Genomic DNA, 55,431 nt, shown 5'->3' with positions numbered 1-55,431 from the left:
GCGCGGCTTCCGTGGCTGCGGCCCAGAGCCTGGCGGCCTGGATGAAGGCTAACAATGTCGGCGGCGAGATTCGCGTCTATGGCGCGCCGGCCGAGGAGGGGGGCTCTGGCAAGGTCTATATGGTCCGCGAGGGCCTGTTCGCCGATGTGGACGCGACCCTGCACTGGCATCCGAGCGACGGGAACAGCGCCGCCCAGAGCGTGTCGCTGGCCAATATCTCAGGCAAGTTCCGCTTCGCCGGCGCCTCTTCGCACGCCTCGGCCGCGCCGTTCCGGGGCCGCTCAGCCCTGGACGGGGTCGAGATCATGAACGTGGCGGTGAACTATCTGCGTGAGCACATTCCAGACGGGACCCGCATCCACTACGTGATCAGCGACGGCGGCGCGGCGCCCAATGTCGTGCCAGACAAGGCCGAGGTCTACTACTACGTCCGACACGCCGATCCGCAGATCGTCCGGGACGTCTTCGCCCGCATGCAGAAAGCCGCCGAGGGCGCCGCCCTGGCCACCGAGACCTCAGTCAGCTTCGAGCAGACCGGCGGGGTCTACAACATGCTGGTGAACGACACCCTGGGCCAGGTGATGGACAACGCGTTGCGCGAAGTCGGCGCGCCCGTCTGGAACGCCGAGGAGACGGCCTTCGCCCAGGCGATGCGCGCGCACCTCCCGGCCGGGCGTACGCCCGTTCCGGCCAGCGAAATCCGCCCCTACGCCATCGGCGGCGGCGGCGGCGGCTCCACCGACGTGGCTGATGTGAGCTGGGTCACCCCCACGGCGGGCATGGGGGCGGCCACCTGGGTGCCTGGCACGTCGGCGCACAGCTGGCAGGCTGTGGCCGCCGGTGGGACCAGCATTGGTTCAAAGGGCGCCGAGGTGGCGGCCAAGACCCTGGCGCTCGCCGGCGCGAGGCTCTTGCGTGAGCCCGCCCTGATCGATGTGGCCAAGGCCGAGCTCTTGGAGCGGCGTGGGGCTGACTTCACCTATACGGCGATGGTCGGCGACCGCGCCCCGCCCCTGGACTACCGCAAGTCCTCCAAGGGGGACTGAAGCGTCCGCTGCGCCGGTCAGGCCGATTCCTTGAGGATCACGGGCTGACTGGTGCGGGCGCCGGCCCACAGGAAGGCGCGATAGGCCTCGAAGCATTGCTCGCCGCAGCGCAGCCGCATGATCGCCCCTTCGGCGATGGCCGGCAGCACCTCCGGGTGATCCTGGGCCAGCGGCAGCAGGGCCTCGGCGTTCCACGCCTTGGAGTGCTCCACATCGAGCACGGCGTGCAGATCGAAATACTTGCGCAGCTTGGGCGCGACGCCGAGCCGCTTGAGGCCCGCGGCCACCGAAGCGACCCGGGTCGGCGCCGTCAGTTCCACGACCCCCAGGGCGCCCACCGAATGGTAGGCGTATCGTCGGGTGGCGGCGAAGGCGGTCATGGTGTTGGCCAGCGCCAGGGACTGCCACAGGGTGCCATCGACGGTGGGGGCGAGCTCCAGGCCCTGCACGGTCATGTCGAGCATCGGCCCGTGCATGCCGCCCATATTGCCGCGGCCCATCTCATCCCAGTAGTTCCGGGCGAGCTCCAGCTTCGGACGGGCCGGCAGCTTGACCTGGGTCAGGGCGACAAGGTCATCGAACCCGGCCTCCCCGGCGGCTTCCTGCGTCAGAAACCAGGAGAGCTGTTCCAGATCAGCCTCGGTGGCCAGCCAGTCAAACAGGGGGTCCCACTGGCCCGGGCCATTGTCCTTCAAGCCTTCGAACCAGGTGATGAAGCCCTCTGGATCGGTGGGAACCGCGCTGAGTTCATCCTGTATGCGGGCGCGAAACGCCTCAATGAACTCGCCTTCCTTCATCTGCATCCGCAGATCGCGGTTCAACTCGAGCCGCCAGTCATTGCGGGGGATCGTCGGCGAGAGCCGACTGCGGTTCCAACGCGCCAGCCCCCGATGGAGGCTGTTGGGATCGGCGAAGCCGGCGGCGGGGGCGCTCTGAAGGCCCAAGCCTTGAATCGTGGCCATGGATATCTCCTGTTGGGCGAAGAAATCCGTAGATCAGCCTCTGGGTTCCCCTGGTCGCTGCGCGAAATCGCAAAACCAGCGGTGAAGCCAGCGTTTTTCTGGCCGTTCGTCGGAAAGGCGACAGGCTGGAGTGGTGGTCGGGCGCCAAACCATCCTCAATTCGCCGCTGAATCCGCTAGAAGGCTTCAATGAAAGTCCTGCTCATTGTCCATCACTCCCGCACCGGCGGGGCCAGACAGATGGCTGAGGCGGCGGCCGCGAGCGCGCGGGACACAGGAGACGTCGAGGTGCGTTTCCTGGAAGCGCCCTCTGCGACCGCCGCCGATGTGCTGGAGGCCAACGGCTACCTGTTTGTGTGTCCGGAAAACCTGGCGGCCATCACCGGGGAGATGAAGGCCTTCTTCGACCAGGCCTATTATCAGGTCCTCGGCAAGATCGAGGGGCGGCCCTACGCCCTCATGGTCTGCGCCGGAAGCGACGGGGAGAATGCGGTGCGTCAGATGGCCCGCATCGCCACAGGCTGGCGGCTGAGACCGGTGGCTGACCCGATCATCGTCTGCACCCACGCCCAGACCCCAGAGGCCATACTGGCGGAAAAGCAGATCGGCGCTGCAGACCTGGCGCGGTGCGGCGAACTCGGCGCGGCGCTGGCGGCTGGTCTCGCCATGGGGATCTACTAGAGAGTCTAAGAGGCCCTAGCCCCAGGCCCGTCCCAGGGCCGCCTGCAGGGTGGCGTTACTGAAGGGCTTGTGGACGAGGGTGATGTCGTCGGGCACTTCGACGTCGAAATAGCCGGTGATCAGGATGATCGGCAGGTCGGGCCAGTCGGGCCGCGCGCGGCGGGCGAACTCCACCCCATTCACACCCGGCATGGCGAAGTCCACCAGGGCGAGGTCGAAGGTCCCGTTGGTGGCCAGCAGGGCCAGCGCCATCTCGGCGCCGTCGGCCTCCACGACCTCGTGCCCGCAATCACGCAGGAAGCCTGAGGTGACCGCGCGAACCGGGGCCTCGTCATCGACCACCAGGATGCGCCGGGTCTGGCCGCCAATGGCCGCGCCACCGCTCTCCAGGGTCTGGCTGGCCTCGACTGGCGCGGGATGGGCGCGCGGGAGGTAGATCTTTACCTCCGTGCCCTCGCCCGGCGCGCTGCAAATCTCCAGGGCGCCGCCGGACCGCTGTGCGAATCCATAGGCCATGGGGAGGCCAAGACCGGTCCCCTTGCCCACGGGCTTAGTGGTGAAAAAGGGTTCCAGCACCCGAGCCAGAACCTCAGGCGTCATGCCGGCGCCTGTGTCGTGCACCGAGACGACGGCATAGTCCCCCACCGGCAGATCCAGCTGGAGCTCGGGCGTCTCAAGCGTCTGGTTCCAGGCCGAGATGGTGATCCGGCCACCGTCTGGCATGGCGTCGCGCGCATTGACCGCCAGGTTCAGCAGGGCGAGTTCGAACTGATCGGGCTCAATGGCTGATCGCCACAGGCCGTCGGCGAGGTTCCAGCTGATCCTGGCGCCGCCCCCCAGGGTGCGCTCCACCAGGTCCCGGGTTTCGGACAGGATTTCAACCAGGTTGACCACCTCGGCCCCGCGGCTTTCGGTCTGTCGGCTAAAGCCCAGCAGGCGCTGGGTCAGGGTCGCGCCCTTCTGAGCCGCCATGCTGGCGTTGTCGAGATAGCGTCGGACGGCCCCTTCGTCGCCCAGGCGACGTGTGGCCAGCTCCAGGCTCCCGATGATGGCGGTCAGCAGATTATTGAAGTCATGGGCCACGCCACCGGCCAGAGTTCCCAGGGCCCGCAGCTTGTCGGACTGGCGCAGGTGCATCTCGGCCAGCTTCTCATCTGTGACATCGCGCTCGACAATCACCAGGTGGCGCACCTCGCCGCCGAAGTCATGGACAGGGACAATGGCCGTCTTCAACCACTGCGTCCCAACCTCGGTCTCGCGCTCGTCCAGCACCTCAACGGTCTCGCCCTGCGTCACCGCCTGGACCTCAGCCTCGGTTCGATCGACGCCGCCCAGGTCAGCCTCCGTCCGTCCAAGGCTGGCTTCGATGTCAATGCCAAGAGCCAGCGCCTTGCGCTGATTGATGCGGACGAGCCGGCCCTCGCGATCCTTGACCGTCACCGCCGCCGGCAGGTGGGCCATCAACCCCCGCAGCAGCGACCGTTCTACATTCAATGCCTGGCGTAATTGGCGCCGCTCGGCCGCCGCGCTCACCATGGCGCGCAGGGCTTCCGGGTCCCACGGTTTGGCGGCGTAACCGACGATGCCGCCCTTGTTGAGGGCGGCGGTGACCGAACTCAGATCGGCATAGCCGGTCAGCAGGATGGCTTCGGCGTCCGACACCTCCCGGGCCTGGCTGAGGAACACGTCGCCGGTCATCTCCGGCATCCGCTGGTCAGAAATGATCACAGACACATCTGGCTCGCCGGCCAGAAGGCGCAACGCCTCGGCGCCGCCGTGCGCCGTGAGCACCTGGAAATCGTCCTCGAACAGGTCCTGGAGGGCCACCAGGATGTCCGGCTCGTCATCGACCAACAGGATCAGGGGCGCGGAGGTGAGGGGGATCATGCCTGGGCGTCCACGGGCAACTCAATCACAAAGCGCGCGCCCCCAAGGGGCCCGCTGTCCACCTTGATCTCGCCTTTGTGGGCGCGCACGACGGCATAGGCAATGGCAAGGCCAAGCCCGGTGCCGTCGCCAACGGGCTTGGTGGTGAAGAACGGCTCGAATATCCGATCACGAGCGTCTTCCGGCACGCCCGGACCGGAGTCATTGATTTCGATCCGATAGAGGCCGTCGTGCTCTTCGGTGGTGATCTCGATGACGCCAGCGCCGCGCAGGGCGTCTGCGGCGTTGGACAGAACGTTCATGACCACCTGGTTCAGCAGGGCCGGAGAGGCCACGAGCATAGGTCGAGCCTGCAGGCTTTTGCGAACCTCGATGGCGCCCAGCTTGGGGGCCAGCAGGGCCAGCACTGTGTCGATGGCGTCGGGTACGTCGAGGTTCTGGCTCTCGGCCTCATCCAGCCGGGAGAACTTGCGCAGGTTCATCACCAGACTCTGAATCCGCTGAAGACCCATCCGCATGGCGCCCAGCCGGTCAGTCATTTTCGCCAGCACGGCGGCATCCGCGGCGTCGGGGCGCTGGCCGAGTTGCTGGGTCAGGCGTTCGACGGTGTTCTGATGGCCCAGGATGAAGGCCAGCGGATTGTTGATTTCGTGGGCGATGCCGGCGACCAGCTCGCCGAGCGAGGCCATCTTGGCCGACTGGACCAGTTGGGCCTGGGCCTGACGAAGCTGCTGGTTCGCCGCTTCAAGCTCGGCATTGGCCCGGGCCAGCTTGTCGGCGGCCGCAGCGCGGGCGTCGGCGGCTTCGGAGCGCCGGGTCTCTTCGGCCAGCAGCTTGCGGCGCACCAGGGCGCGCACCCGCATGCGCAGCACCTCGTCCTCGTCTGAGCTTGCGGTGACGTCATCGGCGCCGGCGTCGAACGCCGCGGCGAGGGCGTGGGGGTCGCCTGCGCCAGGGCCGATGACGACGATCTGGAAGGGGAGGGCCATCCGCTCGCGCCGCAGGTCGAGGCGTCGACAGAGGTCAAGACCATCCAGCCCGGCGCCCGCGGCGGGCATGATGATACAGGCGATATGTTCGTCGGCCTCGGCCAGGGCGGTGGCTGCGTCCGAGGCTTCGCGGACCTCATAGCCCACCTGGGCGAGAATGGCGCTCAGGCGAAGGCGCTGGGTCAGGCTGTCATGGACGACCAGGACCTGGGCGGGCCGGAAGTCGGCGTCCGCCGCCGTCTCGCTGGCCGCCATGCGGCCGCGGCGCAGCAGCGCGCGCAGGCGGGCCAGCATCACGTCCATGTCGGCGGACTTGGACACATAGGCGTCCGCGCCGCTCTCCAGGCCCTGGCGCTCCAGGTCCTGTTCCCGGGCGCTGGTGAGCATCAGCAGAGGCAGGGTTCGCGTCCGGCGGTTCAGGCGCAGCTGGCGTGACAACTCCCGGCCGTCCATGCCGGGCAGGTGAAAGTCGGCGACCACCAGATCGGGCAGGGGGCCGTTCAGACGCTCAAGGGCCGCCTCGGCGCTGGTGACGGTCTGGACGGTATAGCCCTCCGCCTCCAGGCGCCCCCGCAGGGCCATGGCCTGGGTCTCGGAGTCCTCGACCACCAGGACCTTGGCGTGCAGGTGGGGGCTCATGATCTTCCCCAGCCGGCCAGCTGGATGATCCGTGGGCCGATCAGGTCGAGGGGCAGGATGTCCCGGGCCGCCCGCAACCGCACAGCGGCGGCGGGCATGCCGTTCACCACCGCGGTGCTGGCGTGCTCGGCGATGGTATGGGCGCCGCCTTGCGACAGGCGCGACAATCCCTGGGCGCCGTCCTCGCCCATGCCGGTCAACAGGGCGGCGACTGTGCGCGTGGGGGCCGCCTCCGCCAGGGCGCCAAACAGAATGTTGGCCGAAGGACGCTGCCCGCTGACCGGCGGATCCTGGGTGATGCGCAGAACGCCAGAGCTTCTGATCGCCAGATGCCTGTCGCCAGGCGCCACATAGACGCAGCCGGCCTGCGCCATCACCCCATCTTCGGCCAACACCACGCGGAGGGCCGTCAGGCCATCCAGCCACCGGGCGAAGCCTTCCATGAAGGCCGTCCCCATGTGCTGGACCAGCAGCACCGGGGCGGGGAAACTCGCCGGCAGGGCGCCGAGGACCTTGGCCAGGGCCGGCGGGCCGCCGGTGGAGGCGGCCAGGGCCAGGAAATCCAGACGCTCAAAAGCTCCCGGGCTGGTCGGGCGAAGCGCCGACCGGACATCCCGAGGTGTGCCGATGCTGCGCCGCCGGATCACCGGCACGCTGCTCATGATGTAGAGCTGAGTGCAGATGGTGTCGGCGAGACGTTCATAGCTGGCATTGCTGGGGCCGGCGGGCTTCTCGACCACCGTCAGCGCGCCGGCCTTCAGGGCGTTCATGGAGATGCGCAGGGAGGCGTCTTCGACGGCGTCGGCGATCACCACGATAGGGGTCGGATGATCGGCCATGATCTGGGCCGTGGCCTCCAGCCCGTCCATGCCCGGCAGCCGGATGTCCATGGAGATCACATCGGGGCGCACCCGCGGGATCTCAGCGAGGGCCTCTTCGGCCGAGGCGACGGCCGCGGCGATCACGAACCGCGGGTCGCGTCCGATAATATGAGACAGCAGTTCGCGAACGACGAGGGAGTCCTCGACAATCATCACGCGGACAGGCGCAGAGCCGTGGTTCACAAGATGCGCCCGATCGTGGCGAGGAGTTCTCGCTGGTCGAATTTCTGCTTGGTGATGTAGGCCTCGGCCCCCAGGTCCAGACCGCGCCTTATGTCGGCGTCGTCATTGCGCGATGTCATCAGAACCACGGGCAGGCGCGCCAGACCGGCGTCGGCCTTGATCGCCTGCAGCAGGGAAAAGCCATCCATGCGCGGCATCTCGATGTCAGCGACGACCAGATCGATCAGGGCGTCGGAGGAGCGAAGGGTGTTGAGAGCGTCGACCCCATCCACCGCCAGCAGGACGCGATAGCCCTGGGCTTCCAGAATGCTCTTTTCCAGGGTGCGGGTGGTGATTGAGTCATCCACCACAAGCACGGTGCGCACCTGTCGGGCTTCGGCGTCCTGGGGCGCGAGGCCCAGGGCCGAGGCCGACAACCGACGGGCGTTGCGAAGCCACCGGTCGATCAGCGCCTCTGGATTGAGGACCAGGAGCGGCCGGTCCTCATCCAGGATCGCCGCCCCAAGGGTCAGGCCCGGCGCCAGACGGCTGTCATCGAGGTCCTGCACGGTCAGCTCCCGGACATCGACCATCTCGTCGACAGCCAGGAGCAGATGCCGGTCGCCCCGATGAATGAGAACCATCGGGGTCGCCGCGCCGGACGCTGGCGGCTCAAGGAGCGCGTCATTTATGAGGGCGTTCAGGGGGATCACGGGCGTGACAATGTCCGACCCGTCGATTTGTATCCGTGCGCTGGGCACGCCTTCGACGATTTCCAGCTCACCGCCGCGCAGGCGCAACAGCGATCTGATAGCGAAACTGGGCAGGCCAAAGAGCGCGCCGCCGGATTCCACCACCACCAGGGTCTGTCGCGCCGCCGACAGGGGCGCCGACAGGATGACTTCCGCCCCGGCGGGGCGCCTGGCGCGAAGGCGGGCGGACCCGCCCAGGGCGGCGAGCGATTCTCCCACCGCCGACAGGCCCATGCCCCGTCCTGACAGACGATCGACAACCTTCGCGGCCGAAACACCCGGCTCAAAGGCCAGGGCCAGAATTTCGTCGGGATGGCGCGGGAACTCCCCATGCGCGAGCAAGCCGCGCGCCATGGCCGCCGCTTCGATCCGCGCCAGATCGGGCCCGGGCCCATCATCGGCGATGCGGACCTCCAGCCGTCCGCCGCGGGCCCTGGCCCGCAGGGTGATGTGCAGGCGCTCCGGCTTGCCGGCCGCCAGACGGGTGGCCGTCGGTTCTGCGCCGTGACTCACCGCATTGCGCAACAGGTGGATGATCGGCTCGCGCAGGGCCTGCAGCACACGGCGTTCGGCGCGGACCTCAAGCCCCTCGGTGCGGACATCCACGTCCTGACCCTGGTCGCGGGCCAGGTCGCGCACCATACGGCCAAGGTCGCCCAGAACGCTTTCAGCGGGCGCCAGGGCGATCTCGTCGATCTGTTCGCGCAGGACCGCGAGGCTTTCGCCAACGGCCCAGTTGGCCCGGGACTGCCGTCGAGCCAGCTCGCCCAGATCGCGGGTCAGGCTTTGCAGGGCGCTCTCAAAGGCCATGGCCCGGTTCGAGGTGCGGGCCTCGCCCCCCCGGGCGCGCATGTTGCGCCACAGACGCTCGAGCTGAGCAGCTTCGCGTCGCAGCCGGTGCGTCAGCTCCACCTGGGCGGCCTCGACCTGCACCTCGCTGGACAGGTGGTGCAGGGCTTCGCTCAGTTTTTCCCCCAGCTCGGCGTCGACGCGGACATATTCCGGAGATCGATCCGGGGTCGAGGCTGGCGCAGGGGCCGGCGCGGGCGCTGGGAGCGTCGTGGGGTTCGGCGCTGCGGCTGGCGCGGAGTCGGCGCCGAGCGCGGCAAGCGCCGGGCTCGCATCGGGGAGGGGCTGCCCCTCCCGCTGGGCGGAGGCCTGGGCCTCGATGGCGTCCAGCCCCAGATGGATCAGATCGACGCTGGCCGGATCGAGACCCGCGCCGCGATCGATCACCTGGGCCAGCCGCTCCTCCAGTCTGTGAGCCAGGTGCTCGACGACCTCCAGGTCCACCGCGCGGGCTGCGCCCTTCAGGCTGTGAAGGCGCCGGAACACCTCGCGCAAATCCGCATCGGCCGGCGCCGCCAGGGCGCGGCGAACGGATTCAAGGTGCTCGCGGTGTTCGACATCGAACGCCGCCAGAAGCTGGGCGCGGAGATCAGGCACGGCTCGCGATCAGACCTTGTAGCGTTCGGCCAGGCCGAGCAGCTGCTGGGAAAGACTTGCGAGATTGCCCGCCGCCTCCTCAAGCTGCCGGGTGCCGACGGCGGTCTGCTGGCTGGCCTGGCGAATGTTCTGCAGGGCGCCCATGACCTGCTCGATTCCCAGCTGCTGCTGGTTCGTCGAGGCGACAATCTGCTGGAAGGTCTGGACGCTCTCCTGCACCCGCCCGGTGATCTCGGTGATGGTGCGCTGGGTGGTGTCGGTCCGCTCCTTGCCGGCGGCGACCCGCTTGACCGCCTCCTCGGTCAGCATGACCGACGAATTGATGCCCCGCTGGATGTCGCCGAGGATTGAGCGCACCTGGTTGGTGGCGTCCTTGGCCTGGTCGGCCAGCAGCTTCATCTCCGAGGCCACGACGGCGAAGCTCCGGCCGTTCTCACCGGCGGCGGCGGCCTCGATGGCGGCGTTGAGCGCCAGCAGGTGCGAGCGCTCGGAGATGTCGTTCACCGTCGAGATGATGTCGCCAATGGCCTGGGTCTTCTCGCTCAGGGCGACGATGTTCTCGGCCACGGCCTCGGCCTGATCCCGGATGGCGTCCATGGCGCGGGCGGTCTCATCGACCGCGCGCAGACCCTCATTGCTGGTCTGGGCGGTCGCTTGAGCCGAAGCGATCACCTCCTGGGCGCGCTTGCCGATCTGAGCCCCGGAATGGGTGATTTCATCGACAGTGGCGGCGGTCTCCTGGACGGCGGCCAGCTGTTCTTCGACGCTGGCGGCCTGCTCCTGAGACGAGGCGCGGATTTCTGCAGTAGCGGCGTTCAGGTTCTCGGTCGCTTCCCGATTCTGCCGGGCGAGGTCGCGCAGGCCATCGACCATTCCGTTCAGAGTCGCCCCCAGCCGGCCGATCTCGTCTGAACTGGTGAGTTCGGTGTGCCGCGTCAGGTCGCCCTGGCCGACCCGCTCGACGAAGGCCATGAAGCCGTTCAGGGGCGTAATGATCGACCGGCGGATCAGATAGGCGACGGCCATGGCGATGCCCACCGCCAGGATCAGGCCGATCAGGCTGAACAGGCGGCTCTGCTGATAGACGCGCTCGACCCGCTGCTGACCCAGTCCAATGGCCTGGTCAAGGGTCGTGCGCGCCTGGTTCATCTCCTGCTGGAAACTGGCGCGCGGCGCGTTCAGACCTTCTCTCACGGCCTGGCCGAGGGCTATGTCGTTCCGGGCCATAGCCTGGAAAGCCACCAGGTCGCGCTGCCGCAAGTCGACGAGGATGGCCCTGGCGCGCGTCAGGGCCTGGCTGATCTCCCCCCAGGCCCTGGCCCGGTCGCTGGAGATCGCGGTCGCCTGGAAATTGGTGGCCTGTGCGATGGCCTGGTCGAGGCTTTGGACCGCAGAGGCCTCCGCGCGGCGCCAGGCCGATGAGGCGCCGTCCGGCGTGGAGCCCATGCTTCCCATGGCATGGTCGGCGAAGTCCGCCTCTGTGGCGGCCTCAAGCTCCAGCTGCGCCCTGTCCACGTCAGCCAGCTGACGGATGAAGGCCATATCGCGACTGACGATGGCGGCGGTCTCGGACCGGACCTCGCCGATCTGTGCGAGGCCCAGGGCGCCCAAGGCGATCACCAGGACGATGACGGCGATGAATCCCAGCAGGATTCGATTGGCGATACTCAAGGGTCAGGCTCCCACAGGCGCGCCGCCGGCCAGCAGGGCGGCGACGGAAAGAATCACAAGGGTCTTGGCGTGGTGGTCTCCGGAACTCACCACGCTAGCGTGTTGCGGACGGTCGAGATCTGGGCGGGCTTCGGCCGCGTGGGGTCGCTCCGGCAACCGCAGGGCGACGTCTCGCCGGCCTTTCAGCAGGATGAGGTAGCCGTCCGTCTCCCGGGGCGGCGGCGCTCCCAGCAGGGCGCCCAGGTCGAGGACCTGCCTCACCCGGCCACTGTCGGCGACGAGGCCCATCACCGCGCCGGCGGTGGTCGCGCCCGTGCGCCCAAGCCGCTCCAGGGGACGTAGACTGGCCACCTCGTTCATGGGTACGCCATAGAGGTTTCCCCCTAGAGGACAGAGCAGCACCGAAATTGAGGGAGATCTCTCTTCGGGCGTTTCGGGGGTCTGCACCGCAGCGAGGCGACGTTCCCGCTCATCCAGGATCTGGCGCGTCAGCGGGGACTCAGCGACCGCGCGCGACCGTGCGGCGGCGGTGCGGGAGGGTCTTGGCTTGCGCTCGCTCATCAACTCCCCCTCGGTCCCTTCTCCAGTTGCAGCCGCGCCAGTTCGCGCAGATCGCCCGCCGTCAGGCCATCCCCTTCGCACAGGGGCGTCGTGGGGCTCAAGCTCGCCGCCAGACGGGCGACCGCGGCCAGGGCGCGCCGGCCCCCGGCCGTATCCCCCCGTTCAAGGCGAACAAGACCCAGATGATATTGGGCCATCAGCAAGGTTCCATCCAGATAGACAGCCCGGCGAAGGGCGTCCTCAGCCTGACCAAGGTCGCCCTGAGCCTGGGAGACCAGCCCCAGATAGAAGTGCGTCGCAGGATCGGCTGGCGCCTGGGCCAAGGCCTCGGCGCAGAGCTGAACAGCTTCGGTGAAGCGGCCGAAATTGGCCAAGGCGCGAATGTCGGCCAAGGGCGCGGCGGGGGAGGCGTCCACGGGAGGGCGCGCGACTGCGGCGGGAGCCGAGGGGCGGGTCGGCGGAGGTGTCGGGGACCAGGCCACAGCCTCGGGCGTGGCCTCCTCAAGGGGAAGCGGCGTCCAGGGCTGGGACGGCCGCGGCGCATTCGCGTCGGCGCCGGTCCGCCGCCGATAGGCGACGGCGCCGGGCATGGAGACGGTCTCCACATGGGCCTCAAAGCCCGGATTGGGCTCGGCGTGTCCCACCAGCATCCAGCCGGTCTCGCCGAGCCGCTGGGCCAGGGCGCCAATCACCGCGTTCATCGCGTCCGGGTGGAAATAGATCAGGACGTTGCGGCACAGGATCAGGTCAAAATCGGTGAGATCGATGGGCGCATCTGGCCCCAAGAGGTCCAGGAGGTTTCCGTACTGGAAGCGGACGAGGCTGCGGAAGCGGGGTTTCAGCCGCCAGCTCTTGCCCTCTTGCGTGAACCAGGCGGTGCGTTGCTCCGCCGAAAGGGATCGCAGCGCCCAGGCGCCGAAGCTCGCGTCCCGTGCGGCCTGCAGGGCGCTCTCATTGATGTCGGTGCCCAGGATGGTCAGCCGCCAGTCGGCCACCCGGTCGCCCAGCAGTTCGGCCAGCAGGATGGCCACGGAATAGGGCTCGGCGCCGGTGGCGCAGCCCGCGCTCCAGATACGCAGTCGGCGGGTCTCGGCGTGGCCGGCGATCAGCTCGGGCAGAATGTGATCGCGCAGCGCCGCGAACTGCTCCACGTAGCGAAGAAAATAGGTCTCTCCGACGGTGATTTCCCCCTCCAGCCGCCGCCATTCGGGGGGGCCTGACTGGGGATCATCCAGCAGCCGGACATAGGCCTCGACATCGGTCAGGTTCACAGCCGCCAGCCGGCGCCGCACCCGCTCCCAAAGGACGTCATCCTTGTCGGCGTAATAGTGATGTCCGGTCCGGGCGATGACCTCGGCCTTGAGCCGCCAAAAGGGATGGTCGGGGGCGAAGACCGGGACCGCGGGGCTCAGGGCGCGCCGTCCCCCGAGGCTTCAAGCCTCGCGCGAAGGGTCTCGGCGATCTCGGCGACCCGCGCCTCTTCCTCGAGCAGCAGAAGGCGTTCGACATCCAGCAGGGCGACCAGCCGGCCCGTGATCAGCAGATGGCCCAGGATCGCGCCATTGGCGCTGGCGGAGTCTTCCACAGGGGTGAAGTCCTCGGCCGTGGCGTCGGCGTCCCGAACCCGACCGGCCAGCAGGCCCAGCCCGCCCGACCCATGAGTCTCAACCAGGCGGACTACATGGCTGTAGAGGTCGAGTGACGCTGGCGGACGCGCCGGCTCGAACAGCCTCGCCAGGTCGATCACCGCCAGGGGCCGGCCTCGGACGTTCATGAATCCCGCCAGGATTTTTGGCCAAGGCGCCTGGCGCTCAAACCGGGTGACGGGCAGAATTTCGGCCACGACGGACATGGGCAGGGCCATGTCGACGCCGGCCACGTCCAGCAACAGATATCGGGCCTGGGGGAAGGGCATGGACGTCTAGAACACCATTCCGCCTCCGCCGCCAATCGGCATTCGGCGGCGCCGCGGCCGAACCGCCCGCTGCCTCCTCAGATTTCAGTCACCGGAAGGCGAAGATAGACTCGGCCATCGCGCTCCGGGGGCGGCAGCCCCCCAGCCCGGATGTTCACCTGCAGCGACGGCAGGATCAGGGTGGGCGGGGGCAGGGTGGCGTCTCTCGCCTCGCGCCGCGCCACAAAGTCGGCCTCGCTCACCCCATCGCGCAGATGAACGTTTTCCGCCCGCTGAGCCGCCACCGTAGTTTCCCAGACATGGGTCTTGCGATCCTTTGTCAGATAGTCGTGACCGACGAAGATCCTGGTTTCTGGGGGCAGGGCGAGGATTTTCTGGATCGAGCGATAGAGGGTCGCGGCGTCGCCGCCGGGGAAGTCCGCCCGGGCGGTGCCGTAGTCGGGCATGAACAGGGTGTCGCCCACATAGGCCGCGTCCTCGATCAGATAGGTGACGCAGGCCGGCGTGTGCCCCGGCGTATGCAGGACGCCGATCTCCGTCTCACCAAGCCTCAGGACGTCGCCCTCGCGCACCAGACGGTCAAAGTCGGCGCCGTCGGCTCTGACGTCCTCAGCGCCGAAAACCTTGCCGAAATAGTCCTGAACCGCAGTGATATGGGCGCCAATGACCACCTGGGCGCCGGTGGCCTGGCGCAGGCGGGCGGCGGCCGACAGATGGTCGGCATGGGCGTGGGTCTCCAGAATATAGGCCAGCTTCAGGCCGTGGGCCTCAAGGGCGCGCAGAATCTCAGAAATCTGGTCGCGGGAGATCTTCGCGCCCTTGGGCTCATAGTCGAGGACCGGATCAATGACCGCGGCTTGGCCAGTGGCCACGTCCCAGACCAGATAGGTGACGGTCGAGGTCGCCTCATGGAAGAAGCTCATCTGCTGAACGGACATGGGGTTCTCCTTTCCTGCCTCCTATATATGCGGTATCGCTAATATAGCAAACGTCGCTACAAGCACGACAGGAGCACCCCAAATGGACCTCACAACCACAGCCATGATCGCCGCGGTGCTCAGCGGCGCGGTGGTCGGCCTTCTGTTGGCGGTGTTCGGCGGGGGCGGCTCGGTGCTGGCGACGCCGGCTCTGCTTTATGTGGTGGGGATCAGCGACACGCACCTGGCCATCGGCACCTCGGCTGCGGCTGTGGCGGTCAACGCGGCGATCAACCTCATCGGCCATGCCCGCGGCGGACGGGTGAAGTGGCCCTGCGCCAGTGTGTTCGCCGCTGCGGGGCTGGCGGGCGCTCTGGGGGGCTCCAGCCTCGCCAAGCAGGTGGACGGCCAGCAACTGCTCGTGCTCTTCGCCCTGGCCATGGCGGCCATCGCCCTGTCGATGATGCGAAAGCCGAAGGACGCCGGCGACCCGTCGGCCCATATCTCCTGGGCCATGACCCTGCGCCTGGCCCCGATCGGCCTGGCGACAGGTTTCGCGGCCGGATTTTTCGGCATTGGCGGCGGGTTCCTGATCGTGCCCGGCCTGATGGCGGCGAGCGGCATGACCCTGGCCAACGCCGCGGCCTCTTCCCTGTTGTCCGTCAGCCTGTTTGGCGCCGCCACCTCGGCCAACTACGCCTTTTCAGGGCTGGTGGTCTGGCCGGTCGCGGGGCTTTTCATCGCCGGGGGCACGGCCGGCGGCTGGCTTGGCATGAGGGCGGCGGGCCTGCTGGCGGATCGCGCCCTCCTGGCGCGGCGCCTGTTTGCGGGTCTGGTTCTGATCGTGGCGGCCTATGTGGCCTGGATGGGAGTTGTCGGATGAGTTTCTGGGACGAACGCTATCAGGGCGAGACCTACCTGTTCGGCGAGGCGCCCAACGCCTTCCTCGCCCGGCAGGCCCACCGGTTGGCGCCGGGCCAGAGCGCTCTGGCTGTAGCCGACGGGGAGGGCCGCAATGGCGTTTGGCTGGCGCAGCAGGGACTGTCGGTGCTCTCAGCCGACGGCTCCGCCGTGGCCCAGGTCAAAGCCGCGCGCCTGGCGCAGGCTCGCGGGGTCAGCCTCGAGCTTCAGCATGTGGACCTGGCGAGCTGGGACTGGCCCAAGGCGAAGTTCGACATCGTGGCGGCGATCTTCATTCAGTTCGCCGGCCCCGATCTGCGGTCCCAGATGTTTGACGGGATGAAACGCGCCCTGAAGCCCGGCGGGCTCGTGCTGCTGGAGGGCTATCGTCCCGAGCAGATCGCCTATGGCACCGGCGGCCCAAGGACCCCGGAGAACCTCTACACCGAGGAGATGCTGCGCACGGCCTTTGCAGACTTCGAGATCGTGGACCTGGCCGCCTATGACGCGGTGATCGAAGAGGGCGCGGGCCACAGCGGTCCGTCAGCGCTGATCGATCTGGTCGCCCGCAAGCCGGGCTGATCGGTCAGGCCGCAGGCTTGCCGCGATAGATGTCGCACAGGGTGTCGATCACCCGGGCCGCGGCGGGGTCAATCAGGCGGTAGAAGATAGTCTGGCCCTCACGCCGCGTGCCGACCACCCCTTCGGCCCGCAGCTTGGCCAGGTGCTGGGAGGCGGCTGACTGGGCCAGACCCACATGTTGGGCCAGGTCGCCCACCGAACACTCGCCGTCCCCCAGCCGACAGAGGATGATCAGCCGCTGCTCGCTGGACATGAGTTTCATCAGCCGGGCGGCTGCTGCGGCGCTGGCCTCCAGGGCCGCCAGCTCGGACGGGTCGGGCATCTGGGCGACGACGGCGTTGAGGGGGGCCTTGCTCATGCTCACAGGTCCAGGTTCGGTTAGGCTGCCGTGACAGCGTCATGGCGGGTGGCCGGTCGTCCGTCATCTCTCAGAACCACATAGATGGCCGGTATGACCAGCACGGTCAGCAGGGTCGATGAGGCCAGGCCAAACAGCAGCGAGATGGCCAGCCCCTGGAAGATGGGGTCGAACAGGATCACCGCGGCGCCGATCATCGCCGCGGCGGCGGTCAGGACGATGGGCTTGAACCGGATCGAGCCCGCCTCCAACAGCACGTCCCGCAGGGGTCGATCCCCGGTCTGGGCGTGTCTGATGAAGTCCACCAGCAGGATCGAATTCCGCACAATGATCCCGGCGAGCGCGATGAAGCCGATCATTGAGGTGGCCGAGAAGGGCGCGCCGAAGATGATGTGGCCGATGACGATCCCGACCAGGGTCAGGGGTATGGGCGTCAGGATCACCAGGGGCAGGCGGAAGCTTTTGAACTGGGCGACCACCAGGACATAGATCCCCAGGATCGCCACGGCGAAGGCCGCCCCCATGTCGCGGAAGGTGACCCAGGTGATCTCCCATTCACCGTCCCACAGAAGGGTCGGGGTGCTCTCATCGCTGGGCTGGCCATTCAGACGGACCACGGGCTTGGGAAGGTCGCCCCAGTCATGGGCGTCGATGGCGTCGCCGACGGCCATCATGCCGTAGATTGGCGCCTCGTACTGGCCGGCCAGTTCGGCGGTGACCATTTCAGCGTCCCGACCGTCCCGGCGATAGATCATATGAGATCCGAATTCGGATGTGGCCTCGACCACCTCGCCCAGCTCCACCAGCCGTCGGCCGCCTGCGGTCTCTGACACCGCCACCGGCGTGGCGGCCAGGCGTTCACCCCAGGTTCGGTCGGACTGGGGCAGCCGAACGGAAATTTCCAGGGGCATGCGTCCCTCGCCGCGATGGGCGTAGCCCACCGGCCCGCCGCCCAAGACCGCCCCGATTGAGCTCATCACCTCGCCCTCTGACACGCCCAGATGCTCCAGGGTGTCGCGGGCTGGCGTCAGGCGCAAACGGGGGCGGGGCTCGCCATAGGAGTCGTCGACATCGACGATGTAGGGGATCGACTGGAACAGTCCCTTCACCTCGGCGGCCACGGCGCGCCGGGTCTCGGCGTCAGGGCCGTAGATCTCGGCCAGCAGGGTGGCCATGACCGGCGGGCCTGGCGGCGCCTCGACCACCTTCACCGAACCGCCGTTGGGCAGGGGCAGGTCCGTGAGCCGTTCACGCAGGTCCAGGGCGATGGCGTGGCTGGCGCGTTTGCGCTCGCCCTTGTGGGAAAGGGTGATGGACAGGTCGCCCATCTCCGGGCGTTCGCGCAGGTAGTAGTGGCGCACCAGACCGTTGAAATTGAAAGGCGAGGCCGTGCCGGCATAGGCCTCTATGGCCATGACCTCGGGGATTGATCGGGCGATCTCGGCCGCCGCCGCCAGGGTCCGCTCGGTGGTCTCCAGACTGGCGCCCTCGGGCAGATCGAGGACCACCTGCAGCTCTGACTTGTTGTCGAAGGGCAGCAGCTTCACCGTCACCGTCTTGGTGGCGAACATGCTCATGGACAACAGGGTCGCCAGGCCGACGGCGCCCAGGAAGATCCAGGCGCTGCGCCGGCTGGCGATCACCCGGCTGGCCAGGGCGCGGTAGGCCCCGCCCAGACGACCGCCGCCCGCGTCATGCCCATGCCCATGCCCCTGTCCCTCGGCCAGGGACTGGCGGGCGAAGCGGACCATCAGCCAGGGCGCGATGACCACGGCCACAAAGAAGGAGAAGACCATGGCCGCCGAGGCGTTGACCGGGATCGGCGCCATGTAGGGGCCCATGAGCCCTGAGACGAACAGCATGGGCAGCAGGGCGGCCACGACAGTCAGGGTCGCCACGACGGTGGGATTGCCCACTTCAGCCACGGCCTCGATGGCCGCCTGGGTGGGGGTGCGGCCGTCCTTCATCGCCCAGTGCCGGGCGATGTTTTCGATCATGACGATGGCGTCGTCGACCAGGATGCCGATGGAGAAGATCAGGGCGAACAGGCTGACCCGGTTGATAGTGTAGCCCATCAGGTTCGAGGCGAAGAGGGTCAGCAGGATGGTGGTGGGAATGACCACCGCGGTGACGCCGGCCTCCCGCCAGCCAATGGCCAGGCCGATCAGGATGACGATGGAGACGGTGGCCAGCCCCAGGTGGAAGAGCAGCTCATTGGCCTTCTCGTTGGCGCTCTCGCCGTAGTCGCGGCTGACGGCGACCTCCAGCCCCTCGGGGATCAAGGTCCCGCGCAGGCTCTCCACCCGCTCCAGAATGTGGTCTGAGACCACCACGGCGTTGGCGCCCTGGCGCTTGGCGATGGCCAGGCTGACGGCCGGCGCCTGGGTCCAGCCCTCAGCGGTGCGGCTGTGACGCCAGACCCGGGCCTGGTCCTCCCGCGGCGCCTGCACGACGTTGGCCACGTCGCGGACATAGACCGGCTCGCCCTTGACCGAGGGGACGCTGAGCAGACCCACCTCCTGGGCGCTCGACAGCGTGCGGCCGGCGGTGACCTCAACGGCCTGGCCGTTCTGGCGTATGGCGCCGGCGGGAAAGCTGAGATTGGCCTGGCGCACAGCCTCGATCACGCCACCCAGGGGAACCCCGCGCAGGTTCAACCGCTCGGGGTCGGGTTCAATACGGATTTCGTCAGGCCGGCCCCCGACGATGAAGGTCAGGCCGACATCCTCGACCTTGGCCACCTCGGTGCGCAGCTTAAGCGCGACGTCATAGAGGGCCTGGTCGGACCAGCGCTCAGCCATCTCTGGCGTGGGCGTCAGGGTCAGGACCACGGCTGGGACATCGTTGATCCCCCGGGTGACGATCATCGGCTCGGGGATGCCGACGGGAATCTGGTCGTAGTTGGCGCGAACCTTTTCGTGGACCCGGACGGCGGCGTCCTCCGGGGCCTCGCCCACATCGAAGCGGGCGGTGACCAGGACCTGATCGTCCTGCACCTGGGTATAGACGTGATCCACCGTATCGATGGACTTGACGATGGTCTCCAGCGGCTTGGCCACCAGCTCCGCGGCGTCGGCCGCCCGCAGGCCAGGGGTCGCCACCATGATATCGACCATGGGGACGCTGATCTGCGGCTCCTCCTCGCGTGGAATTGAGATCAGGGCCATCAGCCCTACCGCGATGGCCGCCAACAGGGCCAGGGGCGTCAGGGGCGAATGAATGGTGGCCTGTGTCAGGCGTCCCGAGATGCCCAGGTTCATCGGGCCGCTCCCTGGGTCGACGCCAGCAGGACATCCCCCGCCCGGGCGCCGGACAGGATTTCAATCTGGCCTGGCGTGGGCGCCGGCGTGGCCTGCACGGCGACCTCCCGGGCCTGGCCGTCAGGCCCCACGATCCGGACGAAGTCCAGGCCGAACCGCGTCTCCACATAGGCGTCAGGAACCACAAGGGCCTCGCGTTCGCCCACCTTGACCTGCACCCGAACCCGCTGGCCGATCAGGTCGGCGCGCAGGCCCTCGACCCTAAGGTCGGCGGTCACCTGGCCGCCGGTGACGGAAGGGTAGACCTGGACCACGGTCCCAAAGGCCGCCAGACCCGGGAGGTCGCCGGCGGAGACCGGGGCCTGGTCCCCGACCTTCAGGGCGCGAGCCTGGCCCTCGGGCAGCTCGACGCGCAGCAACGGCTCGCCAGAGGTGATCGTCGCCACCGACTGCCCACCTGCGACGACCGAACCGGCCGGGACATCTGCCCGCACCACCCGGCCAGAGGAGGGAGCCAGGATCGCCCCCTGAGATCCCATCTCGGCGCTGGCGGCGCGCTGGGCTCGGGCTGCGGCGGCCATGCTCTCAGCGGCGCGGGCGCCAGCCTGGGCCTGTTCCAGCCGCGCCTTGGCGTAGAAGCCCTTGTCATAGAGCACCTGCACCCGCGACAGCTCGGCCGATGCTCTTGCGGCTTCAGCGGCGGCGGCGGCGGCCTGGGCCTCGAAGGCTGTGGTCTCCAGGTTCAGCCGCTGGTCGGACACCTTGCCAATCAGCTGGCCCTTCTGGACCTGATCACCCTCACGCACCCGAAGCTCAGTGAGCGTGCCGCCGATCCGAGCCCGGGCCTCAGCCATGTTCCGGGTGACCACGCTGGCGGCCACGGGCTTGAGGTCGTCCACCGGCTGAGCGCGAAGGGTCAGCCGCTCGCCCTGGGCCGCGGTCGTTGCTGGCGGCGGCGGCGCGGCCGTTTCCGAGCAGGCGCCGACGCCAAGGGACAGGGCCCCAAGGGTGATGGCCAGGAGGCTCGCGGTCAGCAGGGGGCGCATGGGCTTCTTCTTCCTGGGGTTCAGCGAGCGTCGCGGACGGCGCCGGTGGCCGGGTCGATGCGGACGATGGGCAGGTCGGCCGCGCGCCAGGCCCCGATGCCGCCGTCCAGGTGGCCAGCGATCTCGACTCCCGCCTTGCGGCATAGATCCATGGCCATCGCCGAACGCTTGCCGGAGCCACACTGCAGGACGATGGCGCGGGGCCCGCCCGCGGGAAGGGCGTCGGGGTCAAAGGTCGACAGGGGGTAGTTCAGCGCCCCGTGGATGCGCTCGGCGGCATACTCGGCGGGCTCACGCACATCGATGAGCACGATCTGGCGGGCGGCAAGGCTGTCGCGCACATGCGCGGGACGAAGGTCGGTGGCGGGGGTCATCTGGCGTCTCTCCGGCCTATCATGAAAACCATTGTATATTCGCAAGTACGCATATAAAGATTTCAGCGGCCCATTCAAGTGACATCGAAACTGGGGCCACATGACCGGCGCCGCCTTGACGGTGATCAATGCCGGGGCCGCCGGAGAGATCAGGGTCATGCGATGAAAAAGCCAGTGATAGCCATATTGGGCGCCGGTCTCGGCGGAGCGGTCGCCGCTTTCGAGATCAAGGAAGCCGTCGGCTCCAAGGCCGAGGTGATGGTGGTGTCCCAGGGCGACACCTTCCACTTCGTGCCGTCAAACCCTTGGGTTGCGGTCGGCTGGCGGGACCGCGCGGCCATCGAGGTGGACCTGCCGCCGATCATGGCGAGGAAGAAGATCGGCTTCACCGGCGTCGGCACCCGCAAGGTTCATCCTCAGGAAAACCGACTGGAGTTGGCCGACGGCGAGAGCCTCTTCTACGACTACCTGGTGATCGCCACGGGGCCGGAACTCGCCTTCGATGAGATTGAGGGCCTTGGTCCTGAAGGCTTCACCCAGTCGATCTGTCATGTCGATCACGCCGAACGCGCCGCCGAAGCATTCGAGATCTTCGCCCGCAATCCGGGGTCAATCGTGGTCGGGGCGGTGCAGGGGGCGTCCTGCTATGGGCCGGCCTACGAGTTCGCCATGATCCTCGACACCGAACTGCGACGTCGCAAGATCCGTGATCAGGTGCCGATGACCTTCGTCACCGCCGAGCCCTATGTGGGCCACCTTGGTCTGGACGGGGTGGGCGACACCAAGGTCCTGCTGGAAAGCGAGATGCGCCAGCGGCACATCAGGTTCATCACCAACGCCAAGGTGGCCAAGGTCACTGACGGCCACATGGCGGTGGAGGAGATCGCCGACGACGGCACGGTCAAGGCCGAGCATGATCTGCCTTTCGCCTACGCCATGATGTTGCCGGCCTTCCGCGGGGTGGCCGCCGTGATGGGCGTGGAGGGGCTATCGAACCCCAGGGGCTTCATCCTGGCCGACAAGCACCAGCGCAATCCCGCCTATCCCAACGTCTTCTCCCTGGGCGTCTGCGTGGCGATCCCACCCATGGGCAAGACCCCGGTGCCTGTAGGCGTCCCCAAGACCGGCTTCATGATCGAGAGCATGGTCACCGCCATCGCCGAGAACCTGAAAGAGCTGCTGGCGGGCGCCGAACCGACTCATGAAGCCACCTGGAACGCCATCTGCCTGGCGGATTTTGGCGACAGCGGCGTGGCCTTCATCGCCCAGCCTCAGATCCCGCCCCGCAACCTGAACTGGGCCGCCGAGGGGCGCTGGGTCCACCTGGCGAAGATCGGGTTCGAGAAGTACTTCATCTCCAAGATCAAGAGAGGGGAAGCCACGCCCTTCTATGAGAAGCTTGCTCTGGACCTGATTGGCGCCCGCAAATTGAAGGTCTGATCATGACGCAGATCGTCTGTCCTGCCTGCGCGGCGGCCAACCGAATTCCGACCGAGCGGAACCCCGCCGCCGCCAAGTGCGGCCGCTGTGGGGTCGCACTGTTCCAGGGCCAGCCGACCGAGGTCGACGCCCGGGAATTGCAGGTTCATCAGCGATCCAACCAGGGGGTCGCCGTCCTGCTGGACGTGTGGGCGCCCTGGTGCGGACCCTGCCGATCCATGGCGCCGCACTTCGCCGCCGCCGCCGCACGGCTGGAGCCTCGGGTTCGCCTGCTCAAGCTCAACGCCGACGAGGCGCCCGAGGCCAGCGCCGCCCTGGGTGTTTCAGGCATACCGGCGCTCATCCTGCTGCAGGACGGTCGCGAAGTCGCCCGACGGGCCGGCGCCATGACCACAGATCAGATCACCGCCTGGGTGAACCAGGCCCTGGCTGGCGCCAGGAGCCCCAGCTCAAACAAGGAACAACCTCAATGACCCTCGACCGCGCGGTATTCGTCTTCGCCGGCCTCGTCGTCCTGGCCGGTTTGGCCCTGGCCCATTTTGTCAGCCCCTGGTGGATGCTGCTCAGCGCCTTTGCTGGCGCGAACATGATCCAGGCGGCTTTCACGGGCTTCTGCCCGGCGGCCATGGTGTTCAAGAAGCTGGGGGTTAAGCCGGGTCCGGCCTTCCGCTGAGCCGCATCAAACAGGCGAGGGCGTCCTGGCCCAGGCGACGGGTCAGCTCCCCCGCGTCGGCAGGGTGGGCGAGGGGCGCGGCCTGACCAGCCCACAGACTGGTGAAGTCCTCAGGGGTCGGGCTTTCGGCTCTCAGGGGCCCGAGGGCCGCCGCCGCCGTCGGGAAGGCCGGAGCATCCGGTGACAAGGGTCCGATCTCTCGCATGAGCCGGTTGAACAGGCCTCGGGCGGGGCGGCCTGTGAACAGATTGGTCAAGGCGGTCCCATCGTCAGTGGCGCGCGTCAGGGCCTGACGATGAAAGTCGGGGATCAGTGACTGCGGGCAGGGCAGGTAGGCCGTGCCCAGCTGCACCGCCGCAGCCCCCAGCGCGAAGGCTGCGGCGATCCCGCGCCCGTCGGCGACGCCGCCGGCTGCGATGACCGGGACCTCTACCGCATCGACCACCTGAGGCAGCAAGGCCATCAGGCCCGGTTGAGCGCTCATGTCGCGCGTCAGGAAACTCCCCCTGTGGCCGCCGGCCTCATAGCCCATGGCGATCACGGCGTCGCAGCCACGTTCGGCCAGCCAGACCGCCTCAGCGACGGTGGTCGCAGAGCTGATCACCCTTGCGCCCGTCGCCTTGACCCTGCCCAGAAGACCGGGCTCCGGCAGACCAAAGTGAAAGCTCACCACCTCTGGACTGATCGCCTCCACCGCGTCGCAATAGGCTTCGTCAAACGGCGCCCGGGAGGCGCCAGCGGTCGGGGCTAAAGGATCACGACCCAGCTCGCGATAATAGGGCGCCAGCCGCTCTCGCCACGCCGCCTGCGCGGCGGGCTCTGGTTCTGCCGGTCGGTGGCAGAAGAAGTTGAGATTCAGCGGATTCGTCGTGGCCTGGCGGTAATCGGCCCCCTGGCGCCGGACCTGGTCAGGGGTGAGCAGGGCGCAGGGCAGGGCGCCCAGCCCCCCAGCCCCGCTGACGGCCAGCGCCAGATCCAGCCCAGACGCGCCGGCCATGGGGGCTTGCAGGATGGGAAGGTCGAGGCCGAACAGGTCGAGGATGCGGCGGTCTGGCCAGGGCGACATGGGACACCTTTGCTGGAGCGTTCCTGACGTTCCACGCCGACCCTCGAGGAAAGACAGTCCTGAAAGACGACGAGAAACGGTCATCTGGGCGCCAGTGGGCGCCCGAAACGACGAGAAACGATTACAATGCCGGCCGCGCCTGACCTATAGTGCGGTCAACGGGTTTGACAGCCTTGGCTGCGCGCCCGGTTTGGCGTCGCGCAGGCCAAGGCCGCAACCCAGCGCCAGCGGCGGCCTTAGCGCCCGCATCCGCGGCTGGCGGGGCGGACATGGGGCCTGGCGCCGGCCTTTGACGGCCGCCCGGCATCCCAGCTTCGCCCGCGCGCCATGGGCGGCGCCGCGGCCTGCGCGGAGTGAAAGGAACGCTAGTCCAAGTGAGCAAAGCCGAGATCGCCCCAACCCCGTCCAGCCAGACCCCGTCTGGCAAGATGGATGTGACCCATGGCTGCTACCGCATCCTGGCCGGACCCCGCGGCGAGGTCGGCGAGGCGATCGCCTATGTGGGGATGCGCAAGCTGGATCACCTGACCGAGGATTCGGCGGATGAGGCCCTTGCGGCCATGATTGCGCGGCTGGACAAGCGTCGCGACGCCTTCATCGCCCAGCGCGACGAGCAGGGCCTGCCCAGCGCTGATGAGTACCGTGAGGCCCTGGACGCCACGCCTCTGATCATGGAGTCCCGTCTCGACACCACTTTGCACGCCCATTCCCAGCGCCCAGGCGCGCGGGCCAACGTCGGGGATCTCGCCCGGTCCTGCGGTCTGACCGAAACCGCCTTCTGGCTGGAATATGGCCGTCTTGGCCGTCGGCTCAGCGCCTTGCTGGGCATCGATCCCCCCAAGGACAAGACGGTCCGGCAGTTGGCCTCGCTCTACACCTTCGCCACCTTCGAGGCCGGCGCTCGCCCCAGCGACCTGACGATCACCCTGCGGCCGGCCTTTCTTGAGGCCCTTCAGTAGGCGAGAGCTGGCGGGCGCTCATGCTCGCGATTCCAGCGTTTGAGCGCGTTTCGACCGTAAAGCCGGGGCCGGTTTTTGCGGAACGCGCTCAGAGCGCCCGGCCCTTGTTGATCTTGTAGAAGACGCCGCCCTCGTCCTGGCCGCCCAACTCCAGCACGCCCTCAATGGTCTTCACGCCATAGTCGAAGACGACGCCCTTGTCGGTCTTGACCTCGATGAACTGCATGGGGCTCGGATTGAGGTGGAACGGGCAGTCTGGCGGATAGGCCAGCAGGACAAAGTGCGTCTGGGTCTTGCCGTTCTGCAAAGGCATCATGTAGCCCGAGACCTTCACCTTCTTGCCCTTCAACGCCAGGACGCCGGCGGGAAAGTCAGGCTTGGACAAGAGGTAGCCGCGGGCGTCGGTGCGGGTGATCTCCTTGGTGGATTCCAGCAGCGACCAGGCGACCCCGCCCGGCGGCGTGTCGGCCGGTTTCCACACGCTCTCGGTCGGCGCATCGGCGCGGCTCAGGGCGACAGCGCTGAGGGGCGCAGCCTGAAGGGCCAGGGTCAGAACCAGCAACAGCCGGACGAACATGGGGTAACTCCTTAGCGGGTGTCGGCGAGGGTCTGGGCGATATCGACGCCGAAGACCTTAAGCGCAGGGATCAGGGCCGCCAGGGCGCCCATGCTGATCGCTGCAATCACAATGGCGAGTTCTGCCGGCTCGAACCGGGCGGCGGTGAGCCCCATATCCTGCAATTGCGGGAAGCTGGCGGCTGCGGCCGCCACTACGGCGTGGCCCACAACGACCCCAAGCAGAGCGCCTGCGGCGGCCAGCAGGACACCTTCCAGAATGATGTGGCCGAATATGGCGGGCGGGCGAGCCCCCATGACCCTCAGCATGGCCATGTCGCCCTCGCGCTGGCGGAGGGCCGAATAGAGCGCCACGAAGATGGACAGGCCGCTGGTGGCCATCAGCAGCACGGCGAAGGCGCGCACCGCGTCTATGCCTACCCCAAGCAGGGACAGGAGCCGCGTCATCTCCACCGCGGGAGCGGCGGCCTGCAACTGGGTCTGCTTGTTGATGAAGGTCGGCAGGCGTACCGCGGCCATGGAGGACCGGTACTTGACCAGCAGGGCGGTGACTTCCAGCTCGCCCCCGGCGGCGTGAGCCTGGTGATCGCCCCCGGTCTCGTGCTCGTGGGCTTCGTGATCCTGACTCCCGTCGCCATCGTGATCGTGGTCATGACCGGCTTGATCATGATCGTCCTCATGATCGGCGGCGCCCGCAGCTGGCGGAGGCGTGAAGCCGTGTGCGGCCCAGATGCTGCCGACCGGCGTGATGATCAGTCGGTCAAGGACGCTGCCGGTAGGGGCGAGGACGCCCACGACTTCATAGGGGGTTTCTTCGTGGCCATGACCGTCGCCGGACAGGCCATGGGAGCCTACGAACTTCTGGCCAAGGGCCGCGCCGGTCTGGCGGGCCACCTGGGCGCCGATCACGGCTTCATAGTCCGCGGCGAAGAGGCGGCCCTGGGACAGGGTTCCGCCGAAGTGGTCGATATAGGCGCCCTCGGTTCCCACGATCCGGAAGCCGCGGAAGCTGTCGCCGAGGGCCAGGGGGATCACCTCTGCGACGGTGGGGTCGGCGCGGAGCAGATCAACGGTGGCCAGCGGGATGTTCCCTGTGGGGACGTCGACCTGATAAATGCTGGAGAGGATCAGCTGCAAGGGCGAGCCCTTGGCGCCCACCACCAGATCGATCCCCCTGGCGTCCCGCTCGAACCTCTCGGCGAGCTGGCTGGAAAACAGGACCAGGATCACCAGGGTGGCCACGCTGAGGGTGAGCAACAGGATGTTGAGCGCCGTATTGAGCGCCCGGTCCCTGAGATAGGCGAGAGACAGGCCAGCCAGGGTCATGCGCTCACCTGTGGAACCGACAGGGTGAGGGTTCGCGCGAACCGCGCCCGCAGGCGGTTGTCATGGGTGGCGATCAGCAGGGTCGCGCCGGTGGCCTCGGCGGTGGCAAGCAGCAGATCGGCCATGGCCACGGCGTTGGCGTCGTCGAGCGCCGAGGTGGGCTCATCGGCGACCACCAGGGCCGGCTCGGCGCACAGGGCGCGGGCGATGGCCGCCCTCTGCCCCTCGCCCTGGCTCAGCTCCCGGGGGCGCGCGTCGGCCCGGTGAGTCAGGCCAACCTGGGCGATCAAGCGGTCGATGATGGCGGGATCGCTGCGGCCGAGCGCCAGGGTCTGAGCCAAGGCGAGATTCTGGCGAACGCTGAGCGCGCCGATCAGGCGCAGGGTCTGGAACACGACCCCAATGGTTCGGCGCCGCAATTGGTCCCGTTGGGCCGCGGGCAGGGCGGTCATGGACGTCCCGGAGATTCGCACGTCCCCAGCCGTGGGGGTGATCAGCCCGGTGATGACATTGATAAGCGTCGTCTTGCCGCTGCCGGACGGTCCCAGCAGCAAGGTGTGCTGGCCGCGGGCGGCGGAAAAGGCTGGGGCGGCCATGACGCATCGGCCGGCGATCTCATGGCGGAGGTCGCGGACCTCGAGAAGCGGTTCTGGCGTCGTCATTTGGTCGGCGCGGGATGTCCAGATCTGTACGCAGAAGGCGCTAGCGCGAGGCGACCGCTTGGCGGCGACTGGACTGGGCGAGCTGGGCGTCGTCTGGCCCGCGCTCGACCTTGATGGCGAAGCGCGTAATCAGCGCGGCCCGGCCGGCCATGATGTCCTTTTCCCGCATGGCGTCGCGCGCGGCGGCGTCGGCGGTGCGGCGTTCGTCGGGGCTCATGTCCCGATAGCTGAAATAGGCCGACATGGGGCTGTAGTCGTTGTCATGCTGGTCGCAGGCTTGGGCCGCGCCGGCGCCAAACGCCAAGCAGGTTGCGAGCAGGACAGCCGTACGCATCATCATTCTCCCAACGGGTCAGCCCAGTGTTACAAAGAAACATTGCACTGACGACCGTTGATTGCGCCGCATTCAGGATTCCGGCGTGACTGGTTATGAAATCAGCGAAACCCGCACGCCTTGGGGGCAATCCCTGCGGATTTGCCCGCTCAAGCCCCAGACGCTGCGCTTCAGGCGCCGAGAGGAATCGAGATCCATGAGTGTGTTCGCCGAGCTCGCCTACCATGTGACGCCCCTTGGGGCGCTCAGCCTGCGACGGCGGCGGATGCTGGCGCTCGATATCGACGTGCTGGAGGTGAAGCTGGGCGAGGACTTCCTGATGTCCAGCCTGTTCACCGCCGGCGAGCGGGCCCTGGCCCATCTTGCGATAGAGGCGGCTCCCGCCGGGGAGCTTGACGTGCTGGTGGGGGGGCTTGGGCTTGGCTACACGGCCGCCGCCGCCCTGGATCACGACCGGGTTCGAAGCCTGCTGGTGATCGACGTCCTGCCGGAGGTCATCGCCTGGCACGAGGCGGGGCTGGTCGATCTTGGGCCGCGGCTCGTGGCCGACCCCCGCTGTCGTCTTCAGCAGGGGGACTTCTTCGCCATGGCCCGCAGCGGCGCGGCGCCGTCGCCGGGACGGTTCCACGTCATCGCCGTGGACATCGATCACTCCACCGAGGCCTGGCTGAACGCCGCCCATGGCGATCTCTATACAGAGGTGGGGCTCCGCAGCCTCAAGGCCTGGCTTCATCCTGAGGGGGTATTCGCCCTCTGGTCGGACGCCGCGCCAGACGATGACTTCCTCGCGCGGATGGCCTTGGTCTTCACCAGGGTCGACGCTGAGGTTGTGGCCTTCGACAACCCACTGCGGGACGCCGAGGAGTCCTGCACCATCTACCGCGGATGGGCCGATTGATCGCGCCCGACGCCTCTCAGGTCAGCGAGCTTCACCAGGAACGGCTGGATGCGGTCGCCGGGCTCCTCCTGGCGCATGGCGTGCGAACGGTCGGGGATCTCGGCTGCGGCTCCGGCGCCCTCCTGGAACGCCTGATGGCCGAAGCGCAGTTCGAGGCGATTGTGGGGGTTGAGCAGTCCCTGCCGGCCCTTGAGCGGCTGCGCAGTCGGTTGGGCTCGTCTGACAATGGCGGTCGTCTGCGCCTCGTGCATGGCTCCTTCGCCGAGCCGCATCCGCATTGGAACCGGCTGGACGCCCTGGTCATGATGGAGACCATTGAGCACGTCGATCCTGACCGGCTGTCACAGGTGGAGCGGGCTCTGTTCGTCCACGCCCGCCCAGGGCTGGTCCTGATCACCACGCCCAATGCCGAGGCCAATGATCTGCTCGGCGTTCCGCGGGGGCGGTTCCGCCATCCCGACCACCGCTTTGAGTGGCCCCGCGCGCGGTTTGGCGCCTGGGCCACCGGGGTTGGGGCGCGACACGGCTATGCTGTGACCCTCGGTGAGATCGGCTGGAGCCATCCCCGTTTCGGCGCCGCCACCCAGACGGCGTGCTTCACCCGCATCAAGGCCTGAATCCCAAAGACCGCAGGGCCGCTCGCCGCCCGCAAGGGCCGACGGGCGGAGGGAATCGGTTTGCACGCCGGGCGCCTGCCGTTATGACGAATCGATCTGGGGCCTTGGCTGTTCCGCTGGGGGCGGGGGCGATCCTCCTGATCAGCATGCGCCCGCGGCTGAGTTGCGGGGTTTCGAAACAACCAAGGAGGCGGTGTGAACCATCCAGTCGCGCCGGACATCGCAGAGCATGGCCGAGAGGCCCCGCGTCCGGGTCCGGCGCCAGGCCTGTCCCTGGTCATCGCCGTCCTCAACGAGGCGGAGAATGTCGCCGCCGTCACCGCCGACTGCCGGAGCCAACTCGCCGGCATTGGCCCCTTCGAGATCATTTTTGTCGATGATGGCTCCACCGACGACACGGCGCGGGTGATCCTCGGTCTCGCCGCCCAGCATCCGGAAATCCGGCTGGTGTCTCACGACCGCTGCTGCGGGAAGTCCCAGGCGGTGCGCACCGGCGTCATGGCCGCCAGAGCGCCCTGGGTGGGCACTCTGGACGGGGATGGCCAGAATACGCCGGGCGATCTGGGCGATATGCTGGCCCTGGCCCTGGCGGCTGAAGGGCGCCGGCCCCTGGTCGCGGGCGTCAGGGTGCGACGGGACGATCCCTGGCCGCGTCTGGTGGCCACGCGGCTGGCCAATGGCTTCCGCGCCCGGGTCCTCAATGACCATTGCCCCGACACCGGCTGCGGCGTGAAGCTCTTCGCCCGGGAGGACTTTCTGAAGCTGCCCTGTTTCGAGGGCATGCATCGCTTCCTGCCGGCGCTCTTTCAGTCCTATGGCCATCCGTTGATCAACCACCCGGTCACCCATCACGCGCGGCTGCACGGCGTTTCGAAATACACCAATCTTGGTCGCGCCCTGGTGGGCGTCGGCGACCTTCTGGGGGTCATCTGGCTCAAGAGCCGCATCCGCGCCCCGGACGTCTCGGAAACCCGCCCGTGACGCTGCTGGGCGATGATCGGCTGAGCCTCAAGGGGGCGCTGCTGCTTCTGGCGGCGGCCCTGGTGATACTGGCGCCGGGCCTCACCAGCCTGCCGCCGGTGGACCGCGATGAGTCGCGCTATGCGGTGGCCACCACCCAGATGCTGGCCACGGGGGATTTCGTCGACATCCGGTTCCAGGATCAGCCCCGCTATCTTCAGCCGGCCGGCGTCTATTGGCTGCAAGCCCTCAGCGCAGCGACCTTCACGGATCCTGAGTCCCGGCAGATCTGGGCTTACCGACTGCCCTCCCTGACCGCGGCCATCGCAGCGGTGCTGGTGACCGGCCTGATGACCAGCCTGTGGTTCGGTTCCTGGGCGGGTCTGCTGGCGGGCCTTCTGCTGGCCTCGTGCATGTCCCTGGGCTTCGAGGCGCGGATCGCCAAGACAGACGCCGCACTCCTGGCGGCCGTGACCATCGCCCAGTTCGCCTTCATGAGGGTCTATACCGGCACGGCGCGCAGCCGTTGGCCGGTCCTGATCTTCTGGGTCGCCCTGGGTGTGGGCGGCATGTTCAAAGGTCCGATCATCCTGCTGGTGGTGGGCCTGGCCGCCCTGGCCCTGGCCGCCTGGGACCGGAGTCTTGCGCGCCTTGCGCCTCTCCAGCCCCTCTGGGGCCTGCCCCTGGCGCTGCTGATCGCCGCCCCCTGGTATGTGGCGATTGGCCTGGCGACGGACGGGGACTTCTTCCGCGTCGCGATCGGCGACAACCTGCTCCACAAGGTGGGGACCGGCCAGCAGTCCCATGGGGGCCCCGTCGGCTATCACCTCATGGGCTTCGCCCTGACCTTCTGGCCCGGCGCCCTCCTGGCGGCCCTGGCGGTTCCCTTCGCCTGGCGGGAGCGCGCGCGGCCGGAGATTCGTTTCCTGATCTGCTGGATCGTCCCGGCCTGGCTGGTGTTCGAGTTCGTCTCCACCAAGCTGCCCCACTATGTTCTGCCAGTCTTTCCGGCCATCGCCGCTCTTACGGCGGCGGCGGTCACCGCGCCGCGACGATCGGCGGCCCGCTGGCGGAAGGCGGCGTTTGGTCTGGTGTTCCTTCTTTGGCTCGCCGTCAGTCTGGTCGTCAGTCTGCTCGCCCCAGTCGGGTTCTGGATCTATGAGTCGCGGCTGGACCTGATCGCCATCCTGCTCGCCGCCAGCGCGCTCGGGGCGGTCGGGGTGATGACGTGGCGCGTGTGGGCAGGACGACCTGACCAGGCCGTGCTGGCCGCCGCCGCCGCCGCAGCCCTCGTTTCCCTCAACACCTACGGTCTTGGCCTGCCGCGGCTGGAGGCCCTGTGGCTCAGCCCGCAGATCGCCCATGCCGCTCGGGCGGCCGCCCCGGCCTGCGCTCAGCCCCGGATCATCAGCGCGCCCTATCATGAACCCAGTCTGGTCTTTCTCAACGGCCCGCAGCGGACCCACCTGGCCGCGAACGGCGAGGCGGCCGCACTGGCCCTGGCCGAAACCCCCGCCTGTGGCGTCGCGGTGGTTGGGGCGGCGCAGCGTCCGGCCTTCCTGAGCGCGATGGCGGGCCTGGGTCTGGCGGTCAGGCCCGCGGGCCAGGTCACAGGCCAGAACTATTCAGATGGCGAGGATCTGGACCTGACCCTGTTCGTGCCGGGGGCGACCGCTCCAGGGCCCACACTTGCCCCCTGACGCCTCGCCCGAGGGGCCTCCGGAGCCGCCCCGACCCAAGGGTCGCCGTGCCGCGATGGTGGCCGTCGGCGTCCTGTCGGCGGTGACCCTGCTGGGGTTCGCCGCCCCCTTGCTGCCCTTGGGGGACGCCGAGGCCCTGGCGCGGACGGTGGAATCCCTGGGGGAAGGACCCCAGGCGCCGATCCTGGGCGTCCTGACCTTCGCCGCGCTCGCCAGCCTCGGCGCGCCGCAGTTCGTTCTGATCACCGCCCTGGTGCTGGTGTTCGGGCCGTGGGCTGGATTCGCCTACAGCTGGATCGGCAAGATGATCGCCTGCAGCCTCGGCTTCCTGGTGGGCCGCAGATTTGGCGCCCGCCTCTTGCTGCAGCATCAGTCCCGCTCGATCGCCGCCCTGATGATGGGCCTGGCCAAGCGGGGCTTCTGGGTCAGCGCCGGCATCCGCCTGGCGCCGACCGTCCCTTCGGTGATGGTCAATATCGCCGCCGGAGCGACGCCTATGGGCTACTGGCCCTTCATCGCCGGGGCGGGGCTCGGAAGCCTGCCGAAGATGGCGCTGATGGTGTTCGGGGGCGCGGCGGCCATCGAGGCTCTGCGGACCGGGGACGCCGCCGCCTGGGGGGCGGTCGCCGTGGCCCTGTTGCTCGCCGGCGCCATGTTCCTGGCCGTCCACGCCTGGCGCAAGCGGCTGGCGCCCTGAGGGGACAGGCTTTGCATCTGGCGATGCGAGCCCCTAGATTCTCTCCATGAGCGTCGCCTTCACCCGAGAGGAAGACTACGAGTCGCAGGCTGCCGACCTGCCGGACCGTCCTGTCTCCCCACATCCGAATCTGGTCACGGCCAGTGGTCTTGCCGCCATCGAACAGGAACTGGCCCAGGCGCGCGCCGCCTATGGGGCCGCCCAGCAGCAGGGCGGGGTCAGCGTCGATCGCACCGCCATGGCCCGGGCCACCCGCGATCTGCGCTACTGGTCAGTACGTCGGGGCACGGCGCAACTGACCGAGCCGGCGCCCGAGGCTGACAAGGTCCAGTTTGGCCGGACGGTGGAAATCGCGCGCGCGGACGGGCGTCGCCAGACCTTCCGGATCGTCGGCGAGGACGAGGCCCAGCCGGGGCAGGGGAGCATCTCATATGTCTCGCCTATCGCCCGCGCGCTTTTGGGCAAGACTGTCGGTGAGGTGGTCCTGGTGAACGGCGGCGAGGTCGAACTGTTGGGGGTTGGTTGAACCTCAGCTCAGTCCAGGAAGGGCCTGTCGCATGAGGGGCTTGGGTGCTAACGCTCGAGCTTGATCAACACAGAGTGACACCGATGAAGACCTTTGCCGCCGGCCTAACGGCCCTGTTTGTTCTGGCCGCCGCCCCGGCCATGGCCGGGGATCAGGATTTCACCCTGACCAACGCCACGGGCTATACGATCGAGCAGGTCTATGTTGCCCCCAGCCGGTCTGACGACTGGGAAGAAGACGTTATGGGCGCCGATGTGCTCAGCGACGGCGAAGAGGTCGATATCGTGTTTGACGCCGCCGAGGGGGCCTGCAGCTTCGATCTCAAGGTCATCTATGACGATGGCGAAGAAGCCGTCTGGTCACGTCTGGATCTCTGCACCATCTCCAGCGTGGCGATCTACTACAACCGCGCCACGGGTCGGACCTGGGCCGAAACCGAGTAGTCACACGCGGAAAGACCCCTGCGCCGGCGGCGCCGGGGTCTTTCCGCCTCAGGCCTTGCGCACGAATTCGGCGCGCAGCACCAGGCCCTTGATCCCTTCATAGCGACAGTCGATCTCCTGATCATCGCCGGTCAGGCGGATCGACTTGATCACCGTGCCGCGCTTCAGTGTCTGGCCGGCGCCCTTGACCTTCAGGTCCTTGACCAGGGTCACGCTGTCGCCGTCGGCCAGCAGGGTCCCCATGGCGTCACGGACCTCAACCTGGTTGGCCTTGGCCGCATTGGCGGCTGCTTCGGTGGCGCTCACCCATTCGCCGGTTGTCTCGTCATAGACGAAGTCATCGCCCTGCGCGCTCATGCGTCTCCCCCTGTCGCTCAAGCCGCCCCTTTAACTGATCACGGCCCCCCGCCTCAGGGAAATCTCCCCGCCCCACCCGACTTGCAATGATATAACATAGCAATCTAGATAGGCCTGCTCGTGGTGGAGACGGACGATGGCGACGAAGCGGGACGGTAAGGCAGGCGTGGCGCATCTTGACCCCTGCGAGGCCCGGCGACTGATCGAGGCGGCCGAGCAAGAAGATCTTGCGCGGGCGCGGCATGTCATCAATGGAGCGCTCGAAGAGGCGGGGCGTCAGTGGATTCCTCTTGGCGCCACGGCCATGGCTCTGGCATTCGCCCTGGGAGAGCTGACGAACCGGGCCGGGAGCGCCGCGGGGCTGGCCGACGCCCTGGATCGGGCGGCCGCCCAGCTTCGCGCCAGTCCCGGTGACGGCGGCCTTCATTGATTGATTGAAAAAATATTCGGGGAGATTCCATGCTTGCCAATCAGACCTTTCAGATCCGCCCCCTACCGACCCTCGTCTTCGGCGTGGATTCCAGTCTCGAGCTTGCCGCCCAGGTGAAGGCGCTGGGCCGGAGCTCGGCCCTGATCGTCACCGACAAGGGCCTGATGGCCAGTGGCGCGGCGACCGCCCTGCTGGAGAAGCTGGCGGCCGACGGGGTCCAGGTTGAGGTGTTCGACGGAGTCGCCGCCAATCCCACCGACGAGAATGTCGAAGCCGGCGCCCTGCGGCTTCGCGTCCTCGGCGACGCCGTGGTCGTGGCCCTGGGCGGCGGCTCGTCCATGGACTGCGGCAAGGCCATCGCGCTCTTGGCCACCAATGGGGACAAGGTCACCGACCTGCAGACCCGTGGCCGCAAGGAGCCGGGCGTGCCTGTGATCGCCGTGGCGACCACGGCGGGCACCGGATCGGAAACCAATTCGGCCTGCGTGATCACCAACACAGCCCTTGGCCGCAAGACCTATGTCATGCATCCGAGCATCGTGCCGGTGGTGTCGATCCTGGATCCGAAGCTGACCCTGGGCCTTCCGAAATATCCCACCGCCACCTGCGGCTTTGACGTGCTGACCCACGCCATCGAGGCCTTCACCTCGGCCCGCACCACGCCCTATTCAGACGCCGTCGCTCTGGGTGCCATCCAGCTGGTCGCCCAATATGTGCGCACCGCGGTTGAGGACGGATCGAACCTGGAGGCCAGGTCCCAGATGCTGATGGCCTCCAGCATGGCGGCCATCGCCTTCAATGTGTCCGGACTGGGCGCGGCGCATGGAACCGGCCACGCCCTGTCAGCCCGTCTCAACGCCGCCCACGGCCAGACCCTGGCGACCATGCTGCCCCATGTCATGGCCTACAATCTTGAGGTCTGTGCGGCCAAGTACGCCCAGGTGGCCGAGGCCATGGGGGTGGCGACGCCGGGGGCTTCGACGGAAGACCAGGCTCGCGCCGCCATCGCCGCCGTGGTCGCCCTGCGCGACGACATCGGCATCACCCGTTCGATCCGTGATCTCGGCGGTACGGATGAGCTCTTGGCGCTGCTGGTGGGTGACGCCATGGCCGATGGGGTCAATCTCAGCAATGCCCGTCCCGTCGACGCCCAGGCCATCGAAGCGCTGTATCGCGCCGCCTGGTAGACGCCTCAGGGCCGCCGTGGCCTTACGGCTGCGGCGGCCAGGTTGGCGATTTCACGCAGCCGCATCCGGTAGTCGGCCAACTCCAGGGGGCCATCTGGTCCTTGCTTGGCTCCGCGGGTGGCGGCGAGCAGGGTGTTCACCACCGCCTGGTCGCCCAGCCCCGCACCCTGCAGATCAATCTCCCCAGCGGCTTCAGCGGCGCGAAACACCCTGAGCAGCCGCTCGGCATAGGCCGCGTCGGCCGCGCGCCCCAGGTCCGCGCCGACTCGCGTCCGGGTGGCGTCCAGTTCCAGCAGGTGCGCCGACCGGGCGTAGCGCTCATGGGCCTTGCCGCATTGCGCGTCGAGCAGCAGATAGAGGCGCTCGGCGAAGGGCAGGTCGGCGGCCTCTGCGTGGTCACAGCTGCAGCTCAGCTCGGCCAGGGTGCGGGCGTGCATGGCCCGGAACACCGCCTCCTTGCCGTCGAAATAGAGATAGAGGGTGCCCTTGGCCACGCCGGCGGCCCGGGCGATGTCGTCCATGGCGGTCCGACGGAAGCCGAAGGCGGCGAACAGTTCCTGGGCCGCGTCCAATATGGCGATGGTCTTGCCGCGCGCCTCGGCGGCGTCACGCGCCTCGGGGGTGGGGTCGGACATGAGTCCTCTTTGGCGCAAGCCTCGATTGACAGCAAGCCGATTGCTGCACCAAATGACCGTATAGACTCATTCGGTCATTTTTCCGGCTCTGCAGGCTGCCGACGCCTCAACGCCGCCCTGCGCAAGGACCAAGCCCGTGCCCGTCACCCGCCAGATCCATCTCGTTCGCCGTCCGCAAGGCGTGCCCACCCTTGAGGACTTCGCCCTGGTCGAGGCGCCGGTGGCCGACGCCGGCGATGGCCAGGTTCAGATTGAAGCGCTGATGATGTCGGTGGACCCCTATATGCGGCCGCGCCTGGACGTCGATCAGCCGCTCGGGGCGCCGCTGCTGGGCGGGGGCATCGGGCGTGTGGCGCAGTCGCGCCATGACCGCTTCAAAGAGGGCGACCTGGTCCGGCACGGCGCCGGCTTTCAGGAGCGCTTCGTCTCCGACGGCAAGGGCCTGGCGGTGCTCAAGCGCGATCCGAGCCTGCCGCTCAGCGTCTATATGCATGCGCTCGGCGCCACCGGCCTGACGGCCTATGGCGGACTGCTGGAGACCGGCGCGCTCAAGGACGGCGAGCAGGTGTTCATCTCGACAGCCGCCGGCGCGGTCGGATCGGTCGCCGCGCAGATCGCCAAGATCAAGGGGGGCTATGTGGTGGGATCAACGGGATCCGACGACAAGGCCGCCTGGCTGCGCGACGAGGTCGGCCTGGACGCGGTGATCAACTACAAGACCCAACCCCTGGCCGAGGCCCTCGCTGCGGCTACGCCCAAGGGGATCGACGTCTATTTCGAGAATGTGGGTGGCGCACACCTGGACGCCGCCTTGCCGCGGATGAACGTCCGTGGCCGCATCCCGGTCTGTGGCATGATCTCCACCTACAATGGGGGCGGCGAGGGGGTGAAGAACCTGTTCAGCCTCATCTACGGCCGTATCCGCATGGAGGGCTTCGTCGCCAGCGACTTCGCCCATCTCAACGCCGCCTTCCTCGCCGATATGAGCGGCTGGCTGAAGGACGGCCGGGTGAAGTATCAGGAGACCATCCTGGATGGCTTCGAGCGGGCGCCCGAAGGCCTGATCGGCCTGTTCTCCGGCGCCAACAACGGCAAGATGCTGATCCATATCGCCGACTGAGGCCGCCATCAGGCGGCTCATCATCCAGATTCGATAACATTCTGAAATTCTTGGGAGACCCCAGATGAGCTTCGACATGCAGACAACCGGCCTTCAACTGCGTTCGCTGGTGAAGGCCAGCGGTGAACTGGAACTGTCCCTGGCCAGGGTCCCGGTGCAGCCCCCTGGCCCCGGCGAAGTGCTGGTCCGGGTGGAGGGCTCGCCGATCAACCCATCCGACCTGGGCCTGCTGGTCAGCGCCGCCGACATGAGCCAGGCCAAGGCCAGCGGAACGGCTGAAAGCCCGGTGCTCACGGCCTCCATCCCCGCGCCCTATATGAAGGTCGTCGCCGCGCGGCTGGATGAATCGATGCCGGTCGGCAATGAGGGCGCCGGCGTTGTCGTCGCGGCTGGCGAAGGCGCTGAGGGCCTGATGGGCAAGACCGTCGCCATGCTGGGCGGCGCCATGTACGCCCAGTACCGCACCGTACGGGCCGCTGACGTGCTTCTGCTGCCTGACGATGTGACTCCGGCGGAGGGCGCCTCCTGCTTCGTCAATCCCCTGACGGCGCTCGGCATGGTCGAGACCATGCGCCGCGAGGGCCACACCGCCCTGGTGCACACCGCGGCGGCCTCGAACCTCGGCCAGATGCTGAACCGCCTGTGCCTCAAGGACGGCGTGCAACTGGTCAACATCGTCCGTAGCGCCGAGCAGTCGGCTTTGCTGAAGGACCAAGGGGCGGTCCATGTGCTGGACAGCACCTCGCCGACCTTCGGCGAGGACCTGACCGAGGCCCTGGTGACCACCGGGGCCACCCTGGCCTTCGACGCCATCGGCGGTGGTCGTCTGGTCGGGCAGATCATGACGGCCATGGAGGTGGCGGCCAATCGCAAGGCCACCGAGTACAGCCGCTATGGCTCGACGACCTACAAGCAGACCTACATCTACGGCGGCCTCGACACCCGGCCCACCGAACTGAACCGGGGCTTTGGCATGTCCTGGGGTGTGGGGGGCTGGTTGCTGACCCCCTTCCTGCAGAAGATCGGCCCTGAAGCCGCTCAGGCCCTGCGCCAGCGGGTGGCCTCGGAGCTGAAGTCCACCTTCGCCAGCCACTACACCGCCGAAATCTCTCTGGCCGAGGCCCTGCAGCCCGATATCCTGGCGGCCTACAACCGCCGGGCCACGGGCGAGAAGTACCTGATCAACCCCAACAAGGGCGTCTAGGACCCCCGCAGGAGGTCTCGATTCCGAGCCCCCTGAGGCCTCAGCCTCAGGGGGCTTCGGCGCGTCTGCTGATTCGCCGATGAGGCCGCGCTGTGAGGGGAGCCGCGGTGATAGGAGAGGGTGGAGGCCTGGCCCGGAATCGAACCGGGGTGCACGGATTTGCAATCCGCTGCGTAACCACTCCGCCACCAGGCCATCCGGTGACCGACGCCCCCTTTTCAGGCGCGTCGTCTTGGGCGGAGGCGGATCGCTAACAGAACCGCCCGCCCGCGGCAATCTCTCTTGCGGGTGGTGATTGCGCTCCGGTCCGGGCCGGACCTATAAGCGCGCTTCACCTGCACGCCCCCGAGGTCACATGGTCGACTTCTCCGCCGCCCGCCTGAACATGGTCGACAGCCAGGTCCGGATCAACGACGTGACTGATCTGCGCGTCCAGGACGCCATGCGGGTCATCCCCCGGGAAAGCCTGGCGCCCCCGGGCCGCGCCTATCTGGCCTATGCGGACGCCGAGGTTCCCTACGGCCCCGGGCGGGCTCTTCTGGCGCCCCGCGACGTGGCCAAGCTGCTCCATGGCCTGGCGATCGCGCCGGGTCAGAAAGCCCTGGCCATCGCTGCGCCCTATGGCGCGGCCGTACTAGAACATGCGGGTCTTGATGTGCGGCGCCTGGATGGCGACGACCTGACGCCGCCCTCGGCCGAGCTCTTTGACGTCATCATCTGCGAGGGCGCTGTGGTGCGGACGCCTGACGCCTGGACGACCGCCCTGGCGCCCGGCGGCCGGCTGGCGATCATCGAGCGCAGCGGTCCGGTCGGCAAGGCGGTGATCTACACCCAGAGCTCCACCGGCCTCGCCCGGCGCGAAATCTTTGATGCGACCCCCAGCTATCTCGGCGGATTTGAGCCTGAGCAAGGATTCGCCTTCTGAGTTGTGCTGAAACACATGCGAAAGCCGCGTGTGAAAAAAGCTTAAGGTTGCGACCCCTGGCCGTGCTGTGAACTGCGGGCCATATAGGGCGCAGAGACACATCGCCTTAGTCGGGGCCAAGTCGGGGACTACGCATGTTCATCAGCCGTCGCGGAGCCTTGCTGGCCGCCGTATTCAGTGCGGGCCTGTCCTTTGGTGGACCCGCGTCCGCCGAGACCCTGGCCGAGGCTATTGCGCTGGCCTACCAGACCAACCCGGTCCTGCAGGCCCAGCGGGCCTCTTTGCGCGCCCTCGACGAAAGCATCGTTCAGGCCAGGTCCGGCTGGCGTCCTTCCCTCAGCGCTTCGGCCTCGGGGCAGTACACTGAGACGCGCACTCCGCGTCAGATGGCCGACCTGAATGGTGACGGGATTCCCGAAACCTCCGTCGGCGGGATCGACGAGAACAATTCCGGCGCTGCGGGCCTCAACCTCACCCAGCCGGTCTGGACCGGGGGACGGGTCGGGGCGGCGGTCTCGGCCGCTCAGGCCGACGTGTTCGCGGGCCAGGAAAACCTGCGCCGGATCGAGGCTGAAGTCCTGGGCGGCGTCATCGTCGCCTATGTGGACGTTCGCCGCGATCAGGAAGCCCTGCGGATCCGCCAGGACAATGTTCAGGTCCTGACCCGACAGCTGGAAGAGACCGACGCCCGCTTCGAGGTCGGGGAGATCACCCGCACCGACGTCGCCCAGGCTCAGGCCCGTCTGGCGGCCGCCGAGGCGCAGATGCGTTCGGGCGAGGCGCAACTGGCCATCAGCCGTGCGAGCTACGCCGCCATTGTCGGCCAGAATCCGGTTGACCTGGCGCCGGAGCCGCCGCTGGCCGCGGTGCTGCCCGCCACGGTCGACCTGGCCTATGAGGCCGCCGAGCGGAACAATCCCCAGCTTCGCCAGGCCCGCTACAACGCCCAGGCCGCCGGCGCCCGGGTCGCCGCGGCGCGCGCCGAACGGATGCCCAACCTGTCCCTTTCCGGCAGTGTCGGCTGGAGCGGTCTGGCCGATCCGTTCGAACCCTCGGACTATTCGCGAAATATCACTGGCCGAGCGACCCTGACCGTTCCGATCTTCACCGGCGGGCTGAACAATTCCCGGGTGCGTGCGGCGCGAGAGCGGGAAAACGCCAGCGAGCTCACCGTCGAGCAGGCCCGCCGCACCGCCCTGCAGAACGTGACCCAGGCCTGGAGTCAGCTTCTGGCCGCCCGCGCCAATATCGGGTCTACCGACGTCCAGGTGCGCGCTGCGCGTATCGCGGCCGAAGGGGTGCGTCAGGAACAGCAGGTGGGCCTGCGCACCACCATCGACGTGCTGAACGCCGAACAGGAACTGCGCGCCGCCGAACTGGCTCAGGTCTCCGCCAGGCGGGACGAGTATGTCGCCTCGGCCTCTGTGCTTTCGGCGGTCGGCCGGCTGGATGCCGCGAATCTGGCGCCGGAGCTGATCGCCTATGACGCGACGGCAAATTCCCGAGGTCTGCGCTACGCCTGGGGCTGGACGCCGTGGGAGGAGCCGATCGCCATTGTCGACTCCGTCTTCGTGCCTCAGCCGGAGCAATTGGCCCGTGACGCCCCGATGACCACAGCCGGGGCGCCGCAATAAGCGCGCTCCGGGCGGACATCTGCCTTGCGTCGCAAAGCTAAAATTGCAGGATCGCTCCATCGCGCCTAGGCTGGCGCACGGATTCCCTACCGCATCAAACACGGCGCGCCCCATGTCCGATCAGACCTCCCAAGAACCGACGATGGAGGAGATTCTCGCCTCCATTCGCCGCATCATTTCGGAGGACGATGCGCCTGCGGACGAGGCGAAGGCCGAGGAGGCGCCGGCAGAGTCGGCCGCGCCCGAGCCGGCTTCCACCTTCGAGCCGGAGCCGGAGCCTGAACCCGAGGCGACCTATGAAGCGCCGGCCCCTGAGCCGGAGCCCGAAGACGACGCCCTCGAACTCACCGAGCGAGTCGATCAGGTTGGCGACCTTGACGTCTACAGCCCGACCATGGCGCCGGCCGCTTCGGAGCCGGAGTCGGCCGCCTATTCGCCGCCTTCAAGCTATGAGCCGGTCAGCAACACCAACGGCGATGAGGGGCTGCTGAGCCAGACAGCCGCCACAGCCGCGGCCTCGGCCTTTGGTCAACTGTCGGCGGCCATTGGCATGCCTCACACCGACCGCACCCTTGAGGACGTCGTCCGCGAGATGCTGCGGCCGTTGCTCAAGCAGTGGCTGGACGACAACCTCCCGCAGATCGTCGAGGCTTCGGTCCGCGAAGAGGTCGAGCGCATCGCCCGCGGGCGCGTACGCTAGAATTTCCGTCTCTCACGCCCATAGGGGCGTGTGAGTCGCCGAACCCGCCCCGCCAGGGCGGGTTCGTTCGTTTCGGCGCAGCATCCGGCTTTCGCGCAACTGCGAGGGCCTGTATGGACCCCCTGATCCGCCATGCTTGATAAGACCTTTGATCCCAAGACCGCTGAACCCCGCCTCTATGAGGCCTGGGAGCAGTCCGGCGCGTTCGCCCCCACCGACGATCCGAACGCCGAGCCGTTCTCCATCGTCATTCCGCCGCCGAACGTCACCGGCTCCCTGCACATCGGCCACGCGCTGAACAATACGCTGCAGGACGTGCTGATCCGGTTTGAGCGGATGCGGGGCAAGGCCGCGCTGTGGCTGCCAGGCACCGACCATGCGGGCATCGCCACTCAGAACATCGTCGAGCGCCAGCTGGCCGAGGCCGGCAACATCAGCCGCCGCGACATGGGCCGTGAGGCCTTCGTCGAGAAGATCTGGGAGTGGAAGGCCAAGTCCGGCGGGACCATCGTCAACCAGCTGCGCCGCCTGGGCGCCTCCTGCGACTGGAGCCGCGAACGCTTCACCCTGGACGAAGGCCTGTCAGCCGCCGTCCGCAAGGTGTTCGTCCAGCTCCACAAGGAAGGCCTGATCTATCGCGACAAGCGGCTGGTCAACTGGGACCCCCATTTCCAGACCGCCATCTCCGACATCGAGGTCGAGCAGCGCGAGGTCGACGGACATTACTGGCACTTCGCCTATCCGCTGGAGGATGGCTCCGGTGAGATCGTCGTGGCCACCACCCGACCTGAGACCATGCTCGGCGACACCGCCGTGGCTGTCCATCCCGACGACGAGCGCTACAAGCACATGGTTGGCAAGGCTGTGCGCCTGCCCATCGTGAACCGGCCGATCCCGATCATCGCCGACGAGTATCCCGATCCGGAAAAGGGCTCGGGCGCGGTGAAGATCACCCCGGCCCACGACTTCAACGACTTCCAGGTCGGCAAGCGCCACAATCTGCCGGTCATCAACCTCTTCGACGACTTCGCGCGGATCAATGACAATGCGCCGGAGGCCTATCGCGGCCTCGACCGGTTCGCCGCCCGCAAGAAGGTGGTCGAGGAATTCGAGGCGCTCGGTCTGCTGCGGGAGATCGAGAAGACCCGCCACGTGGTCCCGCACGGGGACCGCTCCGGTGCGGTGGTCGAGCCCTACCTGACCGACCAGTGGTATGTCGACGCCAAGACCCTGGCCGGCCCCGCCATCAAGGCGGTCGAGGAGGGACGTACGGTCTTTGAGCCCCGCAACTGGGACAAGACCTATTTCGAATGGATGCGGAACATCCAACCCTGGTGCATCTCGCGCCAGCTCTGGTGGGGGCACCGTATCCCGGCCTGGTATGGCCCGGACGGCAAGGCCTTCGTGGCCGAGACCGAAGACGAGGCCAAGGCTGCGGCCCGCGAGCACTATGGGCGTGATGAGCCCCTGAGGCAGGACGAAGACGTCCTCGACACCTGGTTCTCCTCAGGTCTGTGGCCTTTTTCCACCATGGGCTGGCCGGACAAGACCAGCGACCTGGCTCGCTTCTATCCGACCCACACCCTGATCACCGGCTTCGACATCATCTTCTTCTGGGTCGCCCGGATGATGATGCAGGCCATCCATTTCACCGGCGAGGTTCCCTTCCGCCGGGTGTTCATCAACGCCCTGGTCCGCGACGCCGAGGGCAAGAAGATGTCCAAGTCCAAGGGCAATGTCCTGGACCCGCTGGACCTGGTTGACGAGTTCGGCGCCGACGCTCTGCGCTTCACCTTGACGGCCATGTCGGGCCAGGCCCGGGACATCAAGCTCTCGCGTCAGCGCATTGAGGGCTATCGGAATTTCGGCACGAAGCTGTGGAACGCCACCCGCTTCTGCCAGATGAACGGCTGCGCCCGCGCCGAGGGTTTCGACCCGGCGGCTCTGGAGGTTCCCCTCAACCGCTGGATCGTCGGCGAGGCCGCCCGCACCGGCCAGGCGGTGACCACGGCCCTGGACGGCTGCGGCTTTGATGAGGCCGCGGGCCTGCTCTACCGCTTCATCTGGAACGTCTATTGCGACTGGTATGTCGAACTCGCCAAGCCGCTGCTGAACGGCGAGGACGCCGCCGCCAAAGCCGAAACCCAAGCCACGGCGGCCTGGATCCTGGACGTCATCCTGACCCTGCTGCACCCGATCATGCCCTTCGTCACCGAAGAGCTTTGGGCCCAGACGGCCGGCGAGGGCGCCGCGCGCCGACACCAGGGCTTCCTGATGACCGCGCCTTGGCCTGAACTGACTGACGACCTGGTCGACCAGATCGCCGAGGCCGAGATCAGCCTGATCATCGCCGCGGTCAGTGAGGGCCGATCGGTGCGCGCCGAGCTGAACGTGCCCCCCGGCGCCCGCCCAGACCTGCTGGTTATCGAGGCCAGTCCGGCCCAGCGCGATGTCCTTGAGCGCTCGGCGCCGGTGATTTGCCAGACCCTGCGGGTCGCCAGTGTCCAGATGGTGGATCGGGCGCCTGACGGCGCCATTCCGTTCGTGGTCGAGGGCGCGACGCTGGCCCTGCCGGTGGCGGCCTTTATCGATCTGACCGCCGAGCGGGCGCGTCTGACGAAGGAAATCGCCACCCTGGCCTCCGACGTCGCGCACACGGCCAGGAAGCTGGGCAACCCCGACTTCGTGGCCCGGGCGCCAGAAGAGGTGGTTGAGGAAAACCGTGAGCGCATGGCCGAGGCTGAGGCCGCCAAGGTCAAGCTTGAGACCGCTCTCCAACGCCTGGCCGGCGTGGGCTGAGGCTGGCCGCGCGTGGCTTCAGGCGACTGCGGCCTGCTCCGGGGTGAGGCCCGCGGCCATGATCTGAGCCGCCAGGGCCTGAAGGTCCTGGTAGGCGATCGGTTTGGCGAGCACGGCGTCCATCCCGGCGTCGAAGCACTTCTGCTCGATCTCATGCCCGGTCTGGGCGGTGAGGGCGACGATGGGGGTGTCGGCGTTGAGCGGGCAGCTGGCGCGGATGGTGCTGGCCGCCGCCAAGCCGTCGAGGACCGGCATGTTCACATCCATCAGGATCAGGTCGAACGAACTGGCGCGCGCCTTCTCGATGGCGACCTGTCCGTTCTCAGCTTCGACGGTTGTGACCGCGGGGGAGGCGAGAAAGAGGCGCACAAGCTCGCGATTGACGGGGTGATCGTCGACGATCAGCACCCGGCCCGATAGCGCCGGACCCTTGGCGGGGGCGGGGGTGGTGATCTGCTGCTCTGGACAGACCGCTGCGGCAGGGATTTCCACCCAGAAGCAGGCGCCGGGCTGATCTCGATTCTCCGCGCCAATTTCGCCGTCCATCAACTCAATGAGCTCGCGGCAGATCGCCAGGCCAAGCCCGCTGCCACCGTGCCGGCGGGTGACACTGGAATCCCCCTGGGCGAACCGCTGGAACAGACGTTTTCGGTGGGCCTCCGGCAGCCCTGGGCCGGTGTCGAGAACCTCGATCCTCAGGCGGTCTCCGTCTGGCCCGACCTCCTTGAGGTGGACGCCCACCGCGCCATGATCGGTGAATTTCACGGCGTTGCCGACCAGATTCAGCAGGACTTGGCGCAGCCTCAGGCTGTCGACCTGACGGCGTCGCCGGGGCAGCTCATTCATGACCTGCAGGCTGACGCCCTTGACCGAGGCCTGCACCGACAGGATGTCGCGGACCTCCTCCGCCAGGGCGATCACGTCGGCAGGCTCAAGCTCCAGCTCGATTTGCCCAGCCTCGAGCTTTGAGGCGTCGAGGATGTCGTTGATCAGGGCCAGAAGGGCCTCGCCCGCGGTGGATATCCTGCGGATGTGACCCTCCGCCGTGGCGGGCAGGCCCGACTGTCGCAGCAGGGCGGTGAAGCCGAGGATGCTGGTCAGGGGCGTCCGCAGTTCATGGCTCATATTGGCCAGGAAGGCCGCCTTGGCTTCGACAGCCGCCTCCAGGCGCTGTTGCAGGGCGCGCTGGGCTGTCACATCGCGATAGACGCTGATGAGTTCCGCCGGCTGGCCTTCCGCATCCCTGACCAGGGTTGAGGCGCCTTCGAGCCACAGGGTCTCCCCTGACCGGGTCTTGGCCGGATAGGGCTTCTGCATGACTTCACGCGGGGAATCCGGATCGTAGTGCGGCGAGGTCGGATCGAAGAGCTTGGCGAGCCCGGCGATGACCGAATCACGATGATCGTCGGCGACGAAGTCGATCAGCCGGCGCCCGATGACCTCTTCGGGGGTGTAGCCCAGCATCTTGATGGAAGGGGAGGCGTAGGAGACCACACCGCGGCTGTCCGCGCGCACCAGGACGTCGTGGCAGTGATTGGCCAGCATGCGATAGCCGGCCTCGCTCTGGGCCAGCCGGTCCTCGGCTTCTCGCCGCAGGGCCAGCTCTAACCGCAGGCGCAGCGCATCCTCCACGGCCCTGGCCAGACTTCGCATCTGGCTCCGGCCCTCATCACTGATCGGCGGACGGGCCACTGTGTCGAGAATGCAGAGCGTACCGATGGGCACACCGGACGGGCAGCGAATGACCGCGCCCAGATAGTAGCGCAGACTGGTCTCTCCCCAGACCAGCGGATTGTCCTCAAATCGAGCGTCAGCGGAGGCGTCGCTGATCTCGTAGACCTCTTCGCCGGAGGTCAGGGCATGGGTGCAGAAGGAAATCTCAAGGGGGGTTTCCGTGGGCGCGATCCCGATCCTGGCCTTGAACCACTGACGCTCCCCGTCCATCAACGAGAACGCGCTGATCGGCGCCGAAAAGATGCGGGCCGCCAGGCCGACCAGCGAGTCGAAGGACGCCTCGGGATCGGTTTCCAGAATATTCAGCCGTCGCAGGGCCATAAGGCGTGCGGCGATGGGAGATTCCATGGGGGCGCGCTCCTAGGTTGGGGCCGTACCTGAGCGCGCCGTCGTTAAGGACATCCTTCCGGGGCCTGCGGCCCGCCGACGCAGCTTGAGCGCGGGCAGGCGAACACATGTTTGCCTCCGGTCCCAGGTTATGCTTGTTCACCCAGGAAGATACGGGGGCTGTCTGACCCCTGTGCAGCATTAGGAGAACGCTCATGACCGAGGCCGCTCTGCCTCCCGGCTGGCCAGCCATGTCCATCGCCGACGCCCACGCTCTACTCACTTCACCGGGCGTTCCGTTCGAGATGGAGGAGGTCACCGTCCGCGGCGTGACCATGAAGGCGTGGAAAAACTCGCCACCCTCCCTTCGTTCAGTGATCGAGGCTGGTCGCGCCCATGGGGAGCGGATCTTCCTGGTCTATGAGGACGAACGGGTCTCGTTCGAGGCCTTCCATCGGGCCGTGGCGAACCTGGCCAAGGAATTCGCCGCCCAGGGCGTGGCCAAGGGCGACCGGGTCGCCATCGTCATGCGCAATCTGCCTGAATGGGTCGTCGCCTTCTATGCGGGCGCCTCGCTGGGCGCCATCGTCACCCCGCTCAACGCCTGGTGGACCGGGTCAGAGCTGGAGTACGGCCTGACCGACTCCGGGGCGAAGATCGTCGTGCTCGACGCCGAGCGCTATGAGCGCCTGACCGAGCATCTGCCCAATTGCCCCGAGCTCGTGCGGGTCTATGTCTCGCGCGAATCCGACGAAATCGCCCATCCGGACGTCACCAAGCTTGAGGACGTGATCGGCGACGCCAACAGCTGGGCCAAGCTCCCGGACGTGGCCCTGCCGGACGTGGAGATCGACCAGGACGACGATGCGACCATCTTCTACACCTCGGGGACAACCGGTAAGCCCAAGGGCGCCCTGGGCACACACCGGGGGGTCAATTCCAACATCCTGACCGCCGCGAGCGCGGGCGCCCGGCGCTTCCTGCGGCGGGGCGAGATGCCCCCGGCGCCGGATCCGGAGGGTCCTCAGCGTTCGTCGCTGATCTCGGTGCCTTTCTTCCATGTCACGGGCTGCTTCGCGGTGCTGAACCCCAGCCTGTTCGCCGGCGCCAAGCTGGTGATGATGCACAAGTGGGACGCGGTCCGGGCGTTCGAGCTGATCGAGCGCGAGAAGATCCAGTCGGCCGGCGGCGTGCCGACCATCGCCTGGCAGCTGATCGAACACCCGGCGCGGGCCAACTACGACCTCTCGTCCCTGGAGTCGGTGGCCTATGGCGGCGCGCCCTCGGCCCCTGAACTGGTGCGCCGCCTGAGCGAGACCTTCCCCAAGTCGCAGCCCGGCCAGGGCTGGGGCATGACCGAGACCTGCGCCACGGTGACCAGCAATGGCGCTGAGGACTACACCAACCGCCCCGATAGCTGTGGCCCGGCTGCGCCGGTGGCAGAGCTGAAGATTGTCGATCCGACCGACGGTGTGACCGAGCTGCCGATCGGCGCCGTGGGAGAGCTGTGGGCCAAGGGGCCGATGGTGGTGAAGGGCTATTGGAACAAGCCCGAGGCCACCGCCCAGACCTTTGTCGACGGCTGGGTGCGCACCGGCGACCTGGCGCGGCTGGATGAGGAGGGCTTCTGCTTCATCATCGACCGCGCCAAGGACATGCTGATCCGCGGCGGCGAGAACATCTACTGCGTCGAGGTCGAGAACGTCCTCTACGACCACCCGGCGATCATGGACGCCGCTATCGTTGGGGTGCCGCATCGTACGCTCGGCGAAGAGCCGGCCGCGGTCGTGACCCTGAAGCCCGGCGCCGAAGTGACCGAGCAGGAGCTGCGGGCCCATGTGGCCGAGCACCTGGCGGCCTACAAGGTGCCGATCGCGGTCAAGTTCTGGCACGAGACCCTGCCGCGCAACGCCAACGGCAAGATCCTCAAGAACGAGCTCAAGAAGCTGTTCGAGGATAAGGCTGACGCCTGACCCATGGGCCGCAAGCGCGCCGACCTGCTGCTGGTCGAGCGTGGCCTGTTCGACAGCCGCGCCAAGGCCCGGGCCGCCATCGAGGCGGGCCGGGTCCTGGTCGGCGGTGAGCCCGTGGCGCGGCCGTCGGATCTGCTGGACGAGCTGAGTGAAATCCTCGCCGAGCCGGCCCACCCTTGGGTCGGTCGCGGGGCGCTCAAACTGGTCCACGCCCTGGATCTCTGGCCAATCAGGGTCGAAGGGCGTCAGGTCCTGGACGTTGGCGCCTCCACTGGCGGATTTACCGAGGTGTGTCTCAGCCGCGGCGCGAGGCGGGTCTGCGCCGTGGATGTGGGCCGGGGGCAGCTTCACCCCAAGGTCGCCGCCGACCCGCGGGTTCTCAACCTCGAGGCCACCGACGCCCGGAATTTGGACCAGGACCAGGTGGGCTTCGCCCCCGACCTCATTGTCTGCGATGTGAGCTTCATCGGTCTGGCCAAGGCTCTGCCCAGGGCGTTGGCCCTGGCTGTCCCGGCTGCGGACCTAGTGGTGCTGGTCAAGCCGCAGTTCGAAGTCGGGCCAGCACATGTCGGCAAGGGTGGGGTGGTGAGGGATGAAGCCGCCCGGACGCTCGCCGTGGATGAAGCCCAGGCGTTCCTGGTGGTCGCCGGCTGGGTTGTGAACGGCGTCGCGGCCAGCCCGATCACCGGCGGCGATGGCAATCTCGAATTCCTCGTCTGGGCGACGAAGACTGCCTGAACGAAAATGGGCCGCCCACCCGAAGGTGGACGGCCCGGTCTTTCAGCCTTGGACCAGGTCTTAGTCGACGACCTGATAGCGGCCTGAGCTGTCGCGGCAGACGCGGACGAAGCGCTTCTGCGTCGAGCCATCGGGCATGTAGATCGGGCTCTCGGCGATGCTGCAGCCATCGGCGCCGGCGCGCTGGGCTACCGAGTAGGTCCGGCCATAGCGGTCATAAGCCTGGCCATAGGACGAACTCGAAGACGAGTAGCCGTAGCGGTTGCTGTCATAGGATGAGCCGTAATAGCCGGGCGCGGACCCGCTCTGATAGTAGCCGCCCTGATACTGCGGCTGGCCGTAGGACTGACCGTAGGTCTGCCCGTAGTTTTGGCCGCCATAGGTTTGGCCCCGGTAGGTCTGGCCATAGCGGTTCTGGTCGTAGTAGCCGCTGTTCTGGGTGGTGCGATTGTCATAGCCCGGCGCGCAGGCCGCGCCCCGGTTGCCGACCGCCGCGCCCGCCGCCGCGCCCAGGGCGCCGCCCAGCAGAGCCCCTTCGGTGCGTACGCCACCGGCCGCAGCGTTTGAGCCGATCACCGCGCCGAGCGCGCCGCCGATGAGGGCGCCGGCGGTGCTGCGGTTGGTCTGATCGCGGCGGCAGGGATCGTAGTAGGTGTTGCCCTGGGTCTGGCCATAATAGCCGGCCGACTGGGCCGATGCCGCGGCCGGAGCCATGGCGGCGGCGGCGAGAGTGGCGACGCCGGCAACCGCGGCGACGGCGCCCTTGGCGATGGTGGAACGGTTGGACATCGTGGCTCTCCCTTGAGCGGAAATCGTGGACGGGGCCGAGGCTCGTCCTTGTCGATGTTGAATATGGCGTCGCTTACCTGAACGGCCGTTGAGCGGGTCGTTCATCTTCGTTCATCTCGCCTGCGACGCAGCAGCCGTGGCGTCAGGCGTCGAAATGTGAAATGGCCCTGGGGATGCGAAGTTCCAAACCTATCCGCCGCACGTCCACCCGCCCACCGGCCGGCCCGGCGCCGGAGACCGAGATCACCATCGCCGAGATGGGCGGGGAGGGCGATGGCATGGCGCCTGGCCCCATCTTCGCCAGCTTCACCCTGCCGGGCGAGCGAGTTCGCGTGGCCGGAACCGGGGAGCGTCGCAAGACCCTGGAGATCCTGGAAGCGAGCCCCGAGCGGGTTGAACCTCCATGTCCGCACTTTGGTCAGTGCGGCGGCTGCGCGCTGCAGCATTGGGGGATGGAGCCCTACCTGGCCTGGAAACGTGGCCGACTGATCGGCACCCTGGCCCGCCAGCATATCGAGACCGAGATCTTGCCGATCGTCGCCTCGCCACCGTTCAGCCGCCGCCGGGCGGCCCTGCACGCCCGCCAGGGCCGCAAGGACGAGGCGCGCCTGGGCTACAAGATCCGCAATTCCTGGGACCTGGTGGACATCACAGTCTGCCCGATCTCCGATCCCAAGATCACGGCGGCCCTGCCGGCCATGCGCCGACTGGCCGCGCCCTTGTTCGAGCATCCCAAGTCGGCGCCAACCCTGCACGTCACCCTCACCGATGACGGCCTCGACATCGATATCACCGGGGTCGAGCGCAAAAGCGGAGGTCTGTCGGCGGACGCGCGCATGCGCCTGGCCGAGCAGGCGGCGGCGGGCGGCTTCGCCCGCGTCTCCATGGACGGCGAGATCGCCTATATGGATCAGGCCGCGCCAGGCGTTCGACTGAGCGGGGTCCGGGTTGGTCTGCCGCCGGGCGCCTTCCTGCAGGCTGTGCCAGCCGCCGAGAGCGCCATGGTCGATTTCGTGGTCCAGTCCGCGGCGGGCGCCGACCGGATCGCCGACCTGTTCTGCGGCGTGGGCACCTTCACCTTTGGTCTGGCCAGCCTCGCGCCGGTCTATGCCCTGGATGGGGCGGCGCCCGCCATCGCCGCCCTCAACGCCGCGGTCGCCAATGCGCCCGGCCTGAAGGGCGTCACGGCGGAAACACGCGACCTCGTGCGTCGGCCGCTGCTGGCCCAGGAAATGAAGAAGCTGGACCTGGTGCTGTTCGACCCGCCCCGCGCCGGCGCCGCCGAACAGGCGGGGGAAATCGCCCGCTCCAAGGTCAGCCGGGTGATCGGTGTCTCCTGCGCGCCGGCCACCTTCGCCCGGGACGCCCGCACCCTGATCGACGCCGGCTTCCGTCTGGACCGCGTGCTGCCCGTGGATCAGTTCCTGTGGTCGCCCCACGTGGAGCTGGTCGGCGTATTCTCCCGCTAGCTAGCCAAACAGATCGACCTGATCGCCCGGCCTCGGGGGGACCCTGAAGGCTGAGAGATCGAGGTCGGGGAGGGGGCGGTCGAGTGCGTAGCGCTTGCGCGCCGCCCGAAACCTCTGGCCCATCATCTGGGCGACGGGGCCCTGGCCCTTCATCCGGGCGCCGAAGGTGGCGTCATAGTCCTTTCCGCCACGCATCTGGCGGACCAGGGACATGACGCGGCCCGCCCGGTCGGGATGGTCGGTGGCCAGCCACTCCTGGAACAGGTCCTTGATCTCGAGCGGCAGACGCAGGGCGACATAGCCTGATCCCACGGCGCCAGCCTCTGCGCTACGTTCCAGCACCGCCTCCATTTCATGGTCATTCAGGCTGGGAATGGCCGGGGCGAACATCACCACCACGGGAACGCCGGCCTTGGCCAGGCCCGCTACGGCGGAGAGCCGTCGCTCAGGCGTGGCGGCGCGGGGCTCCATGCTGCGGGCGAGTTTGCGGTCGAGGCTGGTGATGGAGATGGCCACCCGCGTGAGGCCCCGAGACGCCATCTCGCCGAGGATATCGACGTCCCGCAGGATCAGGGCCGACTTGGTGATGATGGTGAAGGGGTGACTGAACCGCTGCAGCACCTCCAGCACCTGTCGGGTCACCCGATGCTCACGCTCAATAGGCTGATAGGGGTCGGTATCCCCGCCGATGTGGATGACCCGCGGCGCATACCGCGGCGCAGACAGCTCCTTTTCCAGCAGGGCCGCCGCATCAGGTTTGAAGAACAGCCGGCTTTCGAAATCCAGGCCGGGCGAGAGACCCAGGAAGGCGTGCGCGGGTCGGGCATAGCAATAGATGCAGCCGTGCTCGCAGCCACGATAGGGGTTGATCGAGCGGTCGAAGCCGACGTCGGGGCTGGTGTTTCGCGCGATGATCGTCCTGGCCTTGTCGGGCAGGACGTGGGTCCGCAACGGTGCGGGCGCCTCGTCCTCCAGGGTCCAGCCATCGTCGAACGCTTCGACCTTGCGGCTCTCGAAACGCCCGCTGGTGTTGGTGCGCGCGCCACGACCGCGGATTTGCTGGGTGAAGGTGACCACGGGCCTCAGACTAGGGTCTTCACGTGAACATAACAAGAACAGTGTTGACCCCGCGATCGAAGCGGCCCCTTTGGCGGCATGATCACTGTCATCGTGCCTGCCCATGATTCTGCCGACGCCCTCGCGGGCCTGCTCGCCGCCCTTGTCCCGGCCGCCGTGGATGGCCTGGTCCGTGAAGTGATCGTCGCCGACGGCGATGCCGACCCGGCGACCTCGGCCCTGTGTGAGGACGCTGGCGCAACCCTCCTGCGGGGGTCGATCGCAGCGGCCGCCGCGGTGGCCAAGGGCAATTGGCTGCTGATCGTCACGCCCGAGATGCGATTCCCGAGCCGCTGGATCGAAATCGTCGCCGACCATAGCTCCAGGGCGACCAAGGCGGCGCTGCTGCTGCCGCCTTTGCAGACGGGCTGGTTTGCGGGGCGTCGGCAGAACCGAAGCGCAGGCCTGCTGATCCGCACCCGGGACTTCGGCGGAACTCAGGGTGATCTGAGGCTTTTGGTGGACCGTTTCGGTCGCGGCGCGGTGCGCCTGGGCTAGAACTTCATCGTCCCGTCGAAGTCCAGACGGGCGTCGATGGTCCGTGCGCCGCGGGCGGCCGCGTCGAGGGTGCGCGAGGTTTCGCCGAAGTGGTCGCGATAGGCCCAGTAGGCGGCGACGACTTTTTCGACATAGTTGCGGGTCTCGACCGAGGGCAGGCATTCGATGACCAGCAGGCTGTCGGCCTGCTCGCCAACCATCGCGACGGTCTTTTGCAGCGTGCCAGGCCCGCCATTATAGGCGGCGACGACCTGCAGCAGATCATAGCCGACCCCGCGCTCCATCAGCCAGGTCAGATAGTCCTGGCCGACCCGCAGGTTGAAGGCGGGGTCGAACAGGGGGCTCATATCCTGGCGAAGCTTATCGTCGCCAGCCGCCCGGGCGGCGGCCTCAGGCATCAGCTGCATCAGACCGACCGCGCCGGCCGGCGACACAGCGGCCGGATTGAAGCGGCTCTCCTGGTTGACGATGGCGTAGACCAGGGCCCTGTCGATGGTGAAGCCCCACTTGGGCTCCAGCGCCGGGGTCGGATAGGCGAAGGCCGCCCGCATACGCCCCGGTAAGGTGTCGGCCGCAGAGGTAAGGGGCGCATTCAGCGCCAGGGCGAGGGTGGTCCAGCGGCTCCGCTCCGGCTCCGACTTGGCGAGCATCAGGCCAGCCCGCAGCTCAAGTCCGGCCTCCAGGGCCAGTCCCAACTGGGACAGGGCGACGGCGCGGTGCGCGCGCGGATCGGACTTGGCGAAGCGCACCATGTCGACGCTGTCGCCGCCGCGGGCGCTTACCCGCAAGATCTGTCCCTGCGGGGCGGCCTGCGACAGGCGGGCGGGCGCAGCTTCGTCGCCGACCAGGGCCAGGCGCCGGTCAGCGATCATGCCATAGAAGGTCTGGGGGTGGCGCGCGGCCACCCGCAGGTGGGCGGCGGCGCGGTCGGCGTCTTCATCGCGGCTTGCGGCGCGGGCGGCCCAGAAGCCGGCGCCGGCCTGCAGCCATTCGCCTTCGTCGGGATCACGGGCGACGGCGCTGAAGAAGCCCTCGGCCTCTTCGTACCGGCCAAGGCGGTAGGCGGCCATGCCGGCGATCCACCGCTCGCAGGCGTTTCCAGCCAGGTCCAAGGCGCGGGTGACGTCGCCGCCATAGAAGGCCTGGCGGGCGGCGCGGCCTTTGTCGGCGTTCAGCCGGCCGCCGACCCGCTGAGCGGCGCTCTCCACCCGGCCCCAGTCGAGACCCGACACGACGGGAGTCCGCGGCGCAGCGGCGCCGGGCGGCCGGCGCTTCAGGGCCAGGGCATAGACCCGTTCAGCGCCCGGCAGATCGGCGTGGGCGCCCAGCCAGGCGCTCAGTTCCTGATAGGAGGCCACATGGGCGGTGGGATGCATCAGCTGGCGCAGGGCGATATGGCCCGTCAGGCTGCGATCCTTAAGCTCCACGAGTTGCATCTGGGCGTCGATGAAATCGCCCCGGTCGACGGCGGCGAACGCGGCGCGATAGCGGACCAGATCCCAGGGGTTCAGCACCTGGGGCGCGGCCCAGGCGCGGGTGGCGGCGCCCGCCGTCACAGCCGCGCTCACAGCGCCCAGTCCCAGGCCGAAAACCTGCCTTCGCGTCGATGTCGTCATACGACCTTCCACGTCCGCCGACATGCCGCAGCGGTTCCGTGGCCCTTTTCTCGAAGCTCAGGTGCAGGTCTAGTGGGGACGGTCTGGCCGATCAAGCCTCTGCACCAAAGACACGAGATCGCTCCACGCTTTCTTCTTGGCTGCTGGCTGACGAAGCAGAAACGCCGGGTGAAGCGTTGGCATGGCGGGCAGTTCGAGGCTTTCGTCGTCAGAACGCCATTCGAACCAGCGTCCCCGCATGGCGAGAATACCCTCCTCGCGCTTGAGCATCGCCT

At 67.8% G+C, this 55,431-nt stretch carries 53 protein-coding genes and 1 tRNA gene (2 of these 54 cut by a window edge); 27 read left to right on the top strand and 27 right to left on the bottom strand.

All coding sequences use genetic code 11. The features are described from left to right. On the top strand, positions 1-1,046 hold the 3' portion of the coding sequence (locus Q8K84_RS16530; RefSeq protein ID WP_305283826.1) for an amidohydrolase. The gene continues 430 nt to the left of window position 1, outside the view; the window shows 1,046 of its 1,476 coding nt (coding positions 431-1,476); its start codon lies off the left edge, out of view; its stop codon occupies positions 1,044-1,046. 17 nt (positions 1,047-1,063) lie between these two features. Here the strand turns inward: Q8K84_RS16530 and Q8K84_RS16525 are convergent, their stop codons facing one another. After that, positions 1,064-2,008, bottom strand: a complete 945-nt coding sequence (locus Q8K84_RS16525; RefSeq protein ID WP_305283825.1) for an iron-containing redox enzyme family protein — start codon at positions 2,006-2,008, stop codon at positions 1,064-1,066. Between the two features lie 188 nt (positions 2,009-2,196). On the opposite strand from Q8K84_RS16525, the gene Q8K84_RS16520 reads away from it, so the two are divergent. Then, positions 2,197-2,688 carry a flavodoxin family protein gene (locus tag Q8K84_RS16520; RefSeq protein WP_305283824.1) on the top strand — a complete coding sequence of 164 codons (492 nt, stop codon included), beginning with the start codon at positions 2,197-2,199 and terminating at the stop codon, positions 2,686-2,688. A gap of 15 nt (positions 2,689-2,703) precedes the next feature. On the opposite strand, the gene Q8K84_RS16515 is transcribed toward Q8K84_RS16520, so the two are convergent. From Q8K84_RS16515 to Q8K84_RS16475, 9 genes are all read right to left on the bottom strand, one after another. Next, positions 2,704-4,575, bottom strand: coding sequence for a response regulator (locus tag Q8K84_RS16515; protein WP_305283823.1), 1,872 nt, complete (start codon positions 4,573-4,575; stop codon positions 2,704-2,706). After that, on the bottom strand, positions 4,572-6,203 hold the full coding sequence (locus Q8K84_RS16510) for a response regulator (protein ID WP_305283822.1): 1,632 nt from the start codon (positions 6,201-6,203) through the stop codon (positions 4,572-4,574). Before Q8K84_RS16510 ends, Q8K84_RS16515 begins: the two co-directional genes overlap by 4 nt. After that, positions 6,200-7,267 carry a chemotaxis-specific protein-glutamate methyltransferase CheB gene (gene cheB / locus Q8K84_RS16505; RefSeq protein ID WP_305283820.1) on the bottom strand — a complete coding sequence of 356 codons (1,068 nt, stop codon included), beginning with the start codon at positions 7,265-7,267 and terminating at the stop codon, positions 6,200-6,202. The genes Q8K84_RS16510 and cheB overlap by 4 nt, the downstream gene beginning before the upstream one ends. Then, a complete protein-coding gene (locus Q8K84_RS16500; protein WP_305283819.1) occupies positions 7,264-9,444 on the bottom strand; it encodes a response regulator in 2,181 nt (726 codons plus the stop codon). Before Q8K84_RS16500 ends, cheB begins: the two co-directional genes overlap by 4 nt. A gap of 9 nt (positions 9,445-9,453) precedes the next feature. Continuing rightward, on the bottom strand, positions 9,454-11,115 hold the full coding sequence (locus Q8K84_RS16495; protein WP_305283818.1) for a methyl-accepting chemotaxis protein: 1,662 nt from the start codon (positions 11,113-11,115) through the stop codon (positions 9,454-9,456). Between the two features lie 3 nt (positions 11,116-11,118). Beyond that, positions 11,119-11,676 (bottom strand): chemotaxis protein CheW, encoded by a 558-nt coding sequence (locus Q8K84_RS16490; protein WP_305283817.1) that lies wholly within the window; start codon positions 11,674-11,676, stop codon positions 11,119-11,121. Continuing rightward, positions 11,676-12,968: a CheR family methyltransferase gene (locus tag Q8K84_RS16485; RefSeq protein WP_305283816.1), complete on the bottom strand. Its 1,293-nt coding sequence runs from the start codon at positions 12,966-12,968 to the stop codon at positions 11,676-11,678. Before Q8K84_RS16485 ends, Q8K84_RS16490 begins: the two co-directional genes overlap by 1 nt. A gap of 116 nt (positions 12,969-13,084) precedes the next feature. After that, positions 13,085-13,591 carry a chemotaxis protein CheW gene (locus tag Q8K84_RS16480; RefSeq protein ID WP_305283815.1) on the bottom strand — a complete coding sequence of 169 codons (507 nt, stop codon included), beginning with the start codon at positions 13,589-13,591 and terminating at the stop codon, positions 13,085-13,087. Between the two features lie 77 nt (positions 13,592-13,668). After that, on the bottom strand, positions 13,669-14,529 hold the full coding sequence (locus tag Q8K84_RS16475; RefSeq protein ID WP_305283814.1) for an MBL fold metallo-hydrolase: 861 nt from the start codon (positions 14,527-14,529) through the stop codon (positions 13,669-13,671). Positions 14,530-14,611: 82 nt separating this feature from the next. Here Q8K84_RS16475 and Q8K84_RS16470 point away from each other — a divergent pair, with 82 nt between their 5' ends. Beyond that, positions 14,612-15,391 (top strand): sulfite exporter TauE/SafE family protein, encoded by a 780-nt coding sequence (locus Q8K84_RS16470; protein ID WP_305283813.1) that lies wholly within the window; start codon positions 14,612-14,614, stop codon positions 15,389-15,391. Then, positions 15,388-15,990, top strand: a complete 603-nt coding sequence (locus Q8K84_RS16465; RefSeq protein WP_305283812.1) for a cyclopropane-fatty-acyl-phospholipid synthase family protein — start codon at positions 15,388-15,390, stop codon at positions 15,988-15,990. The genes Q8K84_RS16470 and Q8K84_RS16465 overlap by 4 nt, the downstream gene beginning before the upstream one ends. A 4-nt stretch (positions 15,991-15,994) precedes the next feature. Here the strand turns inward: Q8K84_RS16465 and Q8K84_RS16460 are convergent, their stop codons facing one another. From Q8K84_RS16460 to Q8K84_RS16445, 4 genes are read right to left on the bottom strand one after another with little or no spacing between them, the layout of a single operon-like run. Then, positions 15,995-16,348 carry a helix-turn-helix transcriptional regulator gene (locus tag Q8K84_RS16460; RefSeq protein ID WP_305283811.1) on the bottom strand — a complete coding sequence of 118 codons (354 nt, stop codon included), beginning with the start codon at positions 16,346-16,348 and terminating at the stop codon, positions 15,995-15,997. A 20-nt stretch (positions 16,349-16,368) separates the two neighbouring features. Beyond that, positions 16,369-19,608 carry an efflux RND transporter permease subunit gene (locus Q8K84_RS16455; protein WP_305283810.1) on the bottom strand — a complete coding sequence of 1,080 codons (3,240 nt, stop codon included), beginning with the start codon at positions 19,606-19,608 and terminating at the stop codon, positions 16,369-16,371. After that, positions 19,605-20,654 (bottom strand): efflux RND transporter periplasmic adaptor subunit, encoded by a 1,050-nt coding sequence (locus Q8K84_RS16450; RefSeq protein WP_305283809.1) that lies wholly within the window; start codon positions 20,652-20,654, stop codon positions 19,605-19,607. The genes Q8K84_RS16455 and Q8K84_RS16450 overlap by 4 nt, the downstream gene beginning before the upstream one ends. 20 nt (positions 20,655-20,674) lie before the next feature. After that, on the bottom strand, positions 20,675-21,028 hold the full coding sequence (locus Q8K84_RS16445) for a rhodanese-like domain-containing protein (RefSeq protein WP_305283808.1): 354 nt from the start codon (positions 21,026-21,028) through the stop codon (positions 20,675-20,677). Between the two features lie 162 nt (positions 21,029-21,190). On the opposite strand from Q8K84_RS16445, the gene Q8K84_RS16440 reads away from it, so the two are divergent. From Q8K84_RS16440 to Q8K84_RS16430, 3 genes are read left to right on the top strand one after another with little or no spacing between them, the layout of a single operon-like run. Beyond that, entirely contained in the window at positions 21,191-22,468 is a 1,278-nt protein-coding gene (locus Q8K84_RS16440; RefSeq protein ID WP_305283807.1) for an NAD(P)/FAD-dependent oxidoreductase, read from the top strand. Positions 22,469-22,470: 2 nt separating this feature from the next. Continuing rightward, a complete protein-coding gene (locus tag Q8K84_RS16435; protein WP_305283805.1) occupies positions 22,471-22,941 on the top strand; it encodes a thioredoxin domain-containing protein in 471 nt (156 codons plus the stop codon). Continuing rightward, positions 22,938-23,141, top strand: a complete 204-nt coding sequence (locus Q8K84_RS16430; protein ID WP_305283804.1) for a DUF2892 domain-containing protein — start codon at positions 22,938-22,940, stop codon at positions 23,139-23,141. Before Q8K84_RS16435 ends, Q8K84_RS16430 begins: the two co-directional genes overlap by 4 nt. On the opposite strand, the gene Q8K84_RS16425 is transcribed toward Q8K84_RS16430, so the two are convergent. Beyond that, a complete protein-coding gene (locus tag Q8K84_RS16425; protein WP_305283802.1) occupies positions 23,116-24,207 on the bottom strand; it encodes a nitronate monooxygenase family protein in 1,092 nt (363 codons plus the stop codon). The genes Q8K84_RS16430 and Q8K84_RS16425 overlap by 26 nt on opposite strands. A gap of 374 nt (positions 24,208-24,581) precedes the next feature. On the opposite strand from Q8K84_RS16425, the gene Q8K84_RS16420 reads away from it, so the two are divergent. Next, positions 24,582-25,166 carry a hypothetical protein gene (locus Q8K84_RS16420; RefSeq protein WP_305283801.1) on the top strand — a complete coding sequence of 195 codons (585 nt, stop codon included), beginning with the start codon at positions 24,582-24,584 and terminating at the stop codon, positions 25,164-25,166. Between the two features lie 88 nt (positions 25,167-25,254). Here the strand turns inward: Q8K84_RS16420 and Q8K84_RS16415 are convergent, their stop codons facing one another. From Q8K84_RS16415 to Q8K84_RS16400, 4 genes are read right to left on the bottom strand one after another with little or no spacing between them, the layout of a single operon-like run. Next, positions 25,255-25,743, bottom strand: a complete 489-nt coding sequence (locus Q8K84_RS16415) for a DUF3299 domain-containing protein (protein ID WP_305283799.1) — start codon at positions 25,741-25,743, stop codon at positions 25,255-25,257. An 11-nt stretch (positions 25,744-25,754) separates the two neighbouring features. After that, positions 25,755-27,068 (bottom strand): ABC transporter permease, encoded by a 1,314-nt coding sequence (locus Q8K84_RS16410; RefSeq protein ID WP_305283798.1) that lies wholly within the window; start codon positions 27,066-27,068, stop codon positions 25,755-25,757. After that, positions 27,065-27,730: an ABC transporter ATP-binding protein gene (locus Q8K84_RS16405; protein ID WP_305283797.1), complete on the bottom strand. Its 666-nt coding sequence runs from the start codon at positions 27,728-27,730 to the stop codon at positions 27,065-27,067. The genes Q8K84_RS16410 and Q8K84_RS16405 overlap by 4 nt, the downstream gene beginning before the upstream one ends. A gap of 40 nt (positions 27,731-27,770) precedes the next feature. Further along, a complete protein-coding gene (locus tag Q8K84_RS16400) occupies positions 27,771-28,064 on the bottom strand; it encodes a hypothetical protein (protein WP_305283796.1) in 294 nt (97 codons plus the stop codon). A gap of 196 nt (positions 28,065-28,260) precedes the next feature. Here Q8K84_RS16400 and Q8K84_RS16395 point away from each other — a divergent pair, with 196 nt between their 5' ends. The 7 genes from Q8K84_RS16395 (at position 28,261) to Q8K84_RS16365 (ending at position 33,905) form a co-directional block, all read left to right on the top strand. Then, positions 28,261-28,962, top strand: a complete 702-nt coding sequence (locus tag Q8K84_RS16395; protein WP_305283795.1) for a hypothetical protein — start codon at positions 28,261-28,263, stop codon at positions 28,960-28,962. Continuing rightward, positions 28,959-29,579, top strand: coding sequence for a methyltransferase domain-containing protein (locus Q8K84_RS16390; protein ID WP_305283794.1), 621 nt, complete (start codon positions 28,959-28,961; stop codon positions 29,577-29,579). The genes Q8K84_RS16395 and Q8K84_RS16390 overlap by 4 nt, the downstream gene beginning before the upstream one ends. A gap of 195 nt (positions 29,580-29,774) precedes the next feature. After that, positions 29,775-30,560 (top strand): glycosyltransferase, encoded by a 786-nt coding sequence (locus tag Q8K84_RS16385; protein WP_305283793.1) that lies wholly within the window; start codon positions 29,775-29,777, stop codon positions 30,558-30,560. Further along, positions 30,557-32,239: a glycosyltransferase family 39 protein gene (locus Q8K84_RS16380; protein ID WP_305283792.1), complete on the top strand. Its 1,683-nt coding sequence runs from the start codon at positions 30,557-30,559 to the stop codon at positions 32,237-32,239. The genes Q8K84_RS16385 and Q8K84_RS16380 overlap by 4 nt, the downstream gene beginning before the upstream one ends. A 55-nt stretch (positions 32,240-32,294) precedes the next feature. Beyond that, a complete protein-coding gene (locus Q8K84_RS16375) occupies positions 32,295-32,936 on the top strand; it encodes a TVP38/TMEM64 family protein (RefSeq protein WP_305283791.1) in 642 nt (213 codons plus the stop codon). Positions 32,937-32,982: 46 nt separating this feature from the next. Next, entirely contained in the window at positions 32,983-33,462 is a 480-nt protein-coding gene (gene greA, locus Q8K84_RS16370; protein ID WP_305283790.1) for a transcription elongation factor GreA, read from the top strand. Between the two features lie 83 nt (positions 33,463-33,545). Then, on the top strand, positions 33,546-33,905 hold the full coding sequence (locus tag Q8K84_RS16365) for an argininosuccinate lyase (protein ID WP_305283789.1): 360 nt from the start codon (positions 33,546-33,548) through the stop codon (positions 33,903-33,905). A 48-nt stretch (positions 33,906-33,953) separates the two neighbouring features. Here Q8K84_RS16365 and Q8K84_RS16360 read toward each other — a convergent pair whose 3' ends face one another. Next, entirely contained in the window at positions 33,954-34,148 is a 195-nt protein-coding gene (locus Q8K84_RS16360) for an alkylphosphonate utilization protein (protein WP_305283915.1), read from the bottom strand. Between the two features lie 250 nt (positions 34,149-34,398). On the opposite strand from Q8K84_RS16360, the gene Q8K84_RS16355 reads away from it, so the two are divergent. Next, positions 34,399-34,692 carry a hypothetical protein gene (locus Q8K84_RS16355; protein WP_305283788.1) on the top strand — a complete coding sequence of 98 codons (294 nt, stop codon included), beginning with the start codon at positions 34,399-34,401 and terminating at the stop codon, positions 34,690-34,692. A 29-nt stretch (positions 34,693-34,721) separates the two neighbouring features. After that, entirely contained in the window at positions 34,722-35,879 is a 1,158-nt protein-coding gene (locus tag Q8K84_RS16350) for an iron-containing alcohol dehydrogenase family protein (RefSeq protein WP_305283787.1), read from the top strand. Positions 35,880-35,884: 5 nt separating this feature from the next. Here the strand turns inward: Q8K84_RS16350 and Q8K84_RS16345 are convergent, their stop codons facing one another. Next, a complete protein-coding gene (locus tag Q8K84_RS16345) occupies positions 35,885-36,514 on the bottom strand; it encodes a TetR/AcrR family transcriptional regulator (protein ID WP_305283786.1) in 630 nt (209 codons plus the stop codon). A 136-nt stretch (positions 36,515-36,650) separates the two neighbouring features. Here Q8K84_RS16345 and Q8K84_RS16340 point away from each other — a divergent pair, with 136 nt between their 5' ends. Continuing rightward, positions 36,651-37,634 (top strand): NADP-dependent oxidoreductase, encoded by a 984-nt coding sequence (locus Q8K84_RS16340; RefSeq protein WP_305283785.1) that lies wholly within the window; start codon positions 36,651-36,653, stop codon positions 37,632-37,634. A 64-nt stretch (positions 37,635-37,698) separates the two neighbouring features. Beyond that, positions 37,699-38,838, top strand: coding sequence for a zinc-binding dehydrogenase (locus Q8K84_RS16335; RefSeq protein ID WP_305283784.1), 1,140 nt, complete (start codon positions 37,699-37,701; stop codon positions 38,836-38,838). A gap of 121 nt (positions 38,839-38,959) precedes the next feature. Here Q8K84_RS16335 and Q8K84_RS16330 read toward each other — a convergent pair. Further along, positions 38,960-39,033: transfer RNA gene (locus Q8K84_RS16330), tRNA-Cys, on the bottom strand. A gap of 160 nt (positions 39,034-39,193) precedes the next feature. Here Q8K84_RS16330 and Q8K84_RS16325 point away from each other — a divergent pair. From Q8K84_RS16325 to Q8K84_RS16310, 4 genes are all read left to right on the top strand, one after another. Next, entirely contained in the window at positions 39,194-39,763 is a 570-nt protein-coding gene (locus tag Q8K84_RS16325; protein WP_305283783.1) for a protein-L-isoaspartate O-methyltransferase, read from the top strand. A gap of 134 nt (positions 39,764-39,897) precedes the next feature. Next, on the top strand, positions 39,898-41,397 hold the full coding sequence (locus Q8K84_RS16320; RefSeq protein WP_305283781.1) for a TolC family outer membrane protein: 1,500 nt from the start codon (positions 39,898-39,900) through the stop codon (positions 41,395-41,397). A 112-nt stretch (positions 41,398-41,509) separates the two neighbouring features. Then, entirely contained in the window at positions 41,510-42,097 is a 588-nt protein-coding gene (locus tag Q8K84_RS16315) for a DUF2497 domain-containing protein (RefSeq protein WP_305283780.1), read from the top strand. A gap of 132 nt (positions 42,098-42,229) precedes the next feature. Continuing rightward, a complete protein-coding gene (locus Q8K84_RS16310; RefSeq protein WP_305283779.1) occupies positions 42,230-44,896 on the top strand; it encodes a valine--tRNA ligase in 2,667 nt (888 codons plus the stop codon). An 18-nt stretch (positions 44,897-44,914) separates the two neighbouring features. Here Q8K84_RS16310 and Q8K84_RS16305 read toward each other — a convergent pair whose 3' ends face one another. After that, positions 44,915-46,978: an ATP-binding protein gene (locus Q8K84_RS16305; RefSeq protein ID WP_305283778.1), complete on the bottom strand. Its 2,064-nt coding sequence runs from the start codon at positions 46,976-46,978 to the stop codon at positions 44,915-44,917. Positions 46,979-47,172: 194 nt separating this feature from the next. Here Q8K84_RS16305 and Q8K84_RS16300 point away from each other — a divergent pair, with 194 nt between their 5' ends. Both Q8K84_RS16300 and Q8K84_RS16295 read left to right on the top strand, forming a co-directional pair. Beyond that, a complete protein-coding gene (locus Q8K84_RS16300; RefSeq protein WP_305283777.1) occupies positions 47,173-48,930 on the top strand; it encodes a class I adenylate-forming enzyme family protein in 1,758 nt (585 codons plus the stop codon). A 3-nt stretch (positions 48,931-48,933) separates the two neighbouring features. Continuing rightward, positions 48,934-49,668: a TlyA family RNA methyltransferase gene (locus tag Q8K84_RS16295; RefSeq protein ID WP_305283776.1), complete on the top strand. Its 735-nt coding sequence runs from the start codon at positions 48,934-48,936 to the stop codon at positions 49,666-49,668. Positions 49,669-49,728: 60 nt separating this feature from the next. Here Q8K84_RS16295 and Q8K84_RS16290 read toward each other — a convergent pair whose 3' ends face one another. Further along, complete coding sequence (locus Q8K84_RS16290; RefSeq protein ID WP_305283775.1) at positions 49,729-50,457, bottom strand: hypothetical protein; 729 nt, start codon at positions 50,455-50,457, stop codon at positions 49,729-49,731. 173 nt (positions 50,458-50,630) lie between these two features. Here Q8K84_RS16290 and Q8K84_RS16285 point away from each other — a divergent pair, with 173 nt between their 5' ends. Then, positions 50,631-51,926 carry a class I SAM-dependent RNA methyltransferase gene (locus Q8K84_RS16285; protein WP_370867884.1) on the top strand — a complete coding sequence of 432 codons (1,296 nt, stop codon included), beginning with the start codon at positions 50,631-50,633 and terminating at the stop codon, positions 51,924-51,926. On the opposite strand, the gene Q8K84_RS16280 is transcribed toward Q8K84_RS16285, so the two are convergent. Continuing rightward, positions 51,927-53,003 carry a PA0069 family radical SAM protein gene (locus Q8K84_RS16280; protein WP_305283774.1) on the bottom strand — a complete coding sequence of 359 codons (1,077 nt, stop codon included), beginning with the start codon at positions 53,001-53,003 and terminating at the stop codon, positions 51,927-51,929. It abuts the gene before it with no gap. A 78-nt stretch (positions 53,004-53,081) separates the two neighbouring features. Between Q8K84_RS16280 and Q8K84_RS16275 the strand changes: the two genes are divergently transcribed. Beyond that, on the top strand, positions 53,082-53,540 hold the full coding sequence (locus tag Q8K84_RS16275; RefSeq protein ID WP_305283773.1) for a cell wall biosynthesis glycosyltransferase: 459 nt from the start codon (positions 53,082-53,084) through the stop codon (positions 53,538-53,540). Here the strand turns inward: Q8K84_RS16275 and Q8K84_RS16270 are convergent. Continuing rightward, complete coding sequence (locus tag Q8K84_RS16270; protein ID WP_305283772.1) at positions 53,537-55,156, bottom strand: lytic transglycosylase domain-containing protein; 1,620 nt, start codon at positions 55,154-55,156, stop codon at positions 53,537-53,539. The genes Q8K84_RS16275 and Q8K84_RS16270 overlap by 4 nt on opposite strands. Positions 55,157-55,225: 69 nt before the next feature. Then, positions 55,226-55,431, bottom strand: partial view of a uracil-DNA glycosylase gene (locus tag Q8K84_RS16265; RefSeq protein ID WP_305283771.1) — the 3' portion only. 613 nt of this gene lie beyond the right edge of the window; only the last 206 of its 819 coding nucleotides appear in the window; its start codon lies beyond the right edge, outside the window; it ends in the stop codon at positions 55,226-55,228.

Origin of the sequence: Phenylobacterium sp., from assembly GCF_030679875.1 — a bacterium.
In the GTDB taxonomy this organism is placed as follows: domain Bacteria; phylum Pseudomonadota; class Alphaproteobacteria; order Caulobacterales; family Caulobacteraceae; genus Phenylobacterium.
Note: the sequence above shows the minus strand (reverse complement) of the source record. Positions and strands in the feature narration are given on the sequence as shown.

Coding starts and splice junctions, on each gene's coding strand:
- Q8K84_RS16350 (WP_305283787.1), top strand. CDS start 34,722: ATGCTTGCCAATCAGACCTTTCAGATCCGCCCCCTACCGACCCTCGTC.
- Q8K84_RS16395 (WP_305283795.1), top strand. CDS start 28,261: ATGAGTGTGTTCGCCGAGCTCGCCTACCATGTGACGCCCCTTGGGGCG.
- Q8K84_RS16335 (WP_305283784.1), top strand. CDS start 37,699: ATGAGCTTCGACATGCAGACAACCGGCCTTCAACTGCGTTCGCTGGTG.
- Q8K84_RS16525 (WP_305283825.1), bottom strand. CDS start 2,008: ATGGCCACGATTCAAGGCTTGGGCCTTCAGAGCGCCCCCGCCGCCGGC.
- Q8K84_RS16275 (WP_305283773.1), top strand. CDS start 53,082: ATGATCACTGTCATCGTGCCTGCCCATGATTCTGCCGACGCCCTCGCG.
- Q8K84_RS16300 (WP_305283777.1), top strand. CDS start 47,173: ATGACCGAGGCCGCTCTGCCTCCCGGCTGGCCAGCCATGTCCATCGCC.
- Q8K84_RS16470 (WP_305283813.1), top strand. CDS start 14,612: ATGGACCTCACAACCACAGCCATGATCGCCGCGGTGCTCAGCGGCGCG.
- Q8K84_RS16520 (WP_305283824.1), top strand. CDS start 2,197: ATGAAAGTCCTGCTCATTGTCCATCACTCCCGCACCGGCGGGGCCAGA.
- Q8K84_RS16480 (WP_305283815.1), bottom strand. CDS start 13,591: ATGCCCTTCCCCCAGGCCCGATATCTGTTGCTGGACGTGGCCGGCGTC.
- Q8K84_RS16375 (WP_305283791.1), top strand. CDS start 32,295: ATGGTGGCCGTCGGCGTCCTGTCGGCGGTGACCCTGCTGGGGTTCGCC.
- Q8K84_RS16410 (WP_305283798.1), bottom strand. CDS start 27,068: ATGACCCTGGCTGGCCTGTCTCTCGCCTATCTCAGGGACCGGGCGCTC.
- Q8K84_RS16445 (WP_305283808.1), bottom strand. CDS start 21,028: ATGACCCCCGCCACCGACCTTCGTCCCGCGCATGTGCGCGACAGCCTT.
- Q8K84_RS16355 (WP_305283788.1), top strand. CDS start 34,399: ATGGCGACGAAGCGGGACGGTAAGGCAGGCGTGGCGCATCTTGACCCC.
- Q8K84_RS16400 (WP_305283796.1), bottom strand. CDS start 28,064: ATGCGTACGGCTGTCCTGCTCGCAACCTGCTTGGCGTTTGGCGCCGGC.
- Q8K84_RS16305 (WP_305283778.1), bottom strand. CDS start 46,978: ATGGAATCTCCCATCGCCGCACGCCTTATGGCCCTGCGACGGCTGAAT.
- Q8K84_RS16435 (WP_305283805.1), top strand. CDS start 22,471: ATGACGCAGATCGTCTGTCCTGCCTGCGCGGCGGCCAACCGAATTCCG.
- Q8K84_RS16345 (WP_305283786.1), bottom strand. CDS start 36,514: ATGTCCGACCCCACCCCCGAGGCGCGTGACGCCGCCGAGGCGCGCGGC.
- Q8K84_RS16490 (WP_305283817.1), bottom strand. CDS start 11,676: ATGAGCGAGCGCAAGCCAAGACCCTCCCGCACCGCCGCCGCACGGTCG.
- Q8K84_RS16365 (WP_305283789.1), top strand. CDS start 33,546: ATGAAGACCTTTGCCGCCGGCCTAACGGCCCTGTTTGTTCTGGCCGCC.
- Q8K84_RS16290 (WP_305283775.1), bottom strand. CDS start 50,457: ATGTCCAACCGTTCCACCATCGCCAAGGGCGCCGTCGCCGCGGTTGCC.
- Q8K84_RS16295 (WP_305283776.1), top strand. CDS start 48,934: ATGGGCCGCAAGCGCGCCGACCTGCTGCTGGTCGAGCGTGGCCTGTTC.
- Q8K84_RS16510 (WP_305283822.1), bottom strand. CDS start 6,203: ATGAGCCCCCACCTGCACGCCAAGGTCCTGGTGGTCGAGGACTCCGAG.
- Q8K84_RS16415 (WP_305283799.1), bottom strand. CDS start 25,743: ATGTTCGTCCGGCTGTTGCTGGTTCTGACCCTGGCCCTTCAGGCTGCG.
- Q8K84_RS16325 (WP_305283783.1), top strand. CDS start 39,194: ATGGTCGACTTCTCCGCCGCCCGCCTGAACATGGTCGACAGCCAGGTC.
- Q8K84_RS16515 (WP_305283823.1), bottom strand. CDS start 4,575: ATGATCCCCCTCACCTCCGCGCCCCTGATCCTGTTGGTCGATGACGAG.
- Q8K84_RS16315 (WP_305283780.1), top strand. CDS start 41,510: ATGTCCGATCAGACCTCCCAAGAACCGACGATGGAGGAGATTCTCGCC.
- Q8K84_RS16475 (WP_305283814.1), bottom strand. CDS start 14,529: ATGTCCGTTCAGCAGATGAGCTTCTTCCATGAGGCGACCTCGACCGTC.
- Q8K84_RS16405 (WP_305283797.1), bottom strand. CDS start 27,730: ATGACGACGCCAGAACCGCTTCTCGAGGTCCGCGACCTCCGCCATGAG.
- Q8K84_RS16430 (WP_305283804.1), top strand. CDS start 22,938: ATGACCCTCGACCGCGCGGTATTCGTCTTCGCCGGCCTCGTCGTCCTG.
- Q8K84_RS16460 (WP_305283811.1), bottom strand. CDS start 16,348: ATGAGCAAGGCCCCCCTCAACGCCGTCGTCGCCCAGATGCCCGACCCG.
- Q8K84_RS16320 (WP_305283781.1), top strand. CDS start 39,898: ATGTTCATCAGCCGTCGCGGAGCCTTGCTGGCCGCCGTATTCAGTGCG.
- Q8K84_RS16310 (WP_305283779.1), top strand. CDS start 42,230: ATGCTTGATAAGACCTTTGATCCCAAGACCGCTGAACCCCGCCTCTAT.
- Q8K84_RS16360 (WP_305283915.1), bottom strand. CDS start 34,148: ATGGGGACCCTGCTGGCCGACGGCGACAGCGTGACCCTGGTCAAGGAC.
- Q8K84_RS16465 (WP_305283812.1), top strand. CDS start 15,388: ATGAGTTTCTGGGACGAACGCTATCAGGGCGAGACCTACCTGTTCGGC.
- Q8K84_RS16440 (WP_305283807.1), top strand. CDS start 21,191: ATGAAAAAGCCAGTGATAGCCATATTGGGCGCCGGTCTCGGCGGAGCG.
- greA (WP_305283790.1), top strand. CDS start 32,983: ATGAGCGTCGCCTTCACCCGAGAGGAAGACTACGAGTCGCAGGCTGCC.
- Q8K84_RS16285 (WP_370867884.1), top strand. CDS start 50,631: ATGCGAAGTTCCAAACCTATCCGCCGCACGTCCACCCGCCCACCGGCC.
- Q8K84_RS16270 (WP_305283772.1), bottom strand. CDS start 55,156: ATGACGACATCGACGCGAAGGCAGGTTTTCGGCCTGGGACTGGGCGCT.
- Q8K84_RS16425 (WP_305283802.1), bottom strand. CDS start 24,207: ATGTCGCCCTGGCCAGACCGCCGCATCCTCGACCTGTTCGGCCTCGAC.
- Q8K84_RS16450 (WP_305283809.1), bottom strand. CDS start 20,654: ATGCGCCCCCTGCTGACCGCGAGCCTCCTGGCCATCACCCTTGGGGCC.
- Q8K84_RS16455 (WP_305283810.1), bottom strand. CDS start 19,608: ATGAACCTGGGCATCTCGGGACGCCTGACACAGGCCACCATTCATTCG.